General features: G+C 65.2%; 45 protein-coding genes and 1 tRNA gene (2 of these 46 running past the window's edge). 14 read left to right on the top strand and 32 right to left on the bottom strand.

Annotated elements, in window-relative coordinates; translation table 11 throughout:
• The 3 genes from AABF56_RS23115 to AABF56_RS23105 form a co-directional block, all read right to left on the bottom strand.
• On the bottom strand, positions 1–668 hold the 5' portion of the coding sequence (locus tag AABF56_RS23115) for an ABC transporter permease subunit (protein WP_272804463.1). It extends 241 nt beyond the left edge of the window; only the first 668 of its 909 coding nucleotides appear in the window; the start codon lies at positions 666–668; its stop codon lies beyond the left edge, outside the window.
• Between the two features lie 10 nt (positions 669–678).
• Positions 679–1683 (bottom strand): ABC transporter permease subunit, encoded by a 1005-nt coding sequence (locus tag AABF56_RS23110; RefSeq protein WP_272804462.1) that lies wholly within the window; start codon positions 1681–1683, stop codon positions 679–681.
• Positions 1684–1785: 102 nt separating this feature from the next.
• On the bottom strand, positions 1786–3381 hold the full coding sequence (locus AABF56_RS23105; protein ID WP_272804461.1) for an ABC transporter substrate-binding protein: 1596 nt from the start codon (positions 3379–3381) through the stop codon (positions 1786–1788).
• A gap of 488 nt (positions 3382–3869) precedes the next feature.
• Between AABF56_RS23105 and AABF56_RS23100 the strand changes: the two genes are divergently transcribed.
• Both AABF56_RS23100 and AABF56_RS23095 read left to right on the top strand, forming a co-directional pair.
• Positions 3870–4589: a helix-turn-helix transcriptional regulator gene (locus AABF56_RS23100; RefSeq protein ID WP_244767604.1), complete on the top strand. Its 720-nt coding sequence runs from the start codon at positions 3870–3872 to the stop codon at positions 4587–4589.
• Between the two features lie 125 nt (positions 4590–4714).
• The gene (locus tag AABF56_RS23095; RefSeq protein ID WP_244767603.1) at positions 4715–5122 is read left to right on the top strand and encodes a response regulator; all 408 of its coding nucleotides are present in this window, start codon (positions 4715–4717) and stop codon (positions 5120–5122) included.
• A gap of 18 nt (positions 5123–5140) precedes the next feature.
• On the opposite strand, the gene rirA is transcribed toward AABF56_RS23095, so the two are convergent.
• Positions 5141–5602 (bottom strand): iron-responsive transcriptional regulator RirA, encoded by a 462-nt coding sequence (rirA, locus tag AABF56_RS23090; RefSeq protein ID WP_272804460.1) that lies wholly within the window; start codon positions 5600–5602, stop codon positions 5141–5143.
• A gap of 179 nt (positions 5603–5781) precedes the next feature.
• Between rirA and AABF56_RS23085 the strand changes: the two genes are divergently transcribed.
• Positions 5782–6825 carry a Fe(3+) ABC transporter substrate-binding protein gene (locus tag AABF56_RS23085; RefSeq protein WP_272804459.1) on the top strand — a complete coding sequence of 348 codons (1044 nt, stop codon included), beginning with the start codon at positions 5782–5784 and terminating at the stop codon, positions 6823–6825.
• Between the two features lie 57 nt (positions 6826–6882).
• Here the strand turns inward: AABF56_RS23085 and AABF56_RS23080 are convergent, their stop codons facing one another.
• The 3 genes from AABF56_RS23080 to AABF56_RS23070 all read right to left on the bottom strand — a co-directional run bounded on the left by AABF56_RS23080 (position 6883) and on the right by AABF56_RS23070 (position 10678).
• Positions 6883–7959, bottom strand: coding sequence for a M48 family metallopeptidase (locus AABF56_RS23080; RefSeq protein ID WP_272804458.1), 1077 nt, complete (start codon positions 7957–7959; stop codon positions 6883–6885).
• Entirely contained in the window at positions 7949–9040 is a 1092-nt protein-coding gene (locus AABF56_RS23075; protein WP_272804457.1) for a YjgN family protein, read from the bottom strand. Before AABF56_RS23075 ends, AABF56_RS23080 begins: the two co-directional genes overlap by 11 nt.
• A 141-nt stretch (positions 9041–9181) precedes the next feature.
• Positions 9182–10678, bottom strand: a complete 1497-nt coding sequence (locus AABF56_RS23070; protein ID WP_272804456.1) for a CoA-acylating methylmalonate-semialdehyde dehydrogenase — start codon at positions 10676–10678, stop codon at positions 9182–9184.
• A 103-nt stretch (positions 10679–10781) separates the two neighbouring features.
• On the opposite strand from AABF56_RS23070, the gene AABF56_RS23065 reads away from it, so the two are divergent.
• Entirely contained in the window at positions 10782–11663 is an 882-nt protein-coding gene (locus AABF56_RS23065) for a LysR family transcriptional regulator (protein ID WP_272804455.1), read from the top strand.
• Between the two features lie 3 nt (positions 11664–11666).
• On the opposite strand, the gene bcsN is transcribed toward AABF56_RS23065, so the two are convergent.
• From bcsN to AABF56_RS23025, 8 genes are all read right to left on the bottom strand, one after another.
• A complete protein-coding gene (bcsN, locus tag AABF56_RS23060; RefSeq protein WP_272804454.1) occupies positions 11667–12617 on the bottom strand; it encodes a cellulose biosynthesis protein BcsN in 951 nt (316 codons plus the stop codon).
• A 7-nt stretch (positions 12618–12624) separates the two neighbouring features.
• Positions 12625–14577, bottom strand: a complete 1953-nt coding sequence (locus tag AABF56_RS23055; protein ID WP_272804453.1) for a hypothetical protein — start codon at positions 14575–14577, stop codon at positions 12625–12627.
• A complete protein-coding gene (locus AABF56_RS23050; RefSeq protein WP_272804452.1) occupies positions 14574–16919 on the bottom strand; it encodes a cellulose biosynthesis cyclic di-GMP-binding regulatory protein BcsB in 2346 nt (781 codons plus the stop codon). The genes AABF56_RS23055 and AABF56_RS23050 overlap by 4 nt, the downstream gene beginning before the upstream one ends.
• Entirely contained in the window at positions 16912–19173 is a 2262-nt protein-coding gene (gene bcsA / locus AABF56_RS23045; RefSeq protein ID WP_272804451.1) for a UDP-forming cellulose synthase catalytic subunit, read from the bottom strand. The genes AABF56_RS23050 and bcsA overlap by 8 nt, the downstream gene beginning before the upstream one ends.
• A gap of 156 nt (positions 19174–19329) precedes the next feature.
• Entirely contained in the window at positions 19330–20259 is a 930-nt protein-coding gene (locus AABF56_RS23040) for a DMT family transporter (RefSeq protein WP_272804450.1), read from the bottom strand.
• Entirely contained in the window at positions 20256–20831 is a 576-nt protein-coding gene (locus AABF56_RS23035) for a TetR/AcrR family transcriptional regulator (RefSeq protein ID WP_272804449.1), read from the bottom strand. Before AABF56_RS23035 ends, AABF56_RS23040 begins: the two co-directional genes overlap by 4 nt.
• A gap of 133 nt (positions 20832–20964) precedes the next feature.
• A tRNA-His gene (locus tag AABF56_RS23030) sits at positions 20965–21041 on the bottom strand.
• A gap of 144 nt (positions 21042–21185) precedes the next feature.
• On the bottom strand, positions 21186–21635 hold the full coding sequence (locus AABF56_RS23025) for a phasin (RefSeq protein WP_272804448.1): 450 nt from the start codon (positions 21633–21635) through the stop codon (positions 21186–21188).
• A 241-nt stretch (positions 21636–21876) separates the two neighbouring features.
• Between AABF56_RS23025 and AABF56_RS23020 the strand changes: the two genes are divergently transcribed.
• Complete coding sequence (locus AABF56_RS23020) at positions 21877–25557, top strand: ATP-binding protein (RefSeq protein WP_272804447.1); 3681 nt, start codon at positions 21877–21879, stop codon at positions 25555–25557.
• A gap of 190 nt (positions 25558–25747) precedes the next feature.
• Positions 25748–27403 (top strand): ABC transporter permease, encoded by a 1656-nt coding sequence (locus tag AABF56_RS23015; protein ID WP_272807402.1) that lies wholly within the window; start codon positions 25748–25750, stop codon positions 27401–27403.
• Between the two features lie 260 nt (positions 27404–27663).
• Here the strand turns inward: AABF56_RS23015 and AABF56_RS23010 are convergent, their stop codons facing one another.
• On the bottom strand, positions 27664–29616 hold the full coding sequence (locus tag AABF56_RS23010; RefSeq protein WP_272804446.1) for an acetoacetate--CoA ligase: 1953 nt from the start codon (positions 29614–29616) through the stop codon (positions 27664–27666).
• Positions 29617–29797: 181 nt separating this feature from the next.
• Between AABF56_RS23010 and AABF56_RS23005 the strand changes: the two genes are divergently transcribed.
• On the top strand, positions 29798–31636 hold the full coding sequence (locus tag AABF56_RS23005) for an AsmA family protein (protein ID WP_272804445.1): 1839 nt from the start codon (positions 29798–29800) through the stop codon (positions 31634–31636).
• A 15-nt stretch (positions 31637–31651) separates the two neighbouring features.
• Here AABF56_RS23005 and AABF56_RS23000 read toward each other — a convergent pair whose 3' ends face one another.
• The 5 genes from AABF56_RS23000 to AABF56_RS22980 all read right to left on the bottom strand — a co-directional run bounded on the left by AABF56_RS23000 (position 31652) and on the right by AABF56_RS22980 (position 37307).
• Entirely contained in the window at positions 31652–32470 is an 819-nt protein-coding gene (locus tag AABF56_RS23000) for an ABC transporter permease subunit (protein WP_244767586.1), read from the bottom strand.
• Positions 32471–32474: 4 nt separating this feature from the next.
• Positions 32475–33386, bottom strand: a complete 912-nt coding sequence (locus tag AABF56_RS22995) for an ABC transporter permease subunit (protein WP_272804444.1) — start codon at positions 33384–33386, stop codon at positions 32475–32477.
• Between the two features lie 4 nt (positions 33387–33390).
• Positions 33391–34533, bottom strand: coding sequence for an ABC transporter ATP-binding protein (locus tag AABF56_RS22990; RefSeq protein ID WP_272804443.1), 1143 nt, complete (start codon positions 34531–34533; stop codon positions 33391–33393).
• Positions 34534–34612: 79 nt separating this feature from the next.
• Complete coding sequence (locus tag AABF56_RS22985; protein ID WP_443021084.1) at positions 34613–35707, bottom strand: polyamine ABC transporter substrate-binding protein; 1095 nt, start codon at positions 35705–35707, stop codon at positions 34613–34615.
• Positions 35708–35891: 184 nt separating this feature from the next.
• Positions 35892–37307, bottom strand: coding sequence for a helix-turn-helix domain-containing protein (locus tag AABF56_RS22980; protein ID WP_272804442.1), 1416 nt, complete (start codon positions 37305–37307; stop codon positions 35892–35894).
• A 219-nt stretch (positions 37308–37526) separates the two neighbouring features.
• Between AABF56_RS22980 and aceA the strand changes: the two genes are divergently transcribed.
• The gene (gene aceA, locus AABF56_RS22975) at positions 37527–38816 is read left to right on the top strand and encodes an isocitrate lyase (protein ID WP_244767581.1); all 1290 of its coding nucleotides are present in this window, start codon (positions 37527–37529) and stop codon (positions 38814–38816) included.
• A gap of 102 nt (positions 38817–38918) precedes the next feature.
• On the top strand, positions 38919–39158 hold the full coding sequence (locus AABF56_RS22970; protein WP_023516665.1) for an SMc00767 family acetate metabolism repressor: 240 nt from the start codon (positions 38919–38921) through the stop codon (positions 39156–39158).
• Between the two features lie 73 nt (positions 39159–39231).
• On the opposite strand, the gene AABF56_RS22965 is transcribed toward AABF56_RS22970, so the two are convergent.
• The 5 genes from AABF56_RS22965 to AABF56_RS22945 all read right to left on the bottom strand — a co-directional run bounded on the left by AABF56_RS22965 (position 39232) and on the right by AABF56_RS22945 (position 44579).
• On the bottom strand, positions 39232–39618 hold the full coding sequence (locus AABF56_RS22965) for a VOC family protein (RefSeq protein WP_272804441.1): 387 nt from the start codon (positions 39616–39618) through the stop codon (positions 39232–39234).
• Positions 39619–39642: 24 nt separating this feature from the next.
• Positions 39643–40248 (bottom strand): RNA polymerase sigma factor, encoded by a 606-nt coding sequence (locus AABF56_RS22960; protein ID WP_272804440.1) that lies wholly within the window; start codon positions 40246–40248, stop codon positions 39643–39645.
• A 91-nt stretch (positions 40249–40339) separates the two neighbouring features.
• Complete coding sequence (locus AABF56_RS22955) at positions 40340–42862, bottom strand: methyl-accepting chemotaxis protein (protein ID WP_244767578.1); 2523 nt, start codon at positions 42860–42862, stop codon at positions 40340–40342.
• 237 nt (positions 42863–43099) lie between these two features.
• Positions 43100–43237, bottom strand: coding sequence for a hypothetical protein (locus tag AABF56_RS22950; RefSeq protein WP_244767577.1), 138 nt, complete (start codon positions 43235–43237; stop codon positions 43100–43102).
• 160 nt (positions 43238–43397) lie between these two features.
• Positions 43398–44579 (bottom strand): NAD(P)/FAD-dependent oxidoreductase, encoded by a 1182-nt coding sequence (locus tag AABF56_RS22945; protein ID WP_272804439.1) that lies wholly within the window; start codon positions 44577–44579, stop codon positions 43398–43400.
• Positions 44580–44748: 169 nt separating this feature from the next.
• Between AABF56_RS22945 and AABF56_RS22940 the strand changes: the two genes are divergently transcribed.
• The 5 genes from AABF56_RS22940 (at position 44749) to edd (ending at position 51791) form a co-directional block, all read left to right on the top strand.
• Positions 44749–46188: a glutamine synthetase family protein gene (locus AABF56_RS22940; protein ID WP_244767575.1), complete on the top strand. Its 1440-nt coding sequence runs from the start codon at positions 44749–44751 to the stop codon at positions 46186–46188.
• A 97-nt stretch (positions 46189–46285) separates the two neighbouring features.
• Positions 46286–47569, top strand: a complete 1284-nt coding sequence (locus AABF56_RS22935) for an NAD(P)/FAD-dependent oxidoreductase (RefSeq protein ID WP_272804438.1) — start codon at positions 46286–46288, stop codon at positions 47567–47569.
• Between the two features lie 96 nt (positions 47570–47665).
• The gene (gene zwf / locus AABF56_RS22930) at positions 47666–49138 is read left to right on the top strand and encodes a glucose-6-phosphate dehydrogenase (RefSeq protein ID WP_272804437.1); all 1473 of its coding nucleotides are present in this window, start codon (positions 47666–47668) and stop codon (positions 49136–49138) included.
• 9 nt (positions 49139–49147) lie between these two features.
• The gene (pgl, locus tag AABF56_RS22925) at positions 49148–49846 is read left to right on the top strand and encodes a 6-phosphogluconolactonase (protein WP_244767572.1); all 699 of its coding nucleotides are present in this window, start codon (positions 49148–49150) and stop codon (positions 49844–49846) included.
• A gap of 124 nt (positions 49847–49970) precedes the next feature.
• Positions 49971–51791: a phosphogluconate dehydratase gene (gene edd / locus AABF56_RS22920; RefSeq protein WP_272804436.1), complete on the top strand. Its 1821-nt coding sequence runs from the start codon at positions 49971–49973 to the stop codon at positions 51789–51791.
• Positions 51792–51969: 178 nt separating this feature from the next.
• Here edd and AABF56_RS22915 read toward each other — a convergent pair whose 3' ends face one another.
• The 6 genes from AABF56_RS22915 to AABF56_RS22890 form a co-directional block, all read right to left on the bottom strand.
• Complete coding sequence (locus AABF56_RS22915) at positions 51970–52383, bottom strand: hypothetical protein (protein WP_244767570.1); 414 nt, start codon at positions 52381–52383, stop codon at positions 51970–51972.
• Between the two features lie 106 nt (positions 52384–52489).
• Positions 52490–53581, bottom strand: a complete 1092-nt coding sequence (locus AABF56_RS22910) for an ABC transporter ATP-binding protein (RefSeq protein WP_272804435.1) — start codon at positions 53579–53581, stop codon at positions 52490–52492.
• Positions 53582–53602: 21 nt separating this feature from the next.
• Positions 53603–55255 (bottom strand): beta-galactosidase BglA, encoded by a 1653-nt coding sequence (gene bglA, locus AABF56_RS22905; protein ID WP_272804434.1) that lies wholly within the window; start codon positions 55253–55255, stop codon positions 53603–53605.
• 26 nt (positions 55256–55281) lie between these two features.
• Positions 55282–56427: a carbohydrate ABC transporter permease gene (locus tag AABF56_RS22900; RefSeq protein ID WP_272804433.1), complete on the bottom strand. Its 1146-nt coding sequence runs from the start codon at positions 56425–56427 to the stop codon at positions 55282–55284.
• A 1-nt stretch (position 56428) separates the two neighbouring features.
• On the bottom strand, positions 56429–57439 hold the full coding sequence (locus tag AABF56_RS22895) for a carbohydrate ABC transporter permease (RefSeq protein WP_272804432.1): 1011 nt from the start codon (positions 57437–57439) through the stop codon (positions 56429–56431).
• Between the two features lie 187 nt (positions 57440–57626).
• A protein-coding gene (locus AABF56_RS22890; protein ID WP_432348232.1) for an ABC transporter substrate-binding protein crosses the window boundary here: on the bottom strand, positions 57627–57671 show its 3' end. It continues 1296 nt past the right edge of the window; 45 of the gene's 1341 nt are visible here — the last part of the coding sequence; its start codon lies off the right edge, out of view — the gene reads right to left on this strand; its stop codon occupies positions 57627–57629.

Raw genomic sequence — 57671 nt, 5'->3', positions numbered from 1 at the left:
TGGACGATGAGCGGCGCAAGGCAGTTCGGCAGGATCGTCATGAACATCAGGCGCAAGGTGCCGGCGCCGGCCACCTTCGAGCCGACGACATAGTCCTTCGACTTCTCCGTCATGACAGCCGCACGCGTCAGGCGCACGAAATGCGGCTGGTTGACGAGCGAGATGGCGATCATGGCGTTGAGCAGACCGGGGCCGAGAACCGCCACCAGCACGAGGGCGAGCAGCAGCGAGGGGAACGCCAGGATGATGTCCATGATGCGCATGATGAAGGTATCGACCTTGCCGCGGAAATAGCCGGCGACGAGACCGATCAGCACGCCCGAGACCACCGACAGTGTCACGACGACGAGACCGATGAAGAGCGAGAAGCGTGCGCCGTAGATGAGGCGCGAGAGGATATCGCGGCCGACGGCGTCGGTGCCGAGAATGTGCCCCCACATGCCGCCCTGCTGGAAGACCGGCGGCAGGAGAAGCAGCTCGCGGTTCTGGCTGCTCGGGCTGTGCGGCGCGACGAAGGGCGCGAAGACCGCGACGAACAGGATGACCAGGAAGACAAAGAGGCCGATGACGGCGCCCTTGTTGCGCGAGAAATAGAACCAGAATTCGGAAAGGCCCGAGGGCCGCGTGCCACCCGTCTTGGTGTCGGCCGTGTTTTGAACCGTGCTCATGGATCGCCTCCTAGTGCCGGATACGCGGGTTGACCCAGCCGTAAAGCAGGTCGACCACGAGGTTGACGATCATGATGACGGCGGCGATCAGCATCAGGCCACCCTGCACCACGGCATAGTCGCGCTTGAAGACGCTGTCGACCATCCACTTGCCGATGCCCGGCCAGGAGAAGATCGTCTCGGTGAGGATGGCGCCCGCGAGCAGCACGCCGACCTGCAGGCCGATCGTGGTGATGACGGGGATCATCGCATTGCGCAGGGCATGGATGCCGATGACGCGGAACGGCGACAGGCCCTTGGCGCGGGCGGTGCGGACATAGTCCTCGCCGAGCACTTCGAGCATGGCCGAGCGGGTCTGGCGCGCGATGACGGCGAGCGGGATCGTCGCAAGCACGATCGTCGGCAGGATCAGGTAGGTGACCGCCGACTTGAACGCCCCCGCCTGGCCCGAGATCAGGCTGTCGATCAGCATGAAGCCGGTGACCTGCGGGAAGAAGTACATCAGCGAGATGCGTCCCGAGACCGGCGTCCAGCCGAGATAGCCGGAGAAGAAGATGATGAGCAGCAGGCCCCACCAGAAGATCGGCATCGAATAGCCGACGAGCGCGACGCCCATGATCGACTGGTCGAGCCAGGTCCCCCGCTTCACCGCGGCCAGCACGCCGGCCGGAATGCCGAGCACGACGGCGAGGATGATCGCGCAGAGCGAGAGCTCGATCGTCGCCGGGAAGAGCTGAAGGAAGTCATCGAGAACCGGGCGCTTGGTGACGATGGACGAACCGAAGTCGCCCGTCAGCAGGCCTGCGAGATAATCGAAGTACTGGATGTACATGGGCCGGTCGAGGCCGAGCTGGTGCATAAGCTCGGCGTGTCGTTCCGGCGACATCACGCGTTCGCCCGACATCAGCATGACCGGGTCGCCCGGCAGAAGGCGGATGAAGGAGAACGCGATGAGCGATACCCCGAGGAACGTGGGTATCAGGACGGCGAGCCGTCCGAAGATAAAGCGAAACATGGGAGCCAATCCCTTCTTATTTTGAAAAACCGGCGGCCCGAATCTCTTCGAGCCGCCGGCCACTGCACGCTCTTTGCGGCGTGCCCTTTCTCGTAGCCGATATTACTCGGCGATGTCCACGCCTTCGAAGACGAAGTCGCCGAGCGGGGACTGGACGAAGCCCGAAACCTTCTTGCTCATCGGAACGACGGCAAGCGAATGGTCGATGGTGTTCCACGGCGCTTCGCGCTTGAAGATCACCTGGGCTTCCTCATAGAGCTTCGTGCGCTCTGCGACGTCGGCGGTTTCCTTCGCCTTCGTCATCAGGTCGTCGAATTCCTTGTTGCACCACTGCGCGCGGTTGTTGCCGCCGACGGCATCGCAGCCGAGCAGGGTGTCGAGGAAGTTGTCCGGGTCGCCGTTGTCGCCCGTCCAGCCGAGCATGACCGCACCGTCGCGGTCCTTGTCGGAGGAGAGCTTCAGGTATTCGGCCCACTCATAGGAGACGATCTCGACCTCGACGCCGATCTTGGCAAGGTCGGCCTGCATCAGTTCCGCCGCGCGGCGGGCGTTCAGCATGTAGGGACGGGCTACCGGCATGGCCCAGATTTTCATCTTGAGGCCGGAGACACCGGCATCCTCGAGCATCTTCTTGGCGGCTTCCGGATCGTACTTGTCGTCTTCGACGGCATCGTTGTACGACCACATGGTCGGCGGGATCGGGTTCTTGGCGACGGTCGCGGCGCCCTGGAAGACGGCGTCGACGATGGCCTGCTTGTTGACCGCCATGTTGAGGGCCTTGCGGACCTCGACCTTGTCGAACGGCGCGACGAGCGTGTTATAGGCGAGGTAGGCGACGTTGAGGCCGGCCTGCTCGGAGATGTTGAGGTTCGGATCGGCCTTCAGCTCGGCGACGTCGGCAGCGTTCGGATAGGACATCAGGTGGCATTCGCCGGCCTTCAGCTTCTGCGCGCGAACGGCGGCATCCGTGGTGATCGCGAAGACGAGGTCGTCGATCGCCTGCTTGCCGCCCCAGTAATCCGGGTTGGCCTTGTAGCGGATGGCAGCATCCGGCTGATAGGCGACGAAGGTGAACGGACCGGTGCCGAGCGGCTGCTGGTTCATCAGCTCCATCTTGCCGTCAGCCTGCAGCTTGTCGGCATATTCCTTCGAGACGATCGAGATGAAGGGCATGCCGAGGTTGGCGAGCAGCGGCGCTTCCGGGCGCTTCAGCGTGATCTTGACCGTCAGGTCGTCGATCTTCTCGATCTTCTCGATGACATCGGGCAGGCCCATGCCGGAGAAGTATTCCCAGGATGCGCCCGGCACGTACTTGTTCCAGGCGTTATCTTCCTTGTACTGGCGCTCGAAGGAGAAGATCACGTCGTCTGCGTTCAGCTCACGCGACGGGGTGAAATACTCGGTCGTCTGGAACTTCACGCCCTTGCGGAGCTTGAAGGTGTATTCCTTGCCGTCAGCCGAAATATCCCAGCTCTCGGCCAGCGCAGGCTCGATTTCCGTCGTGCCGCGCTTGAATTCCACCAAGCGGTTGTAAACCGTGTGCGCGGCCGCGTCGAAGGTCTGGCCGCCCGTGTAAAGACCGGGGTCGAAGCCTTCCGGCGAGGCTTCCGAGCAGTAGACGAAGGTCTTCGACCAGGCGGCCGTACCCATCAACGAGGCAAGCGCCGTCGCTGCGAGGAGAGTAGTCAGCTTTTTCATAGTGAGCTTCCCAGGTTTGCTTTTTTGTTCTCTTGTGCGGGCTCGGGTGCGGTTCCAGCCCCGGCCTTGCGCGGATGGAACGACATTTGCCGCAGGATTGCAATAAGTCCGCGAACAAATTTGTCCAAACGGAAAAATCCTCGGAACATTATTCTCCACAGCATTAGAAACGGCTTCAAAAGCAACGCGAATCACCCGCCGCTTTCCTGTCAATCCCGACCTGAACGGATGGCGCCGTCGCGCCCGCCGCGTCATAACGGGACAACGAGGCAAGAGGGGCGGCCCTTCGCGGCCCGGCGCTGTGGCGGCAGGGCGGGGCAAAAAAGCGAAGGGCCGCCCCTCTTACATTTTCTCTTTTCTTTTCAATATCTTGCCAGAAGCGCGGGAAAAAAGTGCCCTGCGCGCGTGAAATTGTCCCGTAAAACCCTTTGCCGCCAGAGATTGCGGCGTTAGATTTGGACGCGTGGAATCCCAGGGATAGAGACCACGTGCCCGTCTTGAACAAACACTACCGGCGCTACGATTTCGAAAGCGATCTTGAGAAGGCTCTCAATCGCGTCGATTTCTTTCGCATCTTCCATACCCTGGCGCTGCGTTACGGCTTCGAACACTTCGGGATACTCCAGCTGGCCAACGAGCACGAGACCAGCCACCTTGCCGGTCGCCTCGTGCTGCACGACCTGCCGGCCGGCCTTGCCGAAACCTATGACAAACGCCACCGCCTCAACGATTCCGCCATCTTCAAGAGCTTCTACAAGTCGACGATCCCGACCGTCTGGCGAAGCGACGACCCGCCCGAAAACGGCACGGTCGGCAGCAGCGACTTCCTCGACCAGATCGGCTTCGACATGGCGCTCGCCATTCCGGTCCATTCGATCGCCGGCACGCGCTATGTGGTGCTTTTCCTCGGCGACGGCGAGGATATCGGCCGCAGCGCCCATTACGAGATCTGCTACGAAGCGAACTGCGCCTTCGACTATTTCTACCGCAAGGTGCTCGCCAACAAGGCCGGCATGGGCCTGACGCCGCGCGAGACGGAAATCCTGCGCTGGATCTCCTACGGCAAGACGGCGAGCGAGATCGCCCTCATCGTCTCGGTCTCCGAACACACGGTGAATTCGCACACGGCGACGATCCTGAAAAAACTCGACGTGGTGAACCGCACGCAAATGGTCGCGAAAGCGATCCGCGAGCAGATCATCCAGTAGCGTCACAAAACAGCACCGTGACGCCGGAGATAGCAGAGTTAGGGACTTGTTAATGGTCGCGGCCTGGATGAGAGTAGCCGCGGCCTCCGGCCAACCATTCGATGCAATCAGGTTCACCCACCGCCATGACCGCACCCGTGCAAATCCTGCTTGTCGATGACGACCCTGCGGAAAACGTCATCCTCAGCGCGCTGATGCGCAAGGTCTCGAGCTATGCGATCACGCTCAACTATGTGGAGACGGTGGAGGCGGCGCTCGATTTCATCCGCGCGTCCGGCGTGCAGCTGGACATGATCCTGATGGACAACCGGCTCCAGCCCCAGGCGGATTTTCGCGAGACGGTGCCGGAGCTCAGGCGCAACGGCTATATCGGCCCGGTCGGCGTCATTTCGTCGTCGATCAGCGATGCCTATTTCCAGAAGATTGACGACTACGGCGTCGACTTCCGCATCGACAAGGCCGAACTCGATCCGACGGCCATCGAATTCATCCTGCAGGAATATGTGAAGCGCGACGTCGGCGCCGGGGAATAACCGCCGGCACCAGGCGCGTCAGGCGGCCGGCTGGCGCTCGACCGCGGTGTCCAGGCCGAGCAGCATGCCGATCTGCGGGCGGGCCTTGACGAGGTCGTCGATCGTGTATTGCTGCAGCACTTCGAAGAAGGCGTTCAGCGCCTTGCGCAGCGCCGAATTCAGACCGCAGCTATCGACCAGCGGGCATTCGATCTCGCCGGCCTCGAAGCATTCGGCCATGGCGAAGGAATCCTCCGTCACGCGCACGACGTCAAACAACGTGATCTCCGTCGCGGGCTTCGGCAGGCGCACGCCGCCGTTGCGGCCACGCACCGTCTCGATGATGCCCGCGCGCGTCAGCGGCTGGAGAATCTTGAACAGAAACAGCTCGGAGACGCCATAGGCCCTGGCGATTTCCGGGATGCGGCTGAGTTTGTCACCATTCGCCGCGCAGTACATCAACATGCGCACCGCATAGTTGGTTTGTTTCGTCAGACGCATCGGGAACTCCGGATCCGGTTTTCAAGTCCGAACACATATAGGACACTTCACTGTTTAGAACAATTCCAAAAAGCGGAAAATCACATTCATGTTATGGCAGGGATCGCACGGTTGACTGCAAGGGGCAAGCCGTTAAACACGACTTTAGCAGTTAAGAATAAATGCACCAGGAGGACCAGATGCAACTGCTTAAGACGTCCCTCGCCGCCCTAGCCCTCTCGACCGCCGGTCTGGCGCTTGCCGCACCTGCCCTCGCGGATGGTGAAGTCAACATCTACTCCTATCGCCAGCCGGACCTGATCAAGCCGCTGCTCGACGAATTCACCAAGGAAACCGGCATCACCACCAACGTGCTCTTCCTCGACAAGGGCCTGGTGGAGCGCATCCAGGCGGAAGGCGCGAACTCGCCGGCCGACGTCATCCTGACGGTCGACATCGCGCGCCTGACGGAAGCCAAGGAAGGCGGCGTCACGCAGCCTGTCCAGAGCGACGTCATCAACAAGGACATCCCGGCGCAGTACCGGGATCCGGATGGCGACTGGTTCGGCCTGACCACGCGCTCGCGCGTCGTCTACGCGTCCAAGGATCGCGTCGCGCAGAACGAGATCACCTACGAGGAGCTTGCCGACCCGAAGTGGAAGGGCAAGATTTGCACCCGCGACGGCCAGCACTCCTACAATATCGGCCTGCTCGCCTCGATGATCGCCCACCACGGCGAGGCCGAAGCCGAAAAGTGGCTGACGGGCCTGAAGAACAACCTCGCCAAGAAGCCTGACGGCGGCGACCGCGACCAGGCCAAGGCGATCCTCGCCGGCGAATGCGACATCGCGCTTGGCAACTCCTACTATGTCGGTCTGATGATGACCAACGAGAAGGAGCCGGAGCAGAAGGACTGGGCAGCCGCCATCAAGGTGCTGTTCCCGAATGCGGGCGACCGCGGCTCGCATGTCAACGTCTCGGGCATGGCGCTCGCCAAGAACGCCCCGAACAAGGACAATGCGCTGAAGCTGATGGAATTCCTGTCGGCCGGCACCGCGCAGCAGATCTATGCCGAGCAGGTCTACGAATACCCGGTCCTGCCGGGCGCGGAGCCCTCCGACGTCGTCAAGTCCTTCGGCACGCTGAAGCCGGATGCCCTGCCGCTCGTCGATATCGCGGCAAACCGCAAGAAGGCATCGGAACTGGTGGACAAGGTCGGCTACAACGACGGTCCGTCGCAGTAACGGGATGCCTCCCAAGGCCAAACCAGGAAACGGCGGCTCTCGGGCCGCCGTTTTCGTTCATTGCAGGTCCGGATCCGACTGGCCGGTGATGATCCGGCTGTAGTCGATAATGTCCTTCTTGCGCTGCGGCGTGCCCGGATGGGTGGAGAGGATGTTGGTGTCCCCCCTGTCGCCGAGCTTTTCCTCCAACAGGCCGAAGAAGCGGGCGATCGCGGCGGGATCGAACCCGGCCTTCGCCATCAGCTCGACCGAGCGCCGGTCGGCTTCGGCCTCCGCGCTGCGCGAATAGGAGAGCGCCAGCAGGCCGCCGCCCTGCACCAGCACGTCCTCGACCGCCGAGCCGACGTCGCCGGCGATCAGCATGATGAGGCCGGTCATGCCGGCGGCGCGGTAGAACTGACGCAGGCTGTGCTCCAGCTCGACATGGCCGATCTCGTGCGCAAGCACGCCCACGATCATTTCCGTATCGCTGCCCGCCAGCTCGACGAGCTGGTCGGTGACGACGAGCGTGCCGTCCGGCAGCGCGAAGGCGTTCGGACCGATCAGGCCGCCGTCGCGAAAATTGAGATTGTAGGCCCCTGCCCCGCGCGGCGACTGGGCGGCGATGCGGGCAAAACCGTCGGCGATCTCCTTGCGGCGGCCGTCCGGCAGTTTCGTCGGCGAGAAAGTCGTCTGGTCGAGCGCCTCCAGCGTGCCCTGCGCCATCAGCTGCGGCACGATCGGCGGCGTGGTGAGGATGGCGAGCTCGACGAGCGCCGGCACGCCCCAGCGATAGACCGCGCCGCCGAGCACGAAGGCGGCGAGCACGATGACGATGAGGCGGAGCCGGAACTGTTCCAGCCAGTGCACGAGGCCGGCACCGCCCTTGCCGCGCGCCGCAAGATACCGGTCGATGCCGTCATTGTCCCAGGTCTCGAAGACCGAGCCGTCCGGGAAGGTTACCCGGCGCGGGATGGCCCCGACGCGGCCGGAAATCTCGACCCAGGAGAGGCCCGCGCCGGCGAGCGGCTTCTCGCCGCCGACCGGCACCGCCGCGATTTCCCCGGCCCGCTCGACGAGGCGGGCCTCGACCGAGCGGCTGGAGCCGGCAGGATGCCAATCCCCGCTGGCAATGGTGGCATTGTCAGAAGCCAAAGTCGAAACCTTCAAAGTCCATGAATTCGGAGCCGACGGCCGAGCCCTGCGCCTCGATGCGGCTGAACAGCTCGCCGATGTCGCCGGCAAAGGTAACGCCGGTATGCTCCCACGTATAGCGCGCCATGCGCACCGCCGCCCAGGGCCGCATCAGGCCGAGGGTCAGCAGCGTGACGATGACGTTGGAAATGGCGATCCAGGTGTAGCGGGTGCGCGAGACGTCGCTCAGCAAGCGGTGCTGGCCGTCGAAGGTGGTTGCCGACCAGGCGATGTTGCGCACGCCCGCGCGATAGAAGAGGCCCGCAATGCCGAAGGTGGCGAAGAGCACGATGTAGCCGATGACCGCGCTGATGACGAGCGGGATCTGCTGTTCCGGCGTCAGCGCGCCGGGCGTCTCGATCATCGGCAGGATCAGCGAGAGGTTCATGAAGACGATGAGCGCGATGATGCCGAGGCCGACCAGCGCGATGAGGAACGACAGGAGCCAGGACTTGTAGAGCGGACCGAGCTTCGGGTCCGTATCGAAGGCCTTGCCGCCGTAGCGCAGGTTCGAGCCGACATAGCGCGAGACCCAGCGGCTGGCGAGCGGCGTGAGGATGCCGACGGTGATGACGGCGAGCAGGCTGCCGAGGATGAAGGCCTTGAAGGCCCCGCCCGCCCCGCCGACGAAATCGAAGCGCACATTGCGATAGCTCGTGACCCGCGCGGAGAAGCGCAGGCCCTTGGCGACGAGCCACGGCAGCGCGATCAGCACGACCAGCGTCGGCAGCAGCACGAGGATCGGTACCAGCGTCGCGATGACGTTGAGCGCGACGAAGGCGCCGAGAACGATGAGACGGCCGATGAGGATCTGCAGCCCCTTGGCGTGGTATTCGAACGACCGGCCAAGCAGCACGGTGTTGCCGTAGAAGTAACGGTTACGCCGAACCTTCGCCCAGGCCGAATAGATGCCGAGCGTCAGGATCGTCAGCAGCACATTGACGATCCAGATGCCGAAATATTCCGACGCCTTGCCGGTAAACGTGATGCGGTGGAAACCGCCCGCCTGTCCCGCGGGCGCAGCGGATGCTGCAAATGCCATATCGTTTGCCCCTTCCAAATGCATAGAACACGAGGGCTTAACGGCCCGGGCCGTATGGCTATTCTTCGCAGAGCACAAAAAACCCGCAACGCAAAAGGGGCCCCATCCGGGAGCCCCTTCCATCCTATCCGGTCGAACGGATCACTTCATCGTCGGAATGGAGAATTCCGCGCCGCCCTTGATGCCGGACGGCCAGCGGCTCGTCACGGTCTTGGTGCGGGTCCAGAACTTGATCGAGTCCGTGCCGTGCTGGTTGAGGTCGCCGAAGGCCGAGGACTTCCAGCCGCCGAAGGAATGGTAGGCGAGCGGAACCGGGATCGGAACGTTGACGCCGACCATGCCGATGTTGATGCGGCTGGCGAAGTCGCGGGCGGCGTCGCCGTCGCGGGTGTAGATCGCGACGCCGTTGCCGTATTCGTGCTTCATCGGCAGGTCGAGGGCTTCCTCGTAGTTCTTGGCGCGGACGACGGAGAGGACCGGGCCGAAGATCTCGGTCTTGTAGATCTCCATGTCCGGCGTGACGTTGTCGAACAGGCAGCCGCCGACGAAGTAGCCGTCCTCATAACCCTGCAGCTTGAAGCCGCGGCCGTCGACGACGAGGTTTGCGCCTTCTTCCACGCCCTTGTCGATGAGGCCGAGGATACGCGCCTGGGCCTCCTTGGTGACGACCGGGCCCATGTCGGCCTTCTCATCGGTATAGGGGCCGATGCGCAGGCTCTCGATCATCGGCGTCAGCTTTTCGATGAGGCGGTTGGCGGTTTCCTCGCCGACCGGCACGGCGACCGAGATCGCCATGCAGCGCTCGCCGGCCGAGCCGTAGCCGGCGCCCATCAGGGCATTGGCGGCCTGGTCGAGGTCGGCGTCGGGCATGATGATCATGTGGTTCTTCGCGCCGCCGAAGCACTGGGCGCGCTTGCCGTTGGCGGCGGCCGTGCCGTAGACGTAGCGGGCGATCGGCGTGGAGCCGACGAAGGAGACGGCGGCGATGTCCGGATGCGCCAAAATGCCGTCGACCGCGCCCTTGTCGCCGTTGACGACGTTGAGGATGCCTGCCGGCAGGCCGGCTTCGATCATCAGTTCGGCAAGGCGGATCGGCAGCGACGGATCGCGCTCGGACGGCTTGAGGATGAAGGCGTTGCCGCAGGCGATGGCCGGGGCGAACATCCACATCGGGATCATGCCCGGGAAGTTGAACGGCGTGATGCCCGCGCCGATGCCGACCGGCTGGCGGATCGAGTACATGTCGATGTTCGGGCCGGCGCCTTCGGTGAACTCGCTCTTGGACAGGTGCGGAATGCCGATGACGAATTCGCAGACTTCGAGGCCGCGGATGACGTCACCCTTCGAATCCTCGATGGTCTTGCCGTGTTCGCGCGAGATCAGCACGGCGAGTTCATCCATGTTCTGGTTGAGAAGCTCGACGAACTTCATGAAGACACGCGCGCGGCGCTGCGGATTGGTGGCGGCCCATTTCGGCTGCGCGGCCTTGGCGCTGTCGATGGCGGCCTGGAGATCCGCGTCGTTGGCGAGCGCGACCGTCGCCTGAACCTCGCCCGTCGCAGGGTTGTAGACGTTTGCGGTGCGACCGCTGGTGCCGGCGACCTTCTCGCCGTTGATGAAATGGCCGATCTCGTACATGGGAGTCCTCCGTTTGTTGTGAGAGGATCATCGCACTTCAATTTGCACAACTCAATCACCTTGGATAAGGAACCGTTGTGCAGAAATTAAAGTCGGAGGCAAAATGAACTGGGATGACGCCCGCATGTTCCTGGCGGTGGCCCGCACCGGGCAGATCCTCGCCGCCTCCCGCCGCCTCGGCGTGAACCATGCCACGCTCAGCCGCCGCGTCAGCGCGCTGGAGGAGGCGTTGAAGACGCGGCTCCTCATCCGCCGGACCAATGGCTGCGAGCTCACCGCCGAGGGCGAGGCCTTCTTGCGCGCAGCCGAGCGGATGGAGACGGAGATGCTGGCGGTGCAGGCGAGCATCGGCCGCATCGATACCGCCGTCGCCGGCACGGTGCGCGTCGGCGCGCCGGACGGGTTCGGCGTCTCCTTCCTCGCGCCGCGCCTCGGCCGGCTGACGGCGCGCCATCCGGAATTGAAGATCCAGCTCGTGCCGGTGCCGCGCTCCTTCTCGCTCTCCCAGCGCGAGGCCGACATCGCCATCACGCTGGAACGCCCGGAGCAGGGACGCCTCGTCTCCGCCAAGCTGACGGACTATACGCTCGGCCTCTATGCTTCGCGCGCCTATCTCGAAGAGAACGGCACGCCGCAAACCGTCGAGGACCTCAAGGCCCATCGGCGGGTCGGCTATGTGGAGGACCTGATCTTCACCGCCTCGCTCAATTTCACCGGTGAGATCATGCGCAGCTGGGATGCGGGCTTCGAGATTTCCAGCGCCACCGGCCAGACGGAGGCCGTGCGTTCCGGCGCCGGCATCGGCATCCTGCACGATTACATCGCCCGGCAACATGACGAGCTCGTCCGCCTGCTGCCCGGCACCGCCATCCGCCGTGCCTACTGGACGACCTGGCACGAAAGCGCGCGGGACCTGACGCGCGTGCGCACCGTCGCCGAATTCCTGCAGGAACTCGTGCAGAAGGAGCACCACATCTTCCTGTGAGCGTCAGTCGCCCGCGGTCAGCGCGGTCGTCTCGGGCATCGGCACCAGCACGCTTTTGGCCCGCGACGTCCGCTTCTCTCCGGCCTCCTCTGCCGGCTTTTCGGCAACGGCGATCTTAATCTTCTCCTGGCCGGCTTCGCCCGGGAGCGGCACGCGCACGGCATTGCGGATGGCGGCCGGCTCCTCCGCCCGCTTCTCCTCGACAACCCGGCGCTTCGGCGTACGGCGCGGCTCTGCGCCATCGTCGATCACCGCCACGGGCTCGGCGCGCATCGATACGGACTGGCTGCGCAGGCCGCCGCTGCCGCCGGCATAACGCAGCATGTCGAAGGTCTGGCCCGTCACCGGCTTCAGCCGCATGCCGCCCATCAGCGCGGCGATGCGCTCTTCCGGCATGGAGGGATGGCAGAAGCGCAGGCGCACCTGCGCGGAATAGTTGCCGTCCCCGATGCGGCCCATCGCCGTTTCGCTGAGCGGCGCCGTTCGCTTGGCGAACTGCCAGGCATAAAGGCAGCTCCCGGAGGTGCCGAGCGGCCCCGTCGCATAACCGTAGACGCCATGCGTGTTCTGGCCGGCAGCTGCGTTGATCCTCATGGCGACGCCCGGCAGGGCCTGCCGCATCTCGGCAAGGATCGCCCGCCGCGTCGGCGCGCGCAGGAAGGCGGTGCCTTCGGCGGGCGTGCCGACCCGCACCGTCAGCACGTTCTCGCCGGCGGAGGCCGTCGCGTTGGAATAGACGATCGCCTGTTCGAAGAAATCGCCGCGCACCGTCTGGCGCACGCTTTCGATGCGCCCGGAGATCGACGGCAGGTAGGCAGCGGCGAATTCCGGCGAGACCTCCGTCGAGATCGGCGGCGCATCCGGCCGGATGGAACCGGTTTCGAGGAACGGATCGTGCACGGCGGTGCAGCCCGTGGCAAGGAGCGGAAGTGCAGTGAGAAGCAGCCAGCGCATGAAGAACCTATCGGATGGGGGCCGTGGAGACGGCGAGGCCGCGGGCGGCCGCCGGGTCGTAGAGATGCATGTTGAGCCGCGCGAAGACCGCCTGCGCCTGGCCGCGATTGCCGAGATGGTAGTAGGCCCAGCCGCGCAGCTGGCTGAGATCGGCCGGCTCGGCGACGAGGCTGGCGCGCGCGTTCAGCGCATCGAGCACGCGCTGGTACTGCTTGTGATCGAAGGCCGAGCGGGCACGCTGCCAGTAAATCTCGGCCCGCACCTCGCGGTCGCGCCTTTCCGCGAGCGGATAGAGGCTGACCATCGCCTCGGCATCGTCTGTCAGTCGGCCGCGCAGCAGGGTGAGCGCCGCGCCATAGGCGGCATCCGCCTGCGTGCGGCTGTTGCCGAGCGCCGCCTCGAAGGCGTTGCGGGCTTCGGCCAGCCGGTTCAGTTCGAGATGGCACCAGCCCTTGATCAGCATGGCATCGGCGGAGATCGCGCCGCGCGCTTCCAGCGCGGAGATGTCCTTGATGCAGGCGCTGAAGCGCTTCGCCTTGAAATGCGCGAGATAACCGCTGCCACCGCCCGTGGCGGAAGCGAGGGGCATTTCCACGGAGACGCTGCGGCGGCCCTTGGGCGGGGTGGCGACCTTTATCTCGGCCCAGATCTCCGGGTAGATGTCGCGGTATTCCTGCTCCAGCGCCGCATAGTCCTTCTTCTGGCCGAGGCGCAGCAGGCTGAGTGCGAGCCCCTTGACGCGCACCGGCGCGCTTTCCCAGTCGAGCGACTTTGCGAACCAGGCCCTTGCAGCCTCATACTGGCGTGAATTGTAGGCATACCAGGCGAGGATCTCCGCATGGTCGGCATTGGACGTCGCGAGGATCGCGTTGCTGTAGGCGGTGACGGTCTTCCCGTCCGCGTCCGGCTGGTCCGGCTTGGAGAAGCGCAGCGACAGCGCATTCATCAGGAAGGCCGGGTCTGCGGAAAGGTCCTCGAGATAGGCTTGCGCGACCGCATAGGCCTCTTCCTGCCTGTTCCCCGCCGCCAGCGACAGGTATAGCCCCTTGGCGTTCTCCGCATCCCGGCGCTTGGCAAGCGCCGCCTTGAACCAGCGCGCGGCACTTTCCGGCGCCTTGAGCTTCAGGTCGTACCAGCCGAGCAGCGACAGGTCCTCGAGACGTTCGCCTTTTTCTGCGGCGGCGCGAAGCTTGCCGACCTCGCCCTCCGCAATCGGCGTCTGGCGCTTTTCGTCCGCATTGAAATCCGCGATATCCTTGCGCGTCAGATCGAGTTCGACCGGCGCCAGGCCAGCCTGCAGCAGCGGAGACGTCGCCAGCAGGCCCATCGCCTTGCGCACGTCCTCCGCCGGGAAATCCCGCGTCGATTTCTGCAAGGTCGTGAGAATCTGCTGGTCCGGCAGACGCTTGTCGCCCTCGCGGAAGAGCAGGCCGCGATACACCGAAGTCAGCGCATCCTTCGCGCCGGTCCCCGCATAGGCATCGAGCAGCATCCAGGCGAGGTCGACCTCCGTCTCCGTCGACGGATCGAGACCCTTCGCCGCCTCGATGACGCCCATCCAGTCCTTGCGGGCGGTGGCGGCCATCATCTCGATACGCTGCTTGCGCCGGGCGAGCTTGCCGGAAAAATCCTCGCTCGGCATCCATTCGGGATTTTCCGAACGGCGCCTGCCGATCTCGGCCTCGATGCCGGTGAAGTCGTTCTTCTCGTAGAGCGCCCAGAGCGCGCTCTCGTCCACCTGCCGCGCAGCGGGCGAATAGACATCCGCCGGCACCACGAAATCCGGATATTTCAGCCGCAGGCGGTTCGTCTCGGCCTCCAGCCGGGCGGCCTGCTTCTGCTCGGCGTAATAATAGAGGGCAGCCATCTCGACCGCGTCGGGACCGGCCTCGCCCGCGAGCGCGATCGGCGACAAAGCCGTGCAACCGGCAAGAAGGGCGGACAGGAAAAGCGCTCTCATCGATCGGACCTCACGCCCCTCTTCGGCACCGTCACACCGAGCCAGACGGCGAAGGCGCCGAGGCAGGCGAGAACGAGCAGCACGTAGATCTGGAAATTGTCGGAGAACCAGGCGGCCGCGACCCGGCGCAGGTTGCCCGGGCTGCGGTCGGCGAAGTCGGCGATGTAGCGCTCCGCCGCCGGCAGGCTGGAAAGCGCAAGGCTCGCCGTCTCGATGGTTGCCGTGCCGCCCTGGAGATCACGCCAGACGGCAGGTGCCACGAGCCGCTGCACGCCGGCATCCACATCGCGCGGCGAACCGGCCTTGACCACCGTCCAGGTGGAAAGGCCGTCGGGCGAGCGCATCTGTGAAAGCGTCACCAGCGCACCTTCGCCATGGGGGGCCTGCGCGGCATCCTCGCCTTCATAGCTCAGCCAGCGCCCGAAACCGTTCGATGCGGCGGCGAGCCAGAGCTGCGCCCGCACGCCGAAGGAAAGGTCTTCCTGCTGCACGGCCGTCGAATTGTGGAAGGCCTGCAGGAGGTCGGCGGTCTCGTCGCCGGTGCCGGCGGAAACCGAGGCGGTGAGCACCGGGTCGGGCTTCAGCAGGTCGGCGACGGAAGCGCCGATATCGGCTTCGGCGGGGAAAGCCGATTTGCCCGCGGCGCCGAGTTCGGCAAAGTCGTTCTGCGAGGAGATCACCAGCGCGTCGCGGCCGGTGCCCTGCACGGGCAGGCCGATGGCGATCCTGGCATTCAGCGGCGCGCGGGCGGAGCGCGCCAAGCGGGACAGAAGCGTGAGGCCGGCACCGACCGACTGGCTGTCCGCCCGGTCGATGACGAGGTCGAAAGCCTTGCCGCCGCCATAGGGATAGGCCTTGCCGGCCAGCGCCGAAAGATCGGGCAGCCGGCCGACGCGGGCGAGCGCCGGAACCTCGATGGCGGTCGTGTCGAGCAGGATGAAGCGCGGCTTGCGGTCATCGCGCTCTTCCTGGCGGCAGGCGGCGTCCGCCGCCATCGGCAGCTCCGCCAGCAGTTCGATCCGGTTGACGCCCGGCCGGAAGGCGCGCAGCGGCAGCTCGATCCGCTTGCCGTCGAACTGCTCGCCGGTGCGGTTGCGGAAGGGATAGCTCTTCACCACCCTGTCGTTGACGCGCACGAGAAGCTGCGCCGTCTGGTCGAGGCCCGGCGAGGTGGCGGCGGAAAGGCGAAGGTCGAGCGTCGCATATTCCGCCGGATAGAAGTCCGCCGGCATCTCGACCGAAAAATCGGTGCGCGACAGGCGACCGGAGAAGACGCGGGTCTCGTAGCCGGCATCCTTCAGCGTGCGACGATCGCCGGCATCGACGGCGAGCACGTCCCTGCCCGTTCCGAAGATGCCGGTCTTCAGGCCATCGGCCATCGATCCCTTCACGGCAGCGAGCACGGCCGCGCGGATATCGCCGGCATTGGCGGCGCGCATGACGACACGCGCCCGCTCGGCCGAGGCGCCGGCCTGCACGGAAAGCCCGCGCGGGGTGCCGGCGAGGCCGAGTTTCGCAAGCGTGGCCGAACCGTTTCGGTCCATGGCCATGACGAGATCGATGCCCGGCCCCGTGCCCGGCCTGTCGGCGACCGAGACCGTCACGTCATCCCGGTTCAGGAACAGGACGAGCGCCTGCAGGACGGGCGCGGCCTCGTTCAGCGCCTCGGCATCGGGCAAGGCGGGAAGGACGACACGGATATCCGTGCGCTGCTCCGCCGTACGGCGAACGGCGAGCAGGCTGTCGAAATCGGCAAAGTCGGTGGAAACGGACGAGGCAAAGCCGCTTGCCGCCGGATCGAGCTTCGTCCAGAGCTCATAGGTGGCGTCGAGCGAGCAATCGACGCGATGGTGCTGCCGGGCGCGCAGGCGCACGACATTGCGGCCGGCCCGCAGGAATTCGAAGGCGACCGCGACCTTCTCCGTCTTGACGCCGTTCGGCGAGGCGATGGGAAAGCCGCCGAGGTCGCGGCCGTTGACCTCGATATCCACCTTCGCCGTGTCGGGCAGCACCGAGACCGCGTTGACATAGGCAAGGTTCAGCGTGCCGCCGGCGGCAACCTGCGGACCGTTAAGCTGGAAGGTGAAGGTCGCGACGTCGTCCTCGCCGGAAAGCGTGTAGGCCTCCGCCGACTGCTCGAAGGGCACGAGGTTTTCGGCCGCGGCGCCTTCGGACGCGATCTTCTTCGACTCGACGGGGTGCGGCAGGAGGCCGCTGGTCAGCGCCGTGCCCTCGAGGAGCGGCTTGACGGCATCGGCCACCAGCCCCTCGGCCCAGCCGGCGCCGGCCGAGGCAACGAGGAAGACGAGCGCCAGGGTCTTGAGAAGCGTGGGGTTAGCCATAGGCCTGGGCTCCTGTCAGGACCGGCGGCAGCTCGGTGGCGCGGCCGGAGATCTGGGCATTGTTGTCCTTCACGACGATGGGCGCATCGGCAAAGGATTTGACGGTGCTTTCGCGGATGAGGCCGGCGGAGTAGCGGAGCGCGCGAAGCGTCTCGCGGATGCTCCAGAGGGCGAAGCGCGAGGTACCCCAGAAGAAGCTGCGGCGCACCTGGCGGCGGGTGATGCGCTCCTGCAGGACAGCCTGGTCGGAATACATCAGTTCGGCGATCGCCAGGAAGGTTTCCGGCGTGCGCTCCTTGTAGGCGAAGCCGTGCACCGCGCCCGCCCCAGCATCGCGGCTGGAACGATAGACGACGTCGAAGGTGATGACCTGGCCGGCGCGGCGGAGCTGGATGGACGCTTCGAGCGGGTTTTCAAGGTCGATCTCCGGTGCCGTCTCGACGAATTCCACCGAGACGCCGCCGAAGGAGGCATCCTGGATGATGATGTTGGAGAGCTTGCCCTCGGCCTTCATCAGCGCATGGCGCTTGACGGGCAGGCGCTGGTTGCGGCGCAGCTCCCGCCGCTCGGCGACGACGCCGAGCGCGGCCCCGGCAAGGCCGAGATTGATGAGGTTCCAGCCGGCGACGATGGTCAGGAGTTCGGTCGCGACCGGCTCCGTCAGGAAGCGGTAGCCGGAATAGAGCGCGGCCGCGAGCAACATGAAGAAGATGAGGAAGTAGGGCCGGGCGAGCGGCGACAGCATGCTGCGGTCGAGCGTCTGGCCCTTTGCCGTGACGTTGAAGGTCGGCTTCCTCGGGCTGCGGATGACGCTGACGATCGAGCCGAAGAGCAGCACCGACTGCACATATTCATAGAGCTCGGAGACCCAGGGCCAGCGCACGCGGCCATAGAGATAGCTCTGCATGGCGAAGGAGCCGATGAGGTAGGTCACCGCGTAGGAGGCGAATTCCAGGATGTTCGCCTGGTAGATCTCCAGCGAGAAGAAGATGTAGAGCAGCGGCGAGAAGACGAAGGCGAGCCGCGACAGCGGGAACAGCCAGAACAGGTTGATGCCGGCATAGCAGATGCGCTGGGCGAGCGTCAGGCCCTTGGCGAGGAACGGCCGGTTGAGGATGAGGATCTGCAGCATGCCCTGGCACCAGCGGGCGCGCTGGCCGATGAAGGACACGAAGGTTTCCGGCTGGAGGCCGGCGATCAGAGGCTTGTCGACATAGAGGCTGTGCCAGCCCTTGGAATGCAGCGCCAGCGCCGTCTCGCAATCCTCGGTGATCGACTGGCCGGAAAAGCCGTTCGCCGCGACAAGCGCCGCGCGGCGCAGCACCGCCGCCGAGCCGCAGAAGAAGGAGGCGTTCCACTTGTCCAGCCCGCGCTGCAGGATCGAATAGAACATCTCGTTTTCCGAGGGCATGCGCGCGAAGGTCTGGAGGTTCTTTTCCAGCGGATCCGGGTTGAGGAAATAGTGCGGCGTCTGGACGAGGAAGAGCTTCTTGTCCTTCCGGAAGAAACCGACCGTCTCGCGCAGGAACTCGCGCACCGGCGCATGGTCGGCGTCGAAGACGACGACGAGCTCGCCCTTCGAGACCTTCAGCCCCTCGTTGAGATTGCCGGCCTTGGCGTGGTCGTTCTGCTTGCGGGCATGATAATGCACGCCGAGCGAGGCGCAGAGCGCCTTCAGCTGCTCGTGGCGGCGGATCGCCGCGATCGAGATGCGCGGGTCCTTGTGGTTGCGCTTGGCCTCCGTGCCGCCGTCGTCGAGCAGATAGACGTTCAGCTTGTCCTTCGGATAGAGCATCGACTTCGCCGCGGCGAGCGTGCCGGCAAGCAGCTCCGGCTCCTCGTTGTAGGACGGGATGAAGACGTCGACGGTCGGCAGGCTCGCCGCATCGCCCGTCTCCGGGCTTTCGCGCTTTACCGGATCGGCCAGCATGAAGAAGCTGATCGCCAGCATGGCGAGGCAGTACATTTCCGCGAGATAGAGGACCAGGCCGGGAATGAAGTTCAGCGGTTCATAGATGCTCGGCAGCGTCTCGGTGGTACGCCAGAAGGCGTAGCGCATGGCGAGGATGCCGGCAAAAACGAAGGTGACGAGCCGGAATGTGGCGCTCTTCGGGCGGGTCATCGCCAGGAACATCACGCCGAGCACGGCAAAACTCAAGATAAGCTGGGCCTGAAGGCTGATCGGCAGCCAGAGAAGGAACAGCCCGAACATGCCGGCGGGAACCGCCAGCCATTTGACGCACGTCATGTGCATTTGAAGAACCCCATTTGCATCGCGGCAGCGCGTCATGCGGACCGGTCCCATACAGGAACGGGAGGACATTAGGGATCCATTGGTCAACGGTTTCCTAATGGAGTGCCAAAACGGGAATGGCGTCAAAAGCGTGGTAAAGGAAGGGTTTACGCCGCGTCAGCGGTGGGCGGGCGCCTGCGATTTCGCCACGATGAGGATGCCGGCGAGGGACACGGCGAGCCCCCCGGCCATGGCCCAGGACAGGGGCTCGCCGAACATCAGCCAGGCCCAGACCATGGTCACCGGCGGGCTGAGATAGAGGACGGCGGTCACCCGGGCGGGCGAGGATTTGCGCAGCGCGAGATAGTAGAGGCTCCAGGCACCGAACGTCGCGACGAAGACGAGCCAGAGGATGCCGCCGATGAAGCCCCGGTCGAGAACCGGAAGCACGCCGCCCTCGTGCCAGGCCGGCACGGCGAAGATCGCGGCTGCCGACAGGCACTGGATGCAGAGGCTCTGATAGACCGGCATGGCATTGACCGGGCTGCGTTTCTGCAAGAGCGTCGCCAGCGCCAGGGACAGGGTGCCGAGAACGGGAAGGCCATAGGCCCAGAGCGGCACGTGGCCGATCTCCAGCGACCAGCCGGAGGCGATGAGCACGCCGGCAAGGCCGATGAACGAACCGATCCATTGGCGCCCTGTCAGAGCCTGGCCGAGAATGGGCCAGGACAGGAAGGCGACGGCAAGCGGCAGCATGTCGGTGATGAGCGCGACGAGACCGGTGGGCACACCGAGACCGATCGCCAGCGCGAAGCCGGAGAGATAGCCGGCCATGGCCAGCGCGCCAAGCAGCATCTGGAGGGCGACGTCCCTGCCGCGCATCCTCGGCCCCAGGGCAAGCGCGAAGGGCAGCAGCACCAGCCCGGACACGAGGCTTCGCCAGAAGAGGATGAGGAAGATCGGCGCATGGTCGCTGGCAAAGCGCACGCCGATGAAGCCGGCACTCCAGCACACGACCAGTGCCGCCTCGAGAAGGACGAGGACGCCGAGCGACCAGAGCCGGTTCGCACGGACGGAAGGCAGTGCCGCAAGATCGCTGGCGCTCATAGCTGGTCCATGATCGAGACGGCGATCCTGCGGGCCGCCTTCAGCCGACCGTCATGCCCGTCGAGGCCGGCGCGGGCCATGGCGCCCTCCAGCACGAAGGACAGGTGTTCCGCCATCGCGTCGATCGCAGCGCCGCCATCGGGCTTCATTTCGCGCAGGCAGGCCCTGAAGAGCTGCTCGACCTCTTCCTTCTGCAGGGCCACCGTCGCCCGGCCTGCATCGCCGACGGGAAGCTCGGCGGCGGCATTCAGCAGGCCGCAGCCGCGAAACCCCCAGCCATAGGCGCGTTCGGCATGGTCGACATAGGAATCGAAGACCGCCAGCAGCCGCTCGCGCGGCGTCGCGGCCTTGGCCAGCCGCTCGCCGTAGAGCGCATGCCATTCCGCAAGGCGCGCCTCCAGGTAGGCGTTCACGAGATCGGACTTGGAGGAGAAGTTGTTGTAAAGGCTCATCTTGGCGACGCCCGCATGCGCGGTGATCGTATCGATCCCCGTCGCCCCGACCCCATCCCGGTAAAACAGCTCGGCCGCCGCCTTCAGCAGGCGCTCCCGCGCAGGCACCCGTTCACCCATTGCGCCCTCCAATAACTATGTAGACCGATCTACCTATTTTCTACACAAGTCAAGAGGGCATGGGCAAGGCATCGCCAAAACGGCGCCGTCCCGCGGGAAAGCTGCAACCATCCGGATTTCAGGGGAGAAGAAGTGGTACGGTTGAGTGGAGTTGAACCACTGACCTCAGGTGCCACAAACCTGCGCTCTAACCAACTGAGCTACAACCGCACACGGCGCGTCCTGCGCGCTTGGTGCGTCACATAAGGGGAGCCGCACCATTTTTCAAGCGTTTTTTGCAAGCGCTCAAATGAAAATGGCCGAGCGATTGCCCGGCCATTTTATCATGGGGTCCAGCCCCGCACCAGACGGTGCTCAGACGGTCTTGAAGGACTTCATGGCCTTCTCGGCGGCCGACTTGCCGGGAGCGGCGACCTTCTCGGCAACCTTCTTGGAGGTTTCCTGCAGGGTCTTGGCCTGCTCGACGGCAACTTCGGCCTGCTTGCGCAGGAAGGCGGTCTGCAGTTCGAAGAGTTCGGAAACGGACTTCACGCCGAGCAGGGCTTCCATGTGCGAAAGCGAGTTCTCGGCATTGGTGCGGAGCGCTTCGATGGCCTTGAGGCCGAGTTCGACGGAGCCGGCCTGCGCGCTTTCAAGCGTCGCTTCGACGGTCTTGGTGGCGTCTTCGGCAGCTTCCTTCATCTTGGCATAGGCCTCCTTGGTCTGCGCGGCGCCCTTTTCGGCGAATTCGCGGAAGCTCTCGGAGAACTTGCTCGGGTCGATGGATGCGATGGAGAATACGTCGTCCGTCTTCTTGGTAGCCATTGTCTGCGCTCCTTGGTTTGGCCCTCTCTAGAGGCGCCGTGTTCTTGGATGGCCTCTATATAGGCGATCTTATTTCGCATTGCAACAAAATTGTGCATCGCACAATAAATCATGAGGCCGTTAACCCTTCTGCCCGAAAGCCCGGGGCTTTGCGGGCCGGGCGCTGGACCCTCCGCCGGTGCGCCGCTATTAATAAAGTGTTAATGGAAAGCCGGGACGCCGGATTGAGACAGGCCTGAACATGTCCGCAAAGCAGTATCCCTTTATCGACGTCGCCGTCCATGAACGGGTGCGCCTGCCCTTCGCCAGGGGCGAGGCGGTCGTGCTGTTTTCCAGGGACATGGCGCGCGTGCTCTGGTCGAACGGCCGCGGCGCGGCCCTCTTCGGCCATGACAATATCTACGATTTCCTCGATGCCGGGCCGGACCGCGCCGACGTCGCCTTCCGCCAGCTGGCGGCAACCGCCCGCCAGGTGCAGGCGCCGGGCGATCGCCGCAGCTTTCTCATGCGCGTCGGCAGCGGCTTTCGCAGCATGCCGGTGACGGCCGCCGTCGAGGACGTCACCATCCGCCCCGGCGACGAGGCGATCCTGTTCAGCGCGCCGGTCGGCGCCGGCCGGCAGAGCCCGCAGGAGGCCGCCGCCGCCATGCTGACCGGCTTCGACGATCCGGACACGCACATGGCCGTGCTCGACGGCTCGGGCACAATCATCGCCGCCTCGGACGGTTTCGAAGGCCTTTCCATCAGCCCGGAGACGCGCCGCGCCCTCGTCGAGGCCGCCGGGCGCAGCACCGAGCGCCTCGTCAAGCGCCCGATCGCCACCGGCCGCGGCCATCTGCCCGCCGCCATCGGCCGCATCGCCGCCGACCCGCCGCTCCACCTGCTCTTCGCCGTCGAAACGATCCTGGGCCATCTCGACCCGGATGAAACCGCGGCGGAACCCGTTGCCGAGACGCCGGCCGAAACCGTCCTGGACGCCGAGCGCCCCGCGCCGGCGGTGGAGGAGACGCAGGAGCAGGCTGAACGGATCGCCGGCGTGGTGGAACCGGTCTGCGAGCCCGTTGCCATCGAAACAGAGCCCATGGTCGACGACGGAGCCGCACCGGAGGACGGCATGGAGGCCGCGGTTTCCGCCGAAGAGATCGTCGAGACGGCTTCCGACATCCTGCCGGCAGCGGACGAACCGGCCGCGAACCTGCCGGATGCCGCCACGGAGGAGACCGTCGGAACCGAAGCCGAAAGGGCCGAGGCCGTTCTGGTCGCGGCCGAAAATGACGGGGCGGATCGCAACACGGACGGCTTTACCTTCAATCCGCAGGGCCGGCCGATCCGGTTCGTCTGGAAGATCGATGCGGAGGGCCGGTTCAGCGAGATTTCGGAGGAGTTCGCCGCCGCCGTCGGCCCGCATGCCGCCGCGATTGCCGGCGAGCGCTTCTCCGACGTCGCCACCCGCTTCGACCTCGACCCCGAGGGCAAGATCGGCGACCTCCTGCGCCGCCGCGACACCTGGTCCGGCAAGACGATTCTGTGGCCGGCCGAGGGCACCAACCTCGTCGTGCCCGTCGACCTCGCGGCCCTGCCGACCTATTCGCGCAACCGGGAATTCGATGGCTTCCGCGGCTTCGGCATCGTGCGCATCGCCGATGCAGCCCCGGATCCGCACGCCCGCGGCCTGATGCTTGCCAGCGCCGCGGATGACCAGGCGGCCGAGATGGAGGAAGTCTTCGCCGAGGAAGCCGGCACGCTCCTGGAGAGCGCGGCCGGGGAGCTGGACGACACCACCGAGGCGACGACGCAACCTGTCGCGGACGCCACGGACACGGCAGACGACGTCTCCGTCATGCCGGACGAGGCCGATCACATAGAGGGAACGACCCCGGTAGCGCAGGACACCGTCGAAACGGAGGCGGCAACGGAAGCCTCTGTGGAAGATGGCGAGGACATGCAGGCCACGCCCGCCGAGGACGAAGAGGATGCCTTCCGCGGCGAGCGCCCGGCGCTGCGCCTCGTCGAGACCCCGGCCCGCCGGCAATCCGACAAGATCGTGCAGCTCGAGACCCGACGCAATCGCGGCGGTCTCTTCGACGGCCTTTCGACCGGCGAGCAGGCCGCCTTCCGCGAGATCGCCCGCCAGCTTGGCGAGACCTTCGGCAAGCGCAAGCCGGAGGACCGTCCGTCGGCCGAGCCTGTGGAAACGGCGGCTGGCGGCGAACAAACGGACGAGACGACCGGTGACGCCCGCCCGGAAATTCCGGAGAGCGCCGAGGCAACCGCCATCGCGCAGACCGCCGACGAAACCCATGCGGAAGTGCCCGGCCTCGAAATCGGCCCGCATGCCGACGACCTCCTGAACGAGGCGCATGCCGAAGGGCGCACGGCCATCGCGCCGCCGCGCCGGCAGATGGACTATGGTCTTACCGCCGCGGTGGTCGACGTGCTGCCCGTCGCGCTGCTCGTTCATGTCGGCGACCGGCTCATCCACGCCAATCCGGAATTCTTCCGCCTGACGGGTTATGGCGGCCTTGAGGACCTCGAAGCCTCGGGCGGGCTCGACATCCTCCTGGCCGGCCCCGACGAGGACGCGGAAGACGGCGACGGCACCATGACCCTGCGCCATGCCGACGGCGAGAGCACGAGCGCCGTGCACGCCCGCCTCCAGTCGATCCGCTGGGAGGACGGCACGGCGCTGATGCTGGCGCTGACGCCGCTGCACACGAAGTCCGCGCTTTCGCTGGTCGAGACCGCGCCGGCTCCAGTGGCGGAAGCCGAGGATCGCAATGCCGACCAGGCCGCGGCCGCGGCGCTGCGCATCGAGGTCAGCGAATTGCGCTCGATCCTCGAAACGGCGACCGACGGCGTCGTCGTCGTCGGGCAGGACGGCGACATCCGCTCGATGAACCGCTCGGCCAGCGCCCTCTTCAACTATGACGAGGACGAGACGCGCGGCCGGCCCTTCGCCATGCTCTTTGCCCATGAAAGCCAGAAGGCGGTGCTCGACTATCTCGCCGGGCTTGCCGGCCACGGCGTCGCCAGCGTGCTCAACGACGGGCGCGAGGTCATCGGCCGCGAGGCGGCCGGCGGCTTCATCCCGCTCTTCATGACCATGGGCCGCCTCTCCTCCTCCGCCGGCTATTGCGCGGTCATTCGCGACATCACCCAGTGGAAACGCACGGAAGAGGAGCTGCGCAACGCCAAGCGGGCCGCCGAGACGGCCAATGCCCACAAGAGCGACTTCCTCGCCCGCGTCAGCCACGAGATCCGCACGCCGCTTAATGCCATCATCGGCTTTTCCGACATGATGGCGACGGAGCGCTTCGGACCGATCGGCCATCCGCGCTATATCGAATATGCCAACGACATCGGCCGCTCCGGCCGCCATGTGCTCGACATCGTCAACGACCTGCTCGACATTTCGAAGATCGAGGCGGGCGAGATGGAGCTGGAATTCACCGCCGTCGGCCTCAACGAGACGCTCGCCGAGGCGGTCTCGCTGGTGCAGCCGCAGGCGAACGCCCAGCGCGTCATCATCCGCACCTCGCTTTCGGCCAATGTGCCGCAGATCGTCGCCGACCTGCGCTCGATCAAGCAGATCGCGCTCAACATCCTGTCGAACGCCATCCGCTTCACCCCGTCGGGCGGGCAGATCGTCGTGTCGACGGCCTATGAGGCGAACGGCAGCGTCGTGCTGCGCATCCGCGACACCGGCGTCGGCATGACGCGCAGCGAACTGGAACAGGCGATGAAGCCCTTCCGGCAGGTGACGACAGGCGCGCGCAAGCGCGGCGACGGCACCGGCCTCGGCCTGCCGCTGACCAAGGCGATGGTCGATGCCAACCGGGCGAACTTCGCCATCAGCTCCACGCCGAACGAGGGCACGCTGGTCGAAGTGATCTTTCCCTCGCCGCGCGTGTTGGCAGATTGAGCCGATTGGATTAGAGCGGGAGGACGAGGGCAAGGCGCATCGACGACCCCTCATCCGGCTCCCGCACCTCCCCGGCGAGGTTCCCGCGTGAAGCGGGATGAGGGAAACCGCTCGGACGCCTGCCTGCCGAAGGACCCCTTTTCCCGAGGTGAACGCCTTGCAGGTATCTTCCGAAAGTCTACCGGCACAGATGCTCGGCCGCAGGACGGGCATGCGGCGCCATCCGCTCCTGTCGGCCTCCGCCGTGCTCGCGGCCGTCATCGTGCTGATACCGGCCATCGCCATCGTCGTCATCGCCTTGACGGGCGGCACCGACAACTGGCCGCATCTCATCAGCAATGTCATTCCGCGCGCGACGCTGCGCACGCTGATCCTGCTTGCCGGCGTCGGCACGATCACGGCGATCGTCGGCGTCGTCACGGCCTGGCTTGTGGCGAGCTGCGAGTTCCCCGGGCGCCGTCTGCTCTCCGGCCTGCTGGTGCTGCCGCTCGCCATTCCCGCCTATCTCGGCGCCTATGCCTTTGCGGAGTTCTTCTCCTTCACCGGCCCGGTACAGACCGCCTATCGCGCGCTCTTCGGCTTCCAGACGAGCCGCGACTACTGGTTTCCGGAAGTGCGCACCACGGGTGGGGCGATGCTGGTCCTGTCCAGCGTGCTCTATCCCTACATCTACCTCTCCGCCCGCTCGATGTTCCTGATGCAGGGCCGGGCGGCGGCCGACGTGGCGCGCACGCTCGGCGCGGGCCCGCTCAAGGTCTTCGCCAGGATCCAGATCCCCATGGCGCGGCCGGCGATCATGTTGGGGCTGACGCTGGTCGCCATGGAGACACTGAACGATATCGGCGCGGTGGAATATCTCGGCGTGCAGACCCTCACCTTCTCGATCTTCGACACCTGGCTCAACCGCGGCAGCCTTGCCGGCGCGGCGCAGATCGCCTGCATCATGCTGGTCTTCGTCATCTGCCTGATGATGGTGGAGCGCGCCGCACGCCGCCGGCAGCGGTTTTCCAGCCAGAAGACGACGGCGGCCGTGCACGATTCCGTGCGCCTCAAGCTTTCAGGCTGGAAGAAATGGGCCGCAACGCTTGCCTGCCTTCTGCCGCCAGTCATCGGTTTTGCCATTCCCGTCTTCGTGCTCGGCGGTTATGCCGCGCGCCGGCTGGAGCAGTTCGCCTCCACGCGGCTTCTCTCCGCGCTCTGGAACAGTGTCCTCGTCTCGGGCTCGACCGCGCTCGTCGCGGTGCTGCTCGCCTTCCTGCTCGCCTATGCCGCGCGCACCACGCGCTCGCGGCTGAATGCCGCCGCCGGCCGCTTCGCGTCCTTCGGCTATGGCGTGCCGGGCACGGTGCTGGCCATGGGCGTGCTCATCCCGCTCGCCAATTTCGACAATGCGGTCGATGCCTTCCTGCGGGCGCAGTTCGGCATCTCGACCGGGCTGCTGCTCTCTGGCACCGGCTTTGCCATCATCTATGCCTGCACGGTGCGCTTCCTCACCATGGCGGAAGGCACGATCGATGCCGGCTTCCACAAGCTCTCGCCCCATCTCGACATGGCCGCGCGCACGCTCGGGCGCACCAGCAGCCAGACGCTCTGGAGCGTGCTCCTGCCCATGATGCGGCCGGCGACGCTGACGGCGGCGCTGCTGATCTTCATCGAAAGCATGAAGGAACTTTCAGCGACGATCATGCTGCGCCCGTTCAACTTCAACACGCTGGCGACACTGGTCTACGAGGACGCCTCGCGGGCGAAGGTGGAGGATGCCGGCGTGCCGGCCGTCATCATCGTCGCCGTCGGGCTCATTCCCGTCTTCCTCGTCTCGCGGTCGCTGGACCGCAAGGACGGCTAAACCGCGTTCGGGCAAAAAAGGGGGCGGCATAAGCCGCCCCGATAGTTGAATGCTGTCCAACAAAAGCGTGGTGAACGGCCTCATGCCATCGGGTCGGGTGCGACCGGAACGCCCATCATCGGGCGCGCTCAAGTTGGCACGACCTTGCGTCATTCCGGCTTAACAAAACCTTACCTGACCGGTTCCGGCACAAACCTTTCGTTCACAACTTCGAAAACTTGGTTAATGCGGCAGTCGGGAATCGTTAACGTCGAAGGCGCTCACGATTTCAGCGCCTCCAGGTCCGCGAACAGCTCCAGCGCCTCCGGATTGGCGAGCGCTTCCTTGTTCTTGACCGGCCGGCCGTGAACGACCTCGCGCACGGCAAGCTCGACGATCTTGCCCGACTTGGTGCGCGGGATATCGGCGACCTCGATGATCTTCGCCGGCACATGGCGCGGCGAGGCGCCGGTGCGGATCTTCGTGCGGATCGTCTTTTCCAGTGCCTCGTCCAGCACCTTGCCGGGAGCAAGGCGCACGAACAGCACGACGCGCACGTCGTCATCCCAGTCCTGGCCGATGCAGAGGGCTTCGACGACCTCCTCCAGCTGCTCGACCTGGTTGTAGATCTCCGCCGTGCCGATGCGCACGCCGCCGGGGTTCAACGTCGCATCCGAGCGGCCGTGGATGATGATGCCGTCATGGCTGGTCCATTCGGCAAAGTCGCCATGGCACCAGATGTTGTCGAACCGCTCGAAATAGGCGGCGCGATATTTCGCACCGTCCGGGTCGTTCCAGAACATGACCGGCATGGAAGGGAAGGCCCTGGTGCAGACCAGCTCGCCCTTCTCGCCGCGCACCGGATGGCCGTCCTCGTCCCAGACGTCCATGGCAAGGCCGAGGCCCGGGCCCTGGATCTCGCCGCGCCAGACGGGACGCAGCGGAATGCCGAGCACGAAGCAGGAGACGATATCCGTGCCGCCGGAAATGGAGGCAAGCTGCACGTCGGGCTTGATGCCCTCGTAGACGAACGAGAAACCTTCCGGCGAAAGCGGCGAGCCGGTGGAGGTCAGCAGGCGAAGGCTCGAAAGGTCATGCGTCGTCAGCGGCGTGAAGCCACCCTTGCGCACGGCATCGATATATTTGGCGGAGGTGCCGAACACGGCGAACTTTTCGTCTCGCGCATAGTCGAACAGCACATTGCCGTCGGGATGGAAGGGCGAGCCGTCGAACAGGCAGAGCGTGGCGCCGACGGCAAGGCCGGAGACCAGCCAGTTCCACATCATCCAGCCGCAGGTGGTGAAGTAGAACAGCCGCTCGCCCGCAACGAGGCCGCAATGCAGGCGGTGTTCCTTGAGATGCTGCAGCAGCGTGCCGCCGGCCGAATGCACGATGCATTTCGGCACGCCCGTCGTGCCCGACGAGAAGAGGATATAGAGCGGATGGCGGAACGGCAGCGGCACGAAGGTGAGCGGCTTGGCCTCATAGGGCGCCATCAGCGCATCGAGCGTGCGGCCATCCGACAGCGCACCGGCAAGCGCCTCGGCATCGCCCGCATAATGCACCACCACGACGGGGACACCCAGCTTGCCGGCGACGGCCTTCACCTTGGCGGAGACGTCCTGCAGCTTGCCGGCATACCAGTAGGCATCGCAGGCGATGAAGAGTTTCGGCTCGATCTGGCCGAATCGGTCGAGCACGCCCTGCTCACCGAAATCGGGCGAACAGGAGGACCAGATGGCACCGAGCGAGGCGGCGGCGAGCATGCAGGCGATGGTTTCCGGCATGTTCGGCATCATGGCGGCGACGCGGTCTCCCTCGCGTATGCCCATCGCCGCGAAGGCCTGCTGGAGTTTCGAGACCCGTTCGCGAAGCGCGTCCCAGGACCAGCGGTAGGAGACCTTGTCCTCGCCGCGGAAGACGATGGCATCGTCCGGGCCGGTCGTCTTCAGGAGGTTTTCCGCAAAGTTCAACCGGCCCTCGGGGAAGAAGCGGGCCTCCAGCATGCGCTCGCCGTTTTCGAGGGCCACGCCGCCCTTTTCGCCGATGACCTCGCCGTCATCCCAGACCGCGGTCCAGAACGCCGCGCGGTCCTCCACCGACCAGGCGTGCAGGTCGTCGTAGGATTTCAGGTCGCGCCCGGCGATGCGGCTGCCGGCCTTCATGAACAGGGCCATCGGGCTCCTTGCCAGGATGTCCGCCGAAGGTTTCCACAAGGGCATTTCTGACGTCATGCTTTCCTCCACTCCATGGCCTTCGTATAGCATGTTGCGCCGCAGTATAAAGTGGCGAACGCCGGTTCGCGCCGCTGCCGGACGCAATTCCGCCATGGCCCATTTGATTTCTTCTGCCCAAGCGCCTATCCCCGTTCGCTTGAAGTGATGTGAACGCTGCCGGTAGAGGACCCGCACCCGAATGACCCTTTCCCGTTTCATCCAGTCACGGCATCTCGTGCGGGGAACTCTTGTCGTTCTGGTGCTCTTCGCCGCCGTGCGCATCGGCTTTCCCTTCCTCATCCAGACCGATACGGTCGGCAAGGAGATCGAAAGGACGCTCGAAGCCTGGACGGGCGCCGACGTCGAGATCGGCCAGGAGGCGGCGTTCTCCTTCTGGCCCTATCCGCGGGTGACGCTCGGCAATGTGCGGATGGTCGACGCGGCCGACAGGAGCGAGCTTGCGCATGTCGACGCCATATCGGCGAGCTTCGACCTCTTCGGTGCGGTGCGCGGCAAGCCGGTGTTCAGCGATTTCGACCTCATGCGGCCGACGATCCGCGTGGGCTGGGATGCCGATGGCGTCTTCAACTGGCGCCACAGCGGCTGGCTGATGCAGGCGATCGACGCGACCAAATCGGCGCCCGAGGGCCAGGCGATACCGGAACTGCCGGAAGAGCGCATCGGCACGATCAACGTGCTCGACGGCGTCATCGAGGTCACGCAGGGCGACGGGACCGCGCCCTACCGCATTTCCGACATCAACGGAAATATCGGCTGGCCGGCCCTGCGTCGGCCGCTCGATCTCGCGCTTTCGGGCGTCGTCAACGGCGAGATGACGCGCTGGACCTTCGACAGCGACCATCCGCTTGCCCTGCTCGCGGGGCACAACGCCAATGTGCGCACCAATCTTTCCGCCGATCCGACGACGATGAACTTCGAGGGGATTGCCAATCTTTCGGCAAACGCCTTCATCGCCGGCAACATGACGCTGTCGACCCCGTCGCTCGGCCACCTGCTCGCCTGGCAGGGCAAGGACATCCCCTCCGTCGGCAATCTCGGCCATATCACCGCCGAGGCGAAGGTGACGACGGCGGGCTACACGGCCAAGCTGGAAGACCTGAAGCTGACCCTCGACAATGCGCGGGCGACCGGCGTGCTCGACGTCAACATGCCGCCGGACGGCCTGCCGCAGGTGGGCGGCACGCTGGCCTTCGACCGGATCGACCTTCACGCCTTCCTGACCGCCTTCTCGCCGCTTCCCGGCGCCGACCAGGCCACCACCGGCATCGACACCGCCTTCATCCATCAATTCGGCATGGACCTGCGGCTTTCCGCCAAGAGCGCGGATTTCTCGCCCTTCTCCCTGCAGGACCTCGCCGCCGGCATGCGCATCGAGAACGGCCGCGCCTCCTTCGACATCGGCGACAGCCAGTTCATGGACGGCCGCATGACCGGGCGCATCGCGCTGACCGAGCAGGGGTTCCGCGGCGGCGGGCGCCTGCAGATGTCGCTGAGCAATGTCGATATCGGCGCGATCGTCAACACGCTCGCCCTGCCCGGGCCGCTGCCGGCAGGACGCGGCTCGGCCGATTTCGAGCTGTCGACGGACCGGCCGCTCTGGGCGACGACGGCGTCCGACATGTCCGGCCACTTCCGGCTGGCCATGGGACCCGGCACGCTCACCCATTTCAACCGCCAGGCCTTCGAGGAGCGGGCGGCGAAGAACGCCTTCTTCAACTTCTCCGAGGCGTCGAACGGATCCTTCGATTTCGTCCGGGCCGACGTGGAGGCCCGGCTCGACCGGGGCCTGGCGGAGCTGACCAAGGCGCAGATCGAAGGCAACGAGAAGCTGCTGACGCTCTCCGGCATGATCCCCTATCGCAGCGGCAGCGTCGCGCTGGCCGGCACGCTCGCCGACCGGCAGCAGGCGGAAACTCCCGTCGTCACGCCGGCGATCAGCTTCTTCGTCGGCGGTTCCTGGCCGGAGCCGGTGATCTCGCCGATCTCCATCCTGACGGGGCAGCAGCCCCGCCAGTAGGGCTCCCGTCCAGGCTTAACGGCCGGCGAAGGCCGCCTGCTCGTCGCGCTGGCGCTGGACCTCGCGGCGCTTCGTCATGAGCGAGGCGATGAGGACGCCGATGGCGACGAGGCCGATAAGCAGCGTGCAGGCCGCGTTGATCTCCGGCGTCACGCCGAGACGCACCTGGCTGTAGATCTTCATCGGCAGGGTCGTGGCGCCGGGTCCCGAGGTGAAGCTCGCGATGACGAGGTCGTCGAGCGAGAGCGTGAGGGCCAGCATCCAGCCGGACAGCACGGCCGGCGCGATGACCGGCAGCGTCACCTCGAAGAAGGTCTTCACCGGCGTCGCCCCGAGATCCATCGCGGCCTCCTCGATCGAGCGGTCGAAGGAGAGCAGGCGCGACTGCACCACGACCGTGACGAAGCACATCGAGAAGGTGATGTGTGCCAGCATGACCGTCACGAAGCCGCGGTCGAAACCGATGGCGACGAAGAGCAGGAGCAGCGAAAGACCGGTGATGACCTCCGGCATGACGAGCGGCGCGTAGACCATGCCGGAGAACAGCAGCCGGCCGCGGAAACGCGTGTAGCGCGTCAGCGCCAGCGCCGCCATGGTGCCGAGGACGGTGGCGACGGTGGCCGACAGCAGCGCCACGCGGATCGTCACCCAGGCGGCATCCATCAGGCCCTGGTTGTTGAAGAGCGAGACGTACCACCGGGTCGAGAACCCGGCCCAGACCGTGACCAGCTTCGACTCGTTGAAGGAGAAGATGACCAGCAGAACGATCGGCAGGTAGAGGAAGGCGAAGCCGAGAACGACCGAGACGATGTTGAAACGCGACCAGGTGTTCATGGGTTTACCTCCCCTGCTCTTCGGCTTTCGCCTGCGCGTTCTGGAAGAACACGATGGGCACGACCAGGATGAGGAGCAGGATGGTGGCGACGGCGGCCGAGACGGGCCAGTCGCGGTTCGCGTTGAACTCGTTCCACAGCGTCTTGCCGATCATCAGCGTCTGCGACCCGCCGAGCAGGTCCGGAATGACGAATTCGCCGACCGCCGGGATGAAGACGAGCATGCAGCCCGCGACGATGCCGGGGATGGAGAGCGGGAAGGTCACCTTCCAGAAGGCGGAGATCTGCGGGCAGCCGAGATCCTGCGCCGCCTCGATCAGCGTGTTGTCCATCTTCTCCAGTGCCGAATAGAGCGGCAGCACCATGAAGGGCAGGTACGAATAGACGATGCCGATATAGATCGCCCAGTTGGTGCCGATGATGATCAGCGGCGTATCGATGATGCCGATGCCGATGAGGAACTGGTTGAGCAGGCCCTCCGGCTTCAGGATGGCGATCCAGGCATAGACGCGGATCAGGAAGCTCGTCCAGAACGGCAGGATGACGAGCATCAGCAGCGTCGGGCGCAGCGTGCGCGGCGCCTGCGCCATGCCGTAGGCGATCGGATAGCCGATCAGGAGCGTGATCAGGGTCGAGACGCCGGCGACCCAGAGGCTCGACAGATAGGCGTTCAGATAGAGCGCGTCCTCGGTGAGCCAGACGTAATTGTCGAAGCTGAACTGGCCGATCTTCGCCAAGAGGCCGGAAAGGCCGTCCGCCAGCGCGAAGACAGGCTCGTAAGGCGGCTGGGCGATCGCGGTCGTCGAGAGCGATATGCGGAAGACGATGAAGAAGGGAATGAGGAAGAAGAACAGCAGCCAGGCATAGGGAATGATGATGACGAGGCGGCTGAAGATGGCGGAGCCGAACTTTGTCATCGGGTCAATCCTTCAGCACGACGCCGGCCGTCTCGCCGAAGGAGACCCAGACCTTCTCGTCATAGGCGATCGGATCCTCCACCTCGCGCTGGGCATTGAGCATCGATGCCTTCACGACCTTGCCGCTGCCGAGCTTGACGTAGAAGACCGTCATGTCGCCGAGATAGCCGATATCCCAGATCTCGCCCTCGGCCGCGTTGACGGAGGCATCCACGGGCGCGGCGCGCGTCACCTTCAGCTTTTCCGGGCGGATGGCAAAGCCGGCCGCGCTGCCCGCCGCGGGCGCATGGCCAGCCGCGGTGCGGACCGTGAAGCCGTCGCTGGTGGCAAGCTCGACCTTGCCGTTGCCGCTCGCCGAGACCTTGCCGTCGAGGATGTTCACATCGCCGATGAAGTCGGCGACGAAGCGGGAATTCGGCGCTTCGTAGATTTCCGCCGGGGTGGCGACCTGGATGACCTTGCCATGGCTCATGACGGCGATGCGGTCGGCCATGGTCATCGCCTCTTCCTGGTCGTGCGTGACGACGACGAAGGTGAGGCCGAGTTCCTGCTGCAGGTCCATCAGCTCGAACTGGGTTTCCTCGCGCAGCTTCTTGTCGAGCGCGCCGAGCGGTTCGTCGAGCAGCAGCACCTTCGGGCGCTTGGCGAGCGAGCGGGCGAGCGCCACGCGCTGGCGCTGGCCGCCGGAGAGCTGGTGCGGCTTGCGTTTCGCGAATTTCTCGAGCTTCACCAGCTTCAGCATCTGGGCGACACGCTCGGCGATCTGGTTCTTCGGCATGCCGTCCTGCCTGAGGCCGAAGCCGATATTGCTCTCCACCGTCATGTGCGGGAAAAGCGCGTAGGACTGGAACATCATGTTGACCGGCCGCTTGTAGGGCGGGATGCCGGCGATGTCCTGGCCGTCGAGGATGATTTCACCCGAGGTCGGCCGCTCGAAGCCGGCGAGCATGCGCAGGAGCGTGGACTTGCCGCAGCCGGATGCTCCTAGCAGGGCGAAGAATTCGCGGTGGTAGATGTTGAGGGTGAGATCATCGACGGCAGTGAAATCGCCGAACCTCTTCGTGACATTGCGGAACGTGATGAATGGCTTTGCGTCCGGATCCGTCCACGGTGCGAAGGAACGACGGATATTGCCGAGAGATTTCATTGCCTGTCCCCATCTCTTTTCTTGGCAGCACAAATGAAATTGCCCGGAAGAGGCTTCCGGGCAATTCGTTGCGGGCCGGTTATTGACCGGTCACGATCTTGGTCCAGGTCCGTGTGAACAGGCGCTGCGTCTTTGCATCCAGCGTCGTGTTGGTGAAGAGCTTCGCCAGCGTCGCCTCATCCGGATAGATCGTGGTGTCTTCCAGGATCTCCTTCGGCATGACGGCCTGTGCCGCCTTGTTGCCGTTGGCATAGTGGATGTAGGTCGAGGCTTTCGCGATCACTTCCGGGCGCATGATATAGTCGAGGAAGGCGTGGGCCTCTTCGACATGCGGCGCATCGGCGGGGATCGCCATCTGGTCGAACCACATCTGCGTGCCTTCCTTCGGGATCACGTAGCCGACCTCGACGCCATTGCCGGCCTCTTCCGCGCGGTCGCGGCCCTGGAAGATATCGCCCGACCAGCCGATCGCGATGCAGATGTCGCCGTTGGCAAGGCCGTTGATGAACTCGGAGGAGTGGAACTTGCGCACGAAGGGGCGCACCTTCATGAGGGCTTCCTCGGCCTTCGCAATGTCGGCCGGATCATGGCTGTCGGGATTGAGGCCGAGATAGGCGAGCACGACCGGAATGATATCGGTCGGGGAATCCAGCATGTTGATGCCGCAATCCTTCAGCTTCTCGGCATTGGCCGGGTCGAGGATCGCGCTCCAGCTGTCGATCGCGTCCGTGCCGAGCGCTTCCTTGATCTTGGCCTTGTTGTAGCCGATGCCGATCGTGCCCCACATGTAGTTGATCGAATATTCGTTGCCCGGATCGAAGGGCTCCATGCGGGCGGCGACCATGTCCCACATGTTCTTGAGGTTCGGCAACTTCGACTTGTCGAGCTTCTGGTAGACGCCCGCCGAAATCTGGCGCTGCAGGAAGGTGTTGGTGGGCACAACCACGTCATAGCCCGTGCCGCCGGCCAGGAGCTTGGTTTCCAGGATCTCGTTCGAATCGTAGACGTCGTAGACGACCTTGATGCCGGTTTCCTTGGTGAAATCGTCGATGATCGAGCTATCGATATAGTCGGACCAGTTGTAGACGTTAACGACTTTTTCCTGCGCGAACGCGCCGCCGGCACCAAGCAGCGCGAGCGTGGCAGCGGTCGCCAAAAGAGTACGCCTTATCATTGATTTATCTCCCAGTTTTTCTTTCGGGCCTATGAGTTCGTATGAAGAACAGTCGCCGATTATGGATGTTTTTCAAGAGGCGACAAGCGGCATTCTACGCAAACACAGGGCGAATTTTGATATCACATTTTTCTCATTCCTATCAGATTTGAAGCCCTAACAGCGGCGGAAATCAAGCAAAAAGTCACTGGAAGTCGAAAAGGCTCAAGCCGGCCACCATTTCGTCGAGCCCGAGGGGGCGCGTTACCGGCGGCTCGGCGCGGGCAAGACAGCCCTGCCGCTCGCAGAGCCGGCAGGCCGCGCCGACCGCAACCGACCCCTCCCGCCGCACCGCCTCGCCATAGACCGTCTCCTCCGCATGGGCCGCGTCGCAGCCGACAAGCAATGCCGTGCGGCGCACCCGCTCGGCAAAGACGCCCTGCGGCCCCTCCAGCGTGCGCGAGATCGCCAGGAACGCGGCACCGTCCGGCATTTCCACGCGGTCGACGAGGATCTGCCCCGGCTGCGAGAAGGCGGAATGCACGCCGAGCTTCGGACAGCCGCCGCCGAAGCGCGCCTGCGGAAAGCCCTGCGCGCCCGCGCGGCGGAAGCGATTGCCGGCATTGTCGATCTCCAGCATGAAGAAGGGTACGCCCGCCCTGCCCGGCCGCTGCAGCATGGTCAGCCGGTTCGCCGCCTGCTCGTAGGAGACGCCGAAGCGGGAGCGCAGCACGTCGATATCGTAGCGCACGCGCTGGGCCGTCGAATGGAAGGCCTCATAGGGCATCATCAGCGCGTGCGCGGCATAGCGCGCCAGCTCGAAGCGGGCGATGCGCTTCGCCTCCGCCGTCGAGAAGGCGAGCTGGTCGAGCTCGGCGAAGATCTCGTCCTGAAGGGCAAGCTGCACCGTCTCCATGGCGATCTCGCGCAATTGATCGAAGGGCGACAGGCGCTCCGACAGGAAGAGCCGCATCGAGTGGCGGTCGAAGCGGCGGCGCAGGTTCGGCATGGTGTGGACGGGCAGCAGGCGCACGACGACGCCATGCTCCTTGCGCAGCCAGCCCTTCAGCGCGGCGGCAAGCTCGTCGCCCGGCGCCAGCGCCGCGTGAAACCGCTCCGCCGCCTCGTCGATGGCGCCGAAATAGTTGGGGCGCCCCTCCAGCCTGTCGCGCACCTCGTCCATCGGCAGCAGCGTGGCCGACAGCGTCGTCGCATGGCCCTCGCGGGCGAGAAGGTCGGCAAGGTCGGTGAGCCGCGCGGCCTGCTCGCGATAGGCGCGGTAGAGCTTCAGGATGCCGCTCGCCACGTTCGGGGCGGCGTCGGCGATTTCCACCAGTTCGTGATCGCCGGGCAACTCTCCCGAAAGCAGCGGATCGGCGAAGACCTCGCGCAGCTGGCGCGCATTGCCGGCGCTTTCGCCCTGCAGCTCATCGAGGTCCACCTTGTAGACGGAGGCGAGGCGCAGGAGGAGCTGCACCGTCAGCGGCCGCTGGTTGCGCTCGATGAGGTTGAGATAGGAGGGCGAGATCGACAGGCCTTCGGCCATCGCCGTCTGGGTGAGGCCGAGCGTGTTGCGGATGCGCCGGACCTTCGGGCCGGCAAAGATCTTGTTCTCCGCCATATGTCAAATCCTTTACACGCGCGACGCAATCGAAAGATTTACAATATTTACTTTTTTACAGAGCGCGCCTGTCAAAGACAAGACATCATTACCCGATTATTCTGCTGATTTTCCGGTTTTCTCTCGCCCTATTGTGCGCTGCGATGTAAATAATGTCACATGAAATCGGGCAATGAAGAAAGCCAAGCCCGATCCCGAGACATTGCACCGGAGGATATTATGACCGATTTTTACAACCTTGTCCCGAGCGCGCCGGAGGGCCGGTTCGACGGCATCGAGCGCCCCTATACGGCCGAGACGGTCGAGAAGCTGCGCGGCTCGGTCCAGATCCGCCACACGCTCGCCGAAAACGGTGCGAACCGGCTGTGGAAGCTCATCCACGAGGAAGACTTCGTCAACGCGCTCGGCGCGCTCTCGGGCAACCAGGCCATGCAGATGGTCCGCGCCGGCCTGAAGGCGATCTATCTCTCGGGCTGGCAGGTCGCCGCCGACGCCAACACGGCGTCCGCCATGTATCCCGACCAGTCGCTCTATCCGGCCAATGCCGCGCCAGAGCTTGCCAAGCGCATCAACCGCACGCTGCAGCGCGCCGACCAGATCGAGACGGCGGAAGGCAACGGCCTTTCGGTCGACACCTGGTTCGCCCCGATCGTCGCCGATGCCGAGGCCGGCTTCGGCGGCCCGCTCAACGCCTTCGAGATCATGAAGGCCTTCATCGAGGCAGGCGCGGCCGGCGTTCACTTCGAGGACCAGCTCGCGTCTGAAAAGAAGTGCGGCCATCTCGGCGGCAAGGTCCTGATTCCGACCGCCGCGCATATCCGCAACCTCGACGCCGCGCGCCTTGCCGCCGACGTCATGGGCGTGCCGACGCTGATCGTCGCCCGCACCGACGCCGAGGCAGCCAAGCTGCTGACCTCCGACATCGACGAGCGCGACCAGCCCTTCGTCGACAAGGACAAGGGCCGCACGGTCGAGGGTTTCTATCAGGTCAAGAACGGCATCGAGCCGTGCATCGCCCGCGCGATCTCCTATGCGCCGCATTGCGACCTGATCTGGATGGAAACCGGCAAGCCGGACCTCGAACAGGCCCGCAAGTTTGCCGAGGCCGTGCACAAGGCACATCCGGGCAAGCTGCTCGCCTACAATTGCTCGCCCTCGTTCAACTGGAAGAAGAACCTGGACGACGCGACGATCGCCAAGTTCCAGCGCGAGTTGGGTGCGATGGGCTACAAGTTCCAGTTCATCACGCTCGCCGGCTTCCACCAGCTGAACTACGGCATGTTCGAGCTCGCCCGCGGCTACAAGGAGCGCCAGATGGCCGCCTATTCCGAGCTTCAGGAAGCGGAATTCGCCGCCGAGGTCAACGGCTACACCGCCACCAAGCACCAGCGCGAAGTCGGCACCGGCTACTTCGACGCCGTGTCCATGGCCATCACCGGCGGCCAGTCCTCCACGACCGCCATGCATGAATCGACCGAGCACGAGCAGTTCCGCCCGGCCGCCGAATAACCCGACCCGTCAACCTTTCAAGAACCCCCAACAGAGCCGCATTTCCTGCGACGGCAGGCCTACCGCCTGCCTGCAAAATGCTCAAATAAGAGGAGAAATGCCATGACAGTCCAGACCCGAGTCAAGGAACGCGCGGAAGAACAGGCTTCCGCCATGACCCCCGACCAGCAGGCCATGATCCGCATGGTCGCCAACGACCTGCACCGTCTCAACCAGTCCGTCATGAAGGCGGTCGAGGCCGGGGTCTCGGTAGAGCTCGTCCGCTCCGCCCGCCACCACGGCGGAGAGGGCAACTGGGGCGACCTCCTGATCCCCGTGATCGTCACGCAGGGTCGCGGCTGACAGGCAGATCCAGTCGAAGCAAGGCTCCCCGGCGCTCCCTGCGCGCCGGGGATTTTCGTTCGGCGGCGGCGGCCTAGGTCAGGGCGCGCGGCACCTCCGCCGACTGGTAGAACGACACGATCTGGCCGTCCGGGTCGCGAAAGTCGGCGAACCAGCCGTCCGGCGCATGCGAGACCGGCGTGACGATCTCGACGCCGGCCGCCGCCAGCCGCGCGATCACCGTGTCGATGCCGCCATCGGCAAGGCCGAAGACCACATTGGGCGTGTTGCCGGGTTTCGGATCGCCCTTGAAGACCATGAGATCGACCTCCGTGCCGATCTTCGTCATCAGGAAGGCGCCGGCATCCTCGTCCTCGTGGCGTTCGAATTCGATGCCGAGAAATTCGCCGTAGAATTTTCGCGTGCGCTCGATGTCGGCGACGTTGAAGATGATGGTGACGCCGTTGAAGTTCATCGTCATGCAAGCCTCCTGTTGTTGCGCCGGTCAGTTGCCGCCGCCGGGCGAAACGTGATCGCGCCGCGAAAAGAAAAGCGGAATGCCATCGGGATCGCGAATGGCGAAGGCGCGCGCGGCATGCGGCTTGAGGGTCTGTCTCAGGGAACGCCGTGCGGGGCCATCGGCCGAAGACGGAACGAACCCGTCGAAGGAGGCAGCCTCGCCGCCGAATGCGGAAAAGGCCTTGCGCAACCCGGCAAGACGCTGACGGAACGCCATGTCGCTCACCCCGAGCAGGTGCGTGATCTCCGCGCGGCCGAGGCCAAGGTTCACGAGGAGCGCCACGACGCGCTGGGCGGGCGGCAGCGACGAGGTGAAGGCCGCGGAGAAACGGGGCGACGCATCAGGCATATCCCTCGGCATCTCCCAGGCGGCCTCGCGCACCCGCCGCCGCACCGCCGTCCGTGCGGTGAAGCGGGCGTGATTGCGAATCGCGCCTTTCGCCCAGGCCACGAATCCCGGATCGGTGATCCGGCGTCCGCCCGCGAGCGCCGACAACAGGACGTCCTGCATCAGGTCGTCCGCCTCGTGATCGACGCGGCTGTGTCGCCTCGCACATTGCCGCAGCGTGGCCAGTATCGTGCTCTGGGTCATGCCGGCCATCGGATCACAGGGAACGCGGTTCGGCAACTCCGCCGCGATCCAGCCGGGCGCGACCGGCAAGCGCGCCCGCGACGCGCCGGCCTCAGGCGGCGCGATACGTCCCCTGCTCGTCCGCCTCCAGGCGGAACTGCTCGACGAGCATCATCAGCGTATCGGCCTCGTTGGCCAGCTTGCGGCTCGCCGCCGTCGTGAGATCCACCATCGAGGCGTTCTGCTGGGTCATCTGGTCCATCTGGTTGACGGAGCCGTTGACCTCCTGGAGCGCTGCCGCCTGGTCGCGGCTCGCCGTCGCCATCATGTCCACATGCTGGCTGACGGTGACGATCTGCTGGCTGATCGCGGCGAGCACCGCGCCCGTTTCCTGCACGAGGTGGGCGCCGGCGCTGACCTCGCTCGTCGATTTCTCGATGAGGCCCTTGATCTCGCGGGCGGCGCTGGCCGAGCGCTGGGCAAGCTCGCGCACTTCCTGCGCGACGACGGCAAAGCCCTTGCCGGCCTCGCCCGCACGGGCGGCCTCGATGCCGGCATTGAGGGCGAGCAGGTTGGTCTGGAAGGCGATGTCGTCGATCACCTCGATGATCTGCTCGATCTGGCGCGAGGCGCCCTCGATGCGGCCCATGGCGGCGATCGCATTGCTGACGACGGCGGCGGAGCTGTCGGCGCTGCGCTTGGTCGTGCCGACGACGATGTTCGCCTCGTGCGCCCGCTCAGCGGAGGAGCGCACGGTCGCCGTGATCTGTTCGACGGCGGCGGCCGTCTCCTCCAGCGAGGAGGCCTGGGATTCGGTGCGCTTGGCCAGCGCATCGCCCGACTGCAGCATCTCCGCCCCGCTGCGCTGGATGGACAGCGCATTGTTGCGGATCTGGCCGAGCGTATCCTGGAGGCGCGTCAGCGAGACGTTGAAGTCCTGGCGAAGCTGTTCCAGGCGGCCGGAGAACGGCGTGTCGATCTGGCGCGACAGGTCGCCCTGCGCCAGGCGTTCGAGACCGGCGGCCAGCGCGTTGACGGCAAAGTCGATCTCGCGGTCGAAGGCCTGCTTTTCGGCATCGTTGCGGGCGCGTTCGGCTTCCGCCGCGTTGCGCTGCTCTTCGCTTTCGGCCTCCACGCGGATCTTCGACAGGGCGTTCTCCTTGAAGACGCCGAGCGCGCGGGCCATGTCGCCGATCTCGTCGGCGCGGCCTTCTCCGGTAATGCCGGTGTCGAGGAAACCATCCGCCAGGCGCCGCATGGCGCCGGTGATCTGGCTGATCGGCCCCTTCAGCGTCAGCACCAGCGCGATGCCGGCAAGGATGGCGATCGCAGCGCCCGCGACGGTCGCGAGGATCGAGACCTGGTTGGCCTTTTCACGCTCGGTGCCGGCGCTGGTCTTCTGTTCTTCGGCGAACTGGCTGAGAAGATTCCAGATCGTGTCGATGGACTGGCCGGCGGCCTCGAAATCGGCCGCCCGTTCGGTGCTGATCTTCACCAGCGCGGCGCTGTCCGCATCGATCCGATCGAGCACCGGCCGCAGCGCGTCGTCGACCGCGTCGAAGAAGGCGAGACCGCTGGCGCTGCCGCCGAGCGCCTTCATGTCGATGCGCAGGATGGACAGGTTGCCGAGCAGCTTGACGCGATTCTGCTCCGACGTCTGGCCGAGGAACCGGGCGGCGGCGATCTCGATGTCGTCGATCGAGGACACCAGCTTGCGCGTGGCGGAAAGCACCGCCTCGGACTTGATGATCGGCTCGTCGAGTTCGCTGAAGATGCGGGTCGCCTCGCGCATCTTTTCCGCCGCTGCGCCCTGCAGCTGGATGGTGACCTGGCGGAAACGGTTCACCCGGCGGGCGATTTCCGGCACCGTGACGCTCGCCGGCTCCGAGGAGGAGAGGAAGCCGCCGAGTTCGTCGATCGTGTTGCGGATGGTGACCGAGACGACCTTCTGGTTCTTCGGCAGGATCATAGCGATCGAGCGCTCGGTCTTGGAAATGAACGGATAGCGCTCCTTGACGAGCTTCAGCTGATCCTCCGGCGTTGCCCCGCGGCTGAACTCGGAGAGGAGGTCGCCGAAGAACTTGCTGGCATTGGTCAGGCGCTCGGCCTCGCGCAGCATGCTCTTCGCGGCGTTCTCGTTCTGCCGCACCGTGCGCTGGAGCTTCGTCGCCTCGTCGAGGATCTTCACCTGCTCGCTGGAGAGATAGTTGAGGTTCTTCCCCATCGTCTCGTGCAGGCCGGTCTCGCTGACATAGAGCGACCAGAGCCCGTCCATGCGGGCCTCGATGTCCTTGGTCTGCGCCTGCGCATCCACCAGCTTGGATTTGTCCGCATCCGGCGCAAGGCCGTCGATCGTCGCCTGGAGCACGGCATCCTGCGCCTTCAGGCGCTCGTGCACGGCATCGCGGTTCTCCTCGCTGGTGTTCTGCAGGAACCGGTTCATGCCGGCATAGACATCCTTGAAGCCGCTCAGCGACTGGAGGACGCTGTTGGAAATCTCCATGCGGCCCTGCAGCAGGCCGGACGCGTAGAGCCCGGTGAAGCCCACGGCGCAGATGCTGAGCACGAAGGGCAGGATGAAGACGAGGACCTTGGTCTGGATCTTGAAACGGGCGAGGATCTTGTCAATGAACATGGCGGAACATCCGTTGTCGGCGTGCTCCACCCCTGCCCTTTCGGGACCTCCCCAGGATTCGGACGCCGGATTACCGACTTCATGCGGCAGCAATGCCGCGCATCCGGGGGAGCAGTCATTGCCAGCCGTGTCGACATCCGTCATGGGGACGCGGCATCCGGAACCCTATGCGGCGGATGATCGGCGGCAATCTTTAAAATTCCATCACTATCTAAACCGATTTATGACAGTCGGTCGTCAGAGCGCGGCGGCAGCGAGGGCGACGACGAGACCTGCGGCAAGCGAGCAATGGATGCCGATGACAAAGAGGCGGCGGCGGCTTTCCAGAGCGGCGGCGATGGCGATGGCACGGGCGGGGCGGCGTCTTGAAGGCATGCGGCGATACTCCGTTACGCGGAAACAGACACCCGGATGATCCGGCCAGCCGGCCCACATCATGTTGCCTCCACCCCCCTCGGCGGGAGGCCGGAAACGCCGACATTGCGAGAGCATCCGCCCCGAGGTCTTAAAAGACGGTAAAGACCGCCGCGCGATCTCAGGCGTACCCGCCCGCGGCATGGCCTGACGCCCAGGCCCATTGGAAATTGTAGCCGCCGAGCCAGCCCGTGATGTCCACCGCCTCGCCGATGAAATAAAGCCCCCGCACCGCCTTGGCCGCCATGCTGCGGGAATCGAGCGCGGCGGTGTCGACGCCGCCGAGCGTGACCTCCGCGGTCCGGTAGCCCTCGGAGCCCGGCGGGCGCAGGCGCCAATCCCTAAGGCGCTGGAGAAGCGCGTCGATGCGGCGGCCCGGCTGTTCGGCGAGCGGCCCGTCGATGCCGAGCTCGGCGACGAGAAGCTGGGCGAGCTTCTTCGGCATGTGCTCGGCAAGGACCGTCTGCATCGCCTGCCGGCCGTTTTCCCGTCGCGCCGCCGCGACGACGGCGGCAAAGTCCACGTCGGGACAGAGGGTGAGCGCGATCTCCTCCCCCTCCCGCCAGTAGGAGGAGATCTGCAGGATGGCCGGGCCGCTGAGACCCCTGTGGGTGAAGAGCGCCGCCTCCCGGAACTCCGTCTTTCCATGGCGGGCGATGACATCGACCGCCACGCCCGGCAGGCCCTCATGGGCGGCGAGCGTCGCGGGATCGAGCGTCAGGGGCACGAGGCCGGCGCGCGTTTCGGTGACGGCAAGGCCGAATTGCTCGGCGATGCGATAGGCAAAGCCGGTCGCCCCCATCTTCGGGATCGACTTGCCGCCCGTGGCGATGACCAGCGAGAAAGCCTCGACCGTGCCGGCGTCCGTCACCACGCGGAAGGCCCGGCCGTCGTGCTCGACGGCACCGATCGGCGTGGACAGCCTGAGCTCCGCGTCCGCCGCCTTCATCTCGGCGAGCAGCATGGCGATGATGTCCTTCGCCGAGTTGTCGCAGAAAAGCTGGCCCAGCGTCTTCTCATGCCAGGGGATGCGGTGACGCTCGACGAGATCGAGGAAATCGCGCGGCGTGTAGCGGGCGAGCGCCGACTTGCAGAAATGCGGATTGGCCGAGAGGAAATTCTTCGGCCCGGCATGGATATTGGTGAAGTTGCAGCGCCCGCCGCCGGAGATGCGGATCTTCTCGCCGGGTGCGCGCGCATGGTCGACGACGAGGACGCGGCGTCCGCGCCGGCCCGCCTCGATGGCGCACATCATGCCTGCCGCACCTGCCCCGATGATGACGACGTCCCGCCGTTCTGCCACGTATGCAATCCTCGTTTGCCCCTCCTTTCCGCCAACGCGGCCGAAAGTCAATCGGGACGGGAAAAACAGATCTTCTTGAAAAATTCGCGTTTTCTACCCCCCGGGGGGAGCTAGCCAAGGAATAAACTCCGTCTATGATGGCTTCATCGTCAACCAAACCCGGTGTCTCATGCCGTCCAAAAAGAAAGTCGTTACCCCCACAATCGAAAAAGCCGCACGCTCTACCAAAATCCCTCCCGCCATCAGCGTGCCGCGCGGGGTAAAGACCTGGAAGGACGCCGCAGACTGGCTTCGCGCCCGCGGCATCGAAGACATCGAATGCATCACGCCGGACCTCGCGGGGGTTCCGCGCGGGAAAATGATGCCGTCGTCGAAGTTTACCTCCAACACGTCGCTCGCATTGCCCTCCGCCCTCTATCGCCACACGATTTCCGGCGATTATCCGGAGGAGACCGGCAATTTCCGCTATGAGCCGCGCGACAGCGACCTGAAGCTGCTGCCCGACCTTTCGACGCTGTCCGTCGTGCCGTGGGAGACCGACCCGACCGCGCAGGTCATCTGCGACATCGTCGGCTCGACCGGCGAGAACGTGCCCTATACGCCGCGCAACGTCCTGAAGAACGTGGTGCAGATGTATCGCGACCGCGGCTGGAAACCGGTCGTGGCGCCCGAGATCGAGTTCTACCTCGTCGCCGTCAACGACGATCCGGACTATCCGCTGCACCCGCCGAAAGGGCGGTCCGGCCGTTCCATCCAGGGCGGCCAGGGCTATTCCATCGCGGGCATCAACGAGTTCGACGAGCTGATCGACGACATCTACCACTTCTCCGAAAAGCAGGGGCTGGAGATCGACACCCTGATCCACGAGGAGGGGCCGGCGCAGCTGGAGATCAACCTGCGCCACGGCGATCCGATCGAGCTGGCGGACCAGGTTTTCCTGTTCAAGCGCACGATCCGCGAGGCGGCGCTGAAGCACGGCATCTATGCCACCTTCATGGCAAAGCCGATGCAGGGCCAGGCGGGATCGGCGATGCACATCCACCAGTCGGTGGTGGAGATCGAGACGGGGAAGAACGTCTTCTCCAATCCGGACGGTTCGGCCTCGAAGGAGTTCTTCCACTTCATCGGCGGCATGCAGGCCTATGTGCCGAAGACGCTGGTCATGATGGCGCCCTATGTGAACTCCTACCGGCGCCTCACACCCGAAATGTCGGCACCGGTCAACAATGCCTGGGGCTATGACAACCGCACGACGGCCTTCCGGGTGCCGGTGTCGGACGCCAACGCCCGGCGCATCGAAAACCGCCTGCCCGGCTCGGACGCCAATCCCTATCTCGCGCTGGCCGCCTCGCTCGGCTGCGGCCTGCTCGGCATCATGAACGAGGTGGAGCCGAGCGAGCCGACGGAAGACACTGCCAACGAGGGGTCGATCGACCTGCCGCGCGGGCTGCTCGAAGCCGTGTCGCTGCTCGAATCCGACCCCGCATTGGCCGAGGTGCTGAGCGCCGAGTTCATCGGCCTCTATGCCGGCGTCAAGCGCGGCGAGTTCGAGACCTTCATGCAGGTGATCAGCCCCTGGGAACGCGAGTTCCTGCTGCTCAACGTCTGAGCGGCCCGGCGGTCCGGGCCGCCTGAAGAGATCAGCTCCCGAGAGCGGCCGGCGCCCCGGCGCGCCGCCGCACCCTCTTGATTCACGAGTGTGTTGAATGCCCTGGCAAAGCCCGATTTCCCCCGGCATCTCCTGGTATGAAGCGACCGTCGGAGAGCGCCCCGAATATGCCCCCCTCGACGGCTCCGTCGAGGCCGACGTCGCCATTGTCGGCGGCGGTTTCACCGGCCTGCAGGCTGCCTACAACCTTGCGAAGAAGGGCGTCAACGTCGTGCTTATCGAGGCGCACCGCTTCGGCGACGGCGCGTCGGGCCGCAACGGCGGCCAGCTCGGCACCGGCCAGCGCGCCGAGGCGGAAAGCCTGGAAGCCGAGCTCGGCTTCGAGCGCGCCAAGGCGCTGTTCGACCTTGCGGAGAACGCCAAGCGCTACATCCACGATTTCGCCGAAAGCCAGGCCCTCGACATCGATTATGTTCCGGGCCAGCTCAATGTCAGCCACAAGGCAAGCTGCGAGAAGGAATTCCGCGACCATATCGAGATCGCCGCGACCCGCTTCGGCTACAAGCACCTGAGCTACATGGACCGGGCGGAGACCGAGGAGCGCGTCGGCTCGAAGCGCTTCTTCTTCGGCATGCGCGATACCGGCACCGGCCATATCCACCCGCTGAAACTCCTCGTCGGCGTCGCCCGCGCAGCCAGGGCCGCCGGCGCCGGCCTGTATGAGAAGACCCCTGCCCTGAAGATCGAACGGACGGGCGGCAAGGCTGTCATCACCACCGCGAAGGGCACGATCCGCGCCGACAAGGCGCTGATCTGCTGCAACGCCCATATCGGCAACCTGGAGCCGAAGACGGCCGCGCATGTCATGCCGATCCGCTCCTTCATCGGTGCGACCGTGCCGCTCGACAAGTTCCCGTCGATCATTCCCGGCGGTGAGGCGATCGCCGACACGCGCTTCGTCGTGCGCTATTTCCGCAAGACCCGCGACGGCCGCCTGCTTTTCGGCGGCCGGGAGGCCTATTCGGAAAATCTCGATGACATGACGCCGCCCATCCGCCGGCAGATCGAGGAGGTCTATCCGGAGCTGAGGGGCATCGAGCTCACCCATGCCTGGGGCGGCTCCGTCGGCATCACCATGCCGCGCAAGCCCTATGTGCGCGAGGTCATGCCCGGCATCACCTCGATCGGCGGCTATTCCGGCCACGGCGTCATGCTGTCGAACTATTGCGGCAAGCTCTATGCGGAGGAGGCAACCGGCGGCAGCGCGGAACTCGACCAGCTGAAGGCCCTGAAAATCCCGGCCTTTCCCGGCGGAGCCCGGTTCCGCTCGCCGCTTCTGTTCCTCGCCATGACGTGGTACGCGCTACGCGACAAGCTCTGATCGAGTCGGAAGCACCGATTTTGTTGCGTTGCACTCTGGTGTTTTTAAATCGATTAGATTATAACACCCGGCAACAGAACGAGATCGAGACATCCGATGAGCAGCCAGATCATTCCCGTTGAACCCTTCGACTATGTCGTCTTCGGCGGAACCGGCGACCTTGCGGAACGCAAGCTCCTTCCGGCCCTCTATCACCGGCAGCTCGCCGGCCAGCTTTCCGACCCGACGCGCATCATCGGCGCGTCGCGCACCGCCTATACGGACGCCGAATACCGCAAGTTCGCCGTCGATGCGCTGAAGGAGCACCTGAAGCCCGGCGAATTCGACGACGAGCAGGTCAAAACCTTCTGCGACCGGCTGTTCTACGTCGCCGTCGACGCCAAGTCCGACCAGGGCTGGGACAAGCTGAAGGAGCTTCTCGACGAGGGCAAGGAGCGCGTGCGCGCCTTCTACCTCGCCGTCGCGCCCGCCATCTTCGGCGACATCTCGGAAAAGATCCGCGACCACAAGCTCATCACCAAGCAGACCCGCATCGTCGTCGAAAAGCCCATCGGCCGCGACCTTGCCTCCGCCAACGAATTGAACAACACGATCGGCAAGGTGTTCCGCGAAGAGCAGATTTTCCGCATCGACCACTATCTCGGCAAGGAGACGGTGCAGAACCTGATGGCGCTGCGCTTCGCCAACGCGCTCTACGAGCCGCTGTGGAACTCCGCCCATATCGACCATGTGCAGATCACGGTGGCCGAATCGGTCGGCCTCGAAAGCCGCGCGGGCTATTACGACAAGGCCGGCGCGCTGCGCGACATGGTGCAGAACCACATTCTGCAGCTGCTCTGCCTTGTCGCCATGGAGGTGCCCTCCTCCATGGACGCGGAGGCAGTGCGCGACGAGAAGCTGAAGGTGCTGCGCGCCCTGAAGCCGATCGACCAGTACAATGTCGAGCGCCTCACCGTGCGCGGCCAGTACCGCGCGGGCGCCTCGGCCGGCGGCCCGGTCAAGGGCTATCTCGAGGAGCTGGAAGGCGGCGTCTCCAACACGGAGACCTTCGTCGGCATCAAGGCCGAGATCGGCAACTGGCGCTGGGCGGGCGTGCCCTTCTACATCCGCACGGGCAAGCGCCTTGCCGCGCGCATGTCGGAGATCGTCATCACCTTCAAGCCGATCCCGCATTCGATCTTCGACCCCTCGGCCGGCCGCATCGAGGCGAACCAGCTGATCATCCGCCTGCAGCCGGACGAAGGCGTCAAGCAGTCGCTGATGATCAAGGACCCCGGTCCGGGCGGCATGCGCCTGCGCAACGTCTCGCTCGACATGAGCTTTGCCGAGGCCTTCGACGCCCGCAATGCGGATGCCTACGAGCGCCTGCTGCTCGACGTCATCCGGAACAACCAGACGCTCTTCATGCGCCGCGACGAAGTGGAAGCCGCATGGCGCTGGATCGACCCGATCCTGAAGGCGTGGGAAGCGACCGGCCAGCAGGCGCAGGGCTACACCGCCGGCACCTGGGGTCCCAGCCAGGCCATCGCCCTCATCGAGCGCGACGGCCGCACCTGGCATGAAACGTAAGGAAGCCCGATGAGCGCGAGACTGCATGAATTCAAGGACGGCGCAGCCTTGGCCGAAGGGCTGGCGGAGCGGGTTTCCGGCGCGCTGGCCGACGCCGTTGCCAGCCGGGGCCGCGCCAGCATCGCGGTCTCCGGCGGCTCGACGCCGAAAGCCTTCTTCAAGGCGCTGTCGCGCCGCGACATCGACTGGGGCAAGGTGACGATCACCCTCGTCGACGAGCGGTTCGTTCCGGCGGACAATCCGCGCTCGAACCACCTGCTCGTCGCCGACAACCTGCTGCAGGACAGGGCGAAGGCCGCGAACATCCTGCCGCTCTATCGCGACGCCGGCAGCGCGGAAGAGGCGGCGAAGATCGTTTCGGCGGACGCCGAAGCGCTCGGCCATCCCTTCGACGTCGTGATCCTCGGCATGGGAACGGACGGCCATACGGCCTCGTTCTTCCCCGGCGGCAGCCGGCTGGCCGAGGCGATTTCGGCGGAAACGCCGCGCGGCGTGATCACCATGGAGGCGGAAGGCGCCGGCGAGCCCCGCCTCACCTTCACCTTCGCCAGCCTCCAGGATGCGCGCCTCCTGGTGCTGCATATCGAAGGCCAGGGCAAGAAGGACGTGCTGGCCGCAGCCGAAGCGGACGGGCCGGAAACCGACATGCCGATCCGCGCCATTCTGCGCCGCGCGGCGACGCCGGTCGATATCTACTGGGCGCCCTGAAGCACCCTGCCGGGTAACACCGGATTCACCCGGCGCACGACGCCGACGACTGAAGCGGACAGCGCAGCTTTCCCGCGCGCCGTTTCCTGCGAAAATGCCATCGAGAGAGGTAAGGATAGCTCCCATGTCCGCCGACAAACGCATCGAAGCCATTACAGCCCGCATCGTCGAGCGCTCGAAGCCGCATCGCCTGCCCTATCTCGAGCGCGTGCGCGCCGCCATCTCCAACGGCGTGCATCGTTCGGTGCTCTCCTGCGGCAACCTCGCGCACGGCTTTGCCGTCTGTTCCCCCGCCGAGAAGGACGCGCTCGCCGGCGACCGTGTCGCGAACCTCGGCATCATCACCTCCTACAACGACATGCTCTCCGCCCATCAGCCGTTCGAGACCTACCCGGCGCTGATCCGCGAGGCCGCACGGGAGGCGGGCGGCGTGGCGCAGGTCGCCGGCGGCGTGCCCGCCATGTGCGACGGCGTCACCCAGGGCCAGCCGGGCATGGAGCTGTCGCTCTTCTCGCGCGACCTGATCGCCATGGCGGCGGGCATCGGCCTGTCGCACAACATGTTCGATTCGGTCGTCTATCTCGGCGTCTGCGACAAGATCGTGCCGGGCCTCACCATCGCGGCGCTGACCTTCGGGCACCTGCCCGCCGTCTTCATTCCCGCAGGCCCCATGACCTCGGGCCTGCCGAACGACGAGAAGGCCCGCGTGCGCCAGCTCTATGCGGAAGGCAAGGCCGGCCGGGCGGAGCTGCTGGAGGCCGAATCCAAGTCCTATCATGGCCCCGGCACCTGTACCTTCTACGGCACCGCCAATTCCAACCAGATGCTGATGGAGATCATGGGCTTCCACATGCCCGGCGCCTCCTTCATCAATCCCGGCACGCCGCTGCGCGACGCTCTCACCAAGGAGGCGGCGAAGCGCGCGCTCGCCATCACCGCGCAGGGCAACGAGTTCACCCCGGCCGGCGAGATGATCGACGAACGCTCGATCGTCAACGGTGTCGTCGGCCTGCACGCCACGGGCGGCTCGACCAACCACACGCTGCATCTCATCGCCATGGCGCGCGCCGCCGGCATCGTCCTGACATGGAAGGATATTTCGGACCTCTCCGACGTCGTGCCGCTGCTCGCCCGCGTCTATCCGAACGGCCTTGCCGACGTGAACCATTTCCACGCCGCCGGCGGCATGGGCTTCCTCATCCAGGAACTGCTGAAGACCGGCATGCTGCATGACGACGTGCGCACCGTCTACGGCCAGGGTCTGCAGGCCTATACGATCGATCCGAAGCTCGGCGCGGATGGCGCGGTGGTGCGGGACAAGGCCCCGAAAGTCAGCCACGACCCGAAGGTGCTCGCCAGCATCGAGACGCCCTTCCAGCCGACCGGCGGCCTGAAAATGCTGACCGGCAATATCGGCAGCGCCGTCATCAAGATCTCGGCGGTGAAGCCCGAGCGCCATGTCATCGAGGCGCCGGCAAAAGTGTTCCACGACCAGCTCGAGCTCAACGCCGCCTTCAAGGCCGGCGAGCTGACGGGCGATTTCGTCGCCGTCGTGCGCTTCCAGGGCCCGAAGGCGAACGGCATGCCGGAGCTGCACAAGCTGACCACCGTGCTCGGCATCCTGCAGGACCGCGGCCAGCGCGTGGCGCTTCTCACGGACGGGCGCATGTCCGGCGCGTCGGGCAAGGTGCCGGCCGCCATCCATGTCACGCCCGAGGCGGTCGACAACGGCCCGATCGGCCGCATCCGCAACGGCGACATCATCCGCCTCGACGCCACCCACGGTACGATCGAGGTTCTGGTGAACGCCGCCGAGTTCGCCGCGCGCCCGCAGGCGACGGCCGATCTCTCCGGCAACGAATTCGGCATGGGCCGAGAGCTCTTCGCGCCCTTCCGGGCCATCGCGGGGCCGGCCGATCATGGAGCGAGCGTCTTGTTTGCTTGAGGGCGCCCTGCGTCCTTCATATCCTGAAGCTCGCAAACCCCTCCTCCGTCATGGTCGGGCTTGACCCGACCATCCATGCTCCGCGTACCGTTGGATCCTCGGGTCAAGCCCGAGGATGACGAAAGTGGGCGCTGGGCGGTCGTCGACAAGGGGGCCGATGCGCGCGCCTCTTCACGCCTCAGCTATAGATATCCAGCGTCCGGCCCTGGTGGTTGCGGTGCGTCGAATAGACGAAGATGCGCTGCAGGTCCTTGTCGGACAGCAGGCGCAGGAAGCGGGCTTCGACGACGTCGTTGGTATAGACGCGCTGCGTCAGGCAGCCGATCATCGGCAGGCGGGCGCTGACGATGTCGAGGTAGAAGTTACGCGGCAGCTGGAACTTCGTCGTCATCGTGATGATGGCGCCGCTGCGCGAGAGCTTGGTGATCAGGCATCGCCGGGAGACGAGGTTGACGAGGCCGCCATTCTCGGTGAACTCGATGCGGGCCTCGTTGCACGTGTCCTCCATCGGGAAGCTCTTCTCCCGATCGTACATGAAGGACTCTTCCTTGTTCAGGTAGTTGTTACGCGGTACGGATCCCTGAATACCCATCGGCCTGTTGCCCCCCGGCACTGTCTGCTTTCGGCAGAAGCCTAGGGGAACAACGCTTAACATCGGGTTGAGCGGCAGGGCGAAATCCTGCCGCCACCCCTTTCGCTCAGGACGCGCGATAGCTCTTGCCGGCGGCATCGAAGAGATGCAGCTTCGCCTTGTCCGCGGTGAACCGCACCCGGTCGCCGCGCTTGACGTCGAGGATGCCGGGGATTTTGGCGATGATCGGCTCGCCCTGCACGAGGCCGTCGATATAAAGCAACGTCACCTCGCCCAGCGCCTCGACGATCGACACCGTGCCCTCGAAGAGGAAATCATCGCCCGTCGTGATCTGGAGGTCCTCCGGCCGCACACCGAAGCTCGCCGTCTTGCCGACCTCGGAGGCTGTCGTCGGGATATCGACACTGGAACTGCGTCCGCCCGTCAGTTCCAGCGCCGTCGAGGCGCCCGCCGAGGTGATCTTCGCGGGGATGATGTTCATGGCCGGTGAGCCGATGAAACGGGCGACGAAGAGGTTCGCCGGGCGCTCATAGAGCTCCAGCGGCGGGCCGACCTGCTCGATATGGCCGGCCGAGAGCACGACGATGCGGTCGGCGAGCGTCATCGCCTCCACCTGGTCGTGCGTCACGTAGATCATCGTCGTGTCGGCCATCTGCTCGTTGAGCTTGGCGATCTCGATGCGGGTGGCGACGCGCAGCGCCGCGTCGAGGTTGGACAGCGGCTCGTCGAACAGGAAGACCTTCGGGTTGCGGCAGATGGCGCGGCCGATGGCGACTCGCTGGCGCTGGCCGCCGGAGAGCGCCTTGGGCAGGCGGTCGAGATATTTGGTGAGCTGGAGGATATCGGCGGCCGAGCGCACGCGCCGGTCGATCTCCTCCTTGCTTTCGCCGGCAATGCGCATGCCGAAGGCCATGTTGTCGAAGACGGTCATGTGGGGATAGAGCGCATAGGACTGGAACACCATGGCGATGCCGCGCTTGGAAGGCGGCACGTCGTTGACGCGCTCGCCGTCGATCGTCATGTCGCCGCCGGTGATCTCCTCGAGCCCGGCGATCATGCGCAGCAGGGTCGACTTGCCGCAGCCGGACGGGCCGACGAAGACGATGAACTCGCCCTGCTTGATATCGAGATCGATGCCGTGGATCACGTCCACCGCGCCGTAGGACTTGCGGATATCCTTGAGTACCAGCCCTGTCATGTCTCTCTCCCCTCTAATTCTTCAGACGAAACGGGCGAAGAACCCGCTCCATGCCGGAAGTTCGATGTTTTCCGCGTGCATCATGCTTTCAAACCCGTGGCCCTCCAGCGCCTCCAGCGTGCCGGCCGGCAGGTCCGCAAGACGCGCGATCGGGCTCATGTTGAAGGCGCAGAAGACCTTTTCGTTGCCGTGCGTGCGCACGAAGGACAGGATCGCGCCCTCGGCCGACTGAAACGCGATCTCGCCCTTCACCAATGCCACGTGCTGCTTGCGGAAGGCAAGGAAGCGCCGGTAATGCGCAAGCACCGAGGCCGCGTCGCCCTCCTGCACGTCGACGGCGCGCTCCAGATGGGCGGGCGAGACCGGAAGCCAGGGCCGTCCGTCACTGAAGCCGCCCGACGGCAGGCCGCTGTCCCAGACCATCGGCGTGCGGCAACCGTCGCGACCCTTGAAATCCGGCCAGAACTGGATGCCGTAGGGGTCCTGCAGGTCCTCATAGGCAAGCTCGGCCTCCGGCAGCGCCAGTTCCTCGCCCTGGTAGATGCAGACCGAGCCGCGCAGCGACATGAGGAGGCTCGCCAGCAGCTTGGCATGGGCCTCATGGTCGGTGACGGCACCGCCCCAGCGGCTGATATGGCGCATGACGTCATGGTTGGAGAAGGCCCAGCAGACCCAGCCCTCGGGTGCCGCCTTCTCCAGCGCAAGCTGGGTCTCCGCGACGAAGGCCGGCGTCAGCGGATCGGGCGCCAGGAACTCGAAGGCGTAGCACATGTGCATCTTGTCGCCGCCGGACGTGTATTCGCCGGCGATTTCGAGGCCGCGCTGGCTGTCGCCCACCTCGCCGACGGCGGCAATCGCCGGGAACTCCTCCATCAGCGCGCGGAAGCGCTTCAGGAATTCCAGGTTCTCCGGCTGGTTCTTGTCGTAGAGATGTTCCTGGTAGTTGTAGGGGTTCACGGCCGGCGCTGTCTGGGCGTTGCGGCGCTCGGGGGCAAGCGACGGGTTGTCGCGCAGCTCCTTGTCATGGAAGTAGAAGTTGATCGTGTCGAGGCGGAAACCATCGACGCCGCGCTCCAGCCAGAAGCGGGCGACCGAGAGCAGCGCGTCCTGCACTTCCGGATTGTGCAGGTTGAGGTCCGGCTGCGAGGTCAGGAAGTTGTGCATGTAATATTGCAGGCGGGTCGGATCCCACTGCCAGGCCGAGCCGCCGAAGATCGACAGCCAGTTGTTGGGCGGCGTGCCATCCGGCTTGGAATCGGCCCAGACATACCAGTCGGCCCGCGGATTGGTGCGCCGGGAGCGGCTTTCGACGAACCAGGGGTGCTTGTCGGACGTATGCGACAGCACGAGATCGATCATCACGCGGATGTTGAGGCGATGGGCCTCGGCGATCAGCGCATCGAAATCGGCGAGCACGCCGAAGATCGGGTCGACGTCCTGGTAGTCCGAAACGTCATAGCCGAAATCCTTCATCGGCGAGGTGAAGAAGGGCGAGATCCAGATCGCATCCACGCCGAGGGAGGCGACATGGGCAAGACGCTCGGTGATGCCCCGCAAGTCGCCGATCCCGTCGCCGTTGGTATCCTGGTAGGAGCGCGGATAGATCTGGTAGATCACCGCCCCGCGCCACCAGTCCTTGTCCGGTACGAGGAGGGTGGAATCCGACATCGTCATGCTGTTTGTCCTGTTTTCGAAAGCCGTCACCCACCCTTGACCGAGCCCGCCAGCAGACCGCGCACGAGATAGCGCTGCAGGCTGAAGAAGACAATCAGGGGAACGACGATGGTGATGAAGGCGGAGGCCGTGAGGATTTCCCAGTTGCCGCCGCGCGAACCCAGGAGGTTCACGAGACGCCCGGTCAGCACCAGTTCCTCGTTGCCCGCACCGAGGAAGACCATGGCGACGAGCAGGTCGTTCCAGGTCCACAGGAACTGGAAGATGGCGAAGGAGGCGAGCGCCGGGAAGGAGAGCGGCAGGATGATCTTGACGAAGATATCGAAATCGGACGCACCGTCGACACGGGCCGATTCCATGATCTCGCGCGGCAGGCCGGCCATGTAGTTGCGCAGGAGATAGACCGCGAGCGGCAGGCCGAAGCCCATATGGGCGAGCCAGATTCCGACATAGGTTTTCGCCGGCACGCCGAAGAAGGCGCCGACGCCGTTGTAGAGCCGGAGCAGCGGAATCAGCGACATCTGCAAGGGCACGACGAGCAGGCCGACGATGACGGCGATCAGGATCGCCCGGCCCGGAAAGGGCATCCAGGCCAGCGCATAGGCGCAGAAGGCGGCGACGAGGATCGGGATGATGGTGGCGGGGATCGCTACCGTCAGCGAATTGATGAAGGAGGCGCCGATGCCCTCGGCATTCAGCACTTCTCGGTAATTGTCGAGCGTGAAGCGCGGCGGCACGGAGGCGGTGTAGAAGATGCGCTGGCCGCGGGTGCCTTCCATCTTCGTCGGCGAGACGATCTCGTAGCTGCCGTCCTCCCTGACGGTCAGCGTCTGGCCCTCGCCGAGGTCGGCGACGGCGCCCGCCTCGAAGGCGGCCGGCTGCAAGGGGCGGAAGCCGAAGGCGGAAACCTTCGCATCACCCCCTTCGATCAACTTTCCGGAAATGACGAACTTGCCGTCGCGCTCGACCTGCGCCTCCGGCGCGGCGGCGCGGCCGGTGAGGTTCTGCGAGGAGGTGGAAAGCGCGGTCCACCAGCCGGAGACGGCGAGCTGGTCCTTGTCGCGCAGCGAGGAGATGAGGAGGCCGGCCGTCGGCAGCGTCCAGAGCGCGACGAGCAGGAGGACGGAAAGGTGGACGACGACGAGAAGCGGCGAACGGGACGTGGCGATCATCTCAGTGGCCCTCCATTTCCTTGGTGGCGTTGCGGATGTTCCAGATCATGATCGGGATGACGAGGATCATGATGACGACCGCGATGGACGCGCCGCGCCCGAAATCGCCGCCGCCGCGGAACATCCAGTCGAACATCAGGTTCGCCAGGACCTGCGTCTGCCATTGCCCGTTCGTCATCGCGAGCACGATGTCGAAGACCTTCAGCACCAGGATGGTGATCGTCGTCCAGACGACGGCGATCGTGCCCCAGATCTGCGGCACCATGATCTTGAAGAAGATCTGGAGGCCGTTGGCGCCGTCGATGACGGCCGCCTCGATCGTCTCCTCCGGAATGCCGCGCAGCGCGGCCGAGAGGATGACCATGGCAAAACCCGTCTGGATCCAGATCAGGATGACCATCAGGAAAAAGTTGTTCCAGAAGGGAATGGTCATCCAGGCCTCGGGCGTGCCGCCGAAGGCGACGACGACGGCATTGAGGATGCCGATCTGCTCGGACCCTTCGGCGCGGTAGTCGTAGACGAACTTCCAGATGACGGAGGCGCCGACGAACGAGATGGCCATCGGCATGAAGATCAGCGTCTTTGCGATATTGCCCCACCAGATGCGGTCGGTGAGTGCGGCGACGATCAGGCCGAAGAAGGTGGAAAGCGCCGGCACCACCAGCAGCCAGAGGAAATTGTTGAAGATCGACTGGCGGAACTCGCCGTCATTGATCATCCACGCGAAGTTGCTGAAGCCGATGAACTGCTGGCCGGAGCGGTCATGGAAGGCGAGCCGGACGGATTCGAAGACGGGATAGACGAGATAGACCGTCAGCGCGAAGAGCGCGGGCGCCATGAACAGCCAGGGCCGGATGGCATTGGTGATGCGCAGGTTCTTCGAGGCCTGCGCGCCCGTCAGCCCCTTGGAGGGGAAAATCTTGTCGAGCAGGAAATTCGTTCCGAAGAAATAGACGACGCAGGCGAGAACGCCCCCGACCATCGTGAAGATGGCGAATAACAATTGCTGCATGGCAGTCCCTCCCCCTGGGAAACATCCCCTACGGCTTTTCTCGCGCAGCACTGCGGCTTCAGTCGCTTGCCTGACGTCCTCTGACGCGGCGTCGACCGCTCACGCGGCTTGGTCGCCGCATGGTCCGGCTGCACTTTCGCATGCTCGGGAAAACCGGCCGGCGGCTGCCGGCCGGTTCGCCAGGATGTTACTTGATCGCGTCCCAGGCCTTCTGGACGCCGCCGGCGACATC

This window comes from Shinella sp. WSC3-e (genome assembly GCF_945994535.1).
Taxonomy (GTDB): domain Bacteria; phylum Pseudomonadota; class Alphaproteobacteria; order Rhizobiales; family Rhizobiaceae; genus Shinella; species Shinella yambaruensis.
This window is presented reverse-complemented; position numbering and strand designations above follow the sequence as displayed.

Excerpts from the sequence above, each read along its gene's own strand:
- AABF56_RS23020 (WP_272804447.1), top strand. The coding sequence starts at position 21,877 with ATGTCCGCAAAGCAGTATCCCTTTATCGACGTCGCCGTCCATGAACGG.
- AABF56_RS23005 (WP_272804445.1), top strand. The coding sequence starts at position 29,798 with ATGACCCTTTCCCGTTTCATCCAGTCACGGCATCTCGTGCGGGGAACT.
- AABF56_RS22970 (WP_023516665.1), top strand. The coding sequence starts at position 38,919 with ATGACAGTCCAGACCCGAGTCAAGGAACGCGCGGAAGAACAGGCTTCC.
- rirA (WP_272804460.1), bottom strand. The coding sequence starts at position 5,602 with ATGCGTCTGACGAAACAAACCAACTATGCGGTGCGCATGTTGATGTAC.
- AABF56_RS22985 (WP_443021084.1), bottom strand. The coding sequence starts at position 35,707 with ATGATAAGGCGTACTCTTTTGGCGACCGCTGCCACGCTCGCGCTGCTT.
- AABF56_RS22955 (WP_244767578.1), bottom strand. The coding sequence starts at position 42,862 with ATGTTCATTGACAAGATCCTCGCCCGTTTCAAGATCCAGACCAAGGTC.
- AABF56_RS22910 (WP_272804435.1), bottom strand. The coding sequence starts at position 53,581 with ATGACAGGGCTGGTACTCAAGGATATCCGCAAGTCCTACGGCGCGGTG.
- AABF56_RS22990 (WP_272804443.1), bottom strand. The coding sequence starts at position 34,533 with ATGAAATCTCTCGGCAATATCCGTCGTTCCTTCGCACCGTGGACGGAT.
- zwf (WP_272804437.1), top strand. The coding sequence starts at position 47,666 with ATGAGCAGCCAGATCATTCCCGTTGAACCCTTCGACTATGTCGTCTTC.
- AABF56_RS23025 (WP_272804448.1), bottom strand. The coding sequence starts at position 21,635 with ATGGCTACCAAGAAGACGGACGACGTATTCTCCATCGCATCCATCGAC.
- AABF56_RS23035 (WP_272804449.1), bottom strand. The coding sequence starts at position 20,831 with ATGGGTGAACGGGTGCCTGCGCGGGAGCGCCTGCTGAAGGCGGCGGCC.
- AABF56_RS23055 (WP_272804453.1), bottom strand. The coding sequence starts at position 14,577 with ATGAGAGCGCTTTTCCTGTCCGCCCTTCTTGCCGGTTGCACGGCTTTG.
- pgl (WP_244767572.1), top strand. The coding sequence starts at position 49,148 with ATGAGCGCGAGACTGCATGAATTCAAGGACGGCGCAGCCTTGGCCGAA.
- AABF56_RS23070 (WP_272804456.1), bottom strand. The coding sequence starts at position 10,678 with ATGTACGAGATCGGCCATTTCATCAACGGCGAGAAGGTCGCCGGCACC.
- edd (WP_272804436.1), top strand. The coding sequence starts at position 49,971 with ATGTCCGCCGACAAACGCATCGAAGCCATTACAGCCCGCATCGTCGAG.
- AABF56_RS22895 (WP_272804432.1), bottom strand. The coding sequence starts at position 57,439 with ATGCAGCAATTGTTATTCGCCATCTTCACGATGGTCGGGGGCGTTCTC.
- AABF56_RS23010 (WP_272804446.1), bottom strand. The coding sequence starts at position 29,616 with ATGACGTCAGAAATGCCCTTGTGGAAACCTTCGGCGGACATCCTGGCA.
- bglA (WP_272804434.1), bottom strand. The coding sequence starts at position 55,255 with ATGACGATGTCGGATTCCACCCTCCTCGTACCGGACAAGGACTGGTGG.
- bcsA (WP_272804451.1), bottom strand. The coding sequence starts at position 19,173 with ATGCACATGACGTGCGTCAAATGGCTGGCGGTTCCCGCCGGCATGTTC.
- AABF56_RS22980 (WP_272804442.1), bottom strand. The coding sequence starts at position 37,307 with ATGGCGGAGAACAAGATCTTTGCCGGCCCGAAGGTCCGGCGCATCCGC.
- AABF56_RS22995 (WP_272804444.1), bottom strand. The coding sequence starts at position 33,386 with ATGACAAAGTTCGGCTCCGCCATCTTCAGCCGCCTCGTCATCATCATT.
- AABF56_RS22935 (WP_272804438.1), top strand. The coding sequence starts at position 46,286 with ATGCCCTGGCAAAGCCCGATTTCCCCCGGCATCTCCTGGTATGAAGCG.
- AABF56_RS22940 (WP_244767575.1), top strand. The coding sequence starts at position 44,749 with ATGCCGTCCAAAAAGAAAGTCGTTACCCCCACAATCGAAAAAGCCGCA.
- AABF56_RS23085 (WP_272804459.1), top strand. The coding sequence starts at position 5,782 with ATGCAACTGCTTAAGACGTCCCTCGCCGCCCTAGCCCTCTCGACCGCC.
- AABF56_RS23095 (WP_244767603.1), top strand. The coding sequence starts at position 4,715 with ATGACCGCACCCGTGCAAATCCTGCTTGTCGATGACGACCCTGCGGAA.
- AABF56_RS22900 (WP_272804433.1), bottom strand. The coding sequence starts at position 56,427 with ATGATCGCCACGTCCCGTTCGCCGCTTCTCGTCGTCGTCCACCTTTCC.
- AABF56_RS23110 (WP_272804462.1), bottom strand. The coding sequence starts at position 1,683 with ATGTTTCGCTTTATCTTCGGACGGCTCGCCGTCCTGATACCCACGTTC.
- AABF56_RS22965 (WP_272804441.1), bottom strand. The coding sequence starts at position 39,618 with ATGACGATGAACTTCAACGGCGTCACCATCATCTTCAACGTCGCCGAC.
- AABF56_RS23075 (WP_272804457.1), bottom strand. The coding sequence starts at position 9,040 with ATGGCATTTGCAGCATCCGCTGCGCCCGCGGGACAGGCGGGCGGTTTC.
- AABF56_RS23050 (WP_272804452.1), bottom strand. The coding sequence starts at position 16,919 with ATGGCTAACCCCACGCTTCTCAAGACCCTGGCGCTCGTCTTCCTCGTT.
- AABF56_RS23105 (WP_272804461.1), bottom strand. The coding sequence starts at position 3,381 with ATGAAAAAGCTGACTACTCTCCTCGCAGCGACGGCGCTTGCCTCGTTG.
- aceA (WP_244767581.1), top strand. The coding sequence starts at position 37,527 with ATGACCGATTTTTACAACCTTGTCCCGAGCGCGCCGGAGGGCCGGTTC.
- AABF56_RS23065 (WP_272804455.1), top strand. The coding sequence starts at position 10,782 with ATGAACTGGGATGACGCCCGCATGTTCCTGGCGGTGGCCCGCACCGGG.
- AABF56_RS23000 (WP_244767586.1), bottom strand. The coding sequence starts at position 32,470 with ATGAACACCTGGTCGCGTTTCAACATCGTCTCGGTCGTTCTCGGCTTC.
- bcsN (WP_272804454.1), bottom strand. The coding sequence starts at position 12,617 with ATGCGCTGGCTGCTTCTCACTGCACTTCCGCTCCTTGCCACGGGCTGC.
- AABF56_RS22915 (WP_244767570.1), bottom strand. The coding sequence starts at position 52,383 with ATGGGTATTCAGGGATCCGTACCGCGTAACAACTACCTGAACAAGGAA.
- AABF56_RS23015 (WP_272807402.1), top strand. The coding sequence starts at position 25,748 with ATGCTCGGCCGCAGGACGGGCATGCGGCGCCATCCGCTCCTGTCGGCC.
- AABF56_RS22950 (WP_244767577.1), bottom strand. The coding sequence starts at position 43,237 with ATGCCTTCAAGACGCCGCCCCGCCCGTGCCATCGCCATCGCCGCCGCT.
- AABF56_RS22960 (WP_272804440.1), bottom strand. The coding sequence starts at position 40,248 with ATGACCCAGAGCACGATACTGGCCACGCTGCGGCAATGTGCGAGGCGA.
- AABF56_RS23040 (WP_272804450.1), bottom strand. The coding sequence starts at position 20,259 with ATGAGCGCCAGCGATCTTGCGGCACTGCCTTCCGTCCGTGCGAACCGG.